Genomic DNA, 52,661 nt, shown 5'->3' with positions numbered 1-52,661 from the left:
GCGTGGCTCCGCCTCCCCGGCGTTCCGATACAGCGCCCTCGTCCACGCGCGGACGACCGCCCGCGGAACGAGCGTCTGGACCAGTCCACCGATTCCGGCGACCAACAGCAGCAGGGCCTTCATACCTCCCCTTCGCGGGGTGCGTCCAAAAGCGATGCGGCGCGCGGTGATGCCCGCGCGGCCTCGCACCGCGAGCGCGTCACACGGGGTCGGCCGCCGAGAGGTAGCGCCGGCAGGTCGCGGCCGCCCACTCACGGATTGCGGGGGCGTCCGACCACAGCAGCGCGGCGAGCCCGCGCTCGTCGAACAGCCCGACGACGGCCCGGTCGTCGACGAGGAGCACGCCGATCGGAGCGTCGCCCTCGTAGCGGTACGCGTCGATCCCGTGTTCGGCGAGGATCGACCGGATCACGGTTCCCGAGGGGCCGACCAGCCGGTCCGCGGCCCGCCCGGCGAACACGAGTCGGACGGTCCCGCCGTCGGCGCTGCCAGTGCCCTCGTTGTCTCCGCCCCCGGCACTTTCGTCGTCTCCGCCCCCGGCACTCTCGTCGTCTCCGCCCCCGGTCGACACGCCGCGGTCGTCGTCGCCGCTCTCCAGCAGCCGCCGCGCGAGGGCGGGATCGGCGCGAGTCACGATCCCGACGACGGCGTCACCCGCGCCGACGAGCGAGGAGAGCTCGGCCGCCGGCCCCGGGTCGTCGCCGCGCTCGGCGAGGTCGGCGGCGATCGCTCCCGTGTCGTCTCCCTCGACGCCGACCGCCTCGGCGACCAGTCCCCGGAGGACCGCGCCGGGCGTGTCGCCGTCAGCCATCCGTTCGCCCCGCGACCTCGTCGTCCCATCCGCCGTCTCCGTCCACCTCACCATCCGCCTTCCCCTCACCAGCCCCGTCCGGACGGGGCGGGTACGTCTGCCGCCCGCCGGCCGACCGTCGTGCCAGCAGCCGGGCGGTCGCGCGGCGGTGGTCGCCGGGACGCTCCTCGGTCGTCTCGTCGTAGTACAGCACGGTCAGCCCGAGCCCGGCGCGGAGGAGCTCGTTGGCGGCGAACCGGTAGCGGTCGTCGCTCGGACCGGAGGGGGCCGCGTCGGCCGACCGCAGGTGTCCCTCGACGAACAGGTATCCGCCGGACGCGAGCGACTCGGTCAGGTCGGCGAAGCGGTCGAGCGCGTGGAAGAAGCTCATCGTGATCAGTTCGTACGTCTCCGCCGGGAAGCCGTACGTCGAGGCGTCGGCCTGCACCGTTTCGATTCGGTCGGAAACGCCGCGCTCCGCGGCGCGCTCGCGGACGATGGAGAGCCCCTCGCGGGAGGCGTCGAGGGCGTCGACCGCGTACCCCGCCTCGGCGAGGTAGACGGCGTTGCGGCCGGTGCCGGCGGCCACGTCGAGCGCGCGGCCGTCGGGGATCGCGGGTTCGTACGAGCGCAACACGGCCGACGGCTCCGGTGCGCGGGGGTACTCGCCGGACGCGAAGCGATCGTCCCAGTCGGTCATGCCGGCGTTTGCGCCGCGGCGAGCGTAAACCCCACGGGCGTGGGAGCCACAGGGAGGGCATGGACGAGCGCGGGCGGAAATCGAAAATCGACGGAGCCGACGAGTCGGCGCCGGTCGAGGAGACGCTCGGCGACCTGCTGACCGAGCGCGGGGAGGCCCTCGCGACCGCGGAGTCGCTGACGGGCGGGCTCGTCGGGTCGCGGGTGACCGACGTGCCGGGCGCGAGCGCCTACTTCGACCGCGGGTTCGTGACCTACGCGTACGCCGCCAAACGCGAGCTGCTCGGGGTCTCCCGCGAGGCGCTCGACGCCGAAGGGGCCGTGAGCGCGCCGGTCGCCGAGCAGATGGCAGCGGGCGCGCGCGACCGCGCCGACACGACGTGGGCGGTCGCCACGACCGGGATCGCCGGACCGGACGGCGGCACCGAGGAGAAGCCGGTGGGACTCGTGTACGTCGGCGTGGCCTACGCCGCGCCGTGGGGAACCGAGGAGTCGTTCGTCCGCACGGAGCGGTTCGTCCTCGACGGCGACCGCGCGGCGGTGAAACGGAAGGCGGTCGACGCGGCGCTAAAGGCGCTCGTCCGGACGGTCCGCGAGGTCGACGCCGAGAGTGACGGGCAGAGATAGCCGAACCCCGATCGACCTCCCCGTTCACTCGATGTACGCGTGCCCGACGGCCGCGACGAGCAGCGCGGCGACGACGATCCACGCGAGCGGCTCCGCGGCGAGCAGCCGGATCGGTCGGACCGCGGACTCGTCGAAGCCGAACAGCGCCCCCGCCGACAGCGCGCCGGCGAGCACGAGCGCGGCGACGACCCCCGAGACGCCGATGAGCGCGGCGTCGAGTCGGTCCATACGTCGGGTCCGACCGGGTCGAACATAAAGGCCACACCACGGGGGATTCCGGCGTCCCGCGGGCTACGACAGCTTTTCGAGCGCTTCGAAGAAGTCGGACGGCGGCCCCGCGATCCGCATCGGCGGGGTCGTTCGCTCGACGGTCACCTCGGTCGGCGCGGGGAGGGTCGTCAGGTTCCGCCCGTCGCTGGCGACGACGACCTCCTCGACGCCCTCGACCGCCACGGTGACGGTCGCGTCGGTGCCGACCACGAGCGGGGGCATCCCCCCGTCGGCGGCCATCTCGTTGACGACGAGCCCGCTCACCGCGGGGTGGACGAGCGGCCCGCGCTCCGAGAGGTTGTACGCGGTCGAGCCGGTCGGGGTCGCGACGAGGACCCCGTCGGCGTGTCCGCCGGCGTACCGGCTCCCGTCCACGCGGACCTCGTAGTCGATCCCGGCCCCGGGACCGCGTCGGCCGCCCTGGATCACGATCTCGTTGGCCGCGGGAACGGAGGTCCACTCGTCGGTCCGGGCGGCGAGCCGCGGCGCCTCCCGCACGTCCATCTCTCCGCGGTCGAACGCCTCGATCTCCGAGCGGACGGCCTCCTCGGCCGCCTCCGGTGGGACGGCGTTGAGGAAGCCGACCTCCCCGAGGTTGACGCCGACGATCGGGGTATCCTCGGCGTTGCGCGCGACGAAGAGGAACGTCCCGTCGCCGCCGACCGCGACCGCGAGGTCGCAGTCGGCGAGCGCGCCGACCGCGCGGCCGATTTCCGGCTCGCCGAGCGCGTCGGCAGTCTCCGCGTCGAGCCAGACGGACGCCCCGGCGCCGTCGACCGCGTCGCGCAGCTCGTCGGCGACGGCGACCGCGCGATCGCTCCCCTTCCGCGCCACGATTCCGACCTCCATGCGCCACCGATTCTCGCCGCCGGACAAAAGGATGCGGACATCGGACCGCGGTTCCGGAAAGTTTCAAGCCGCCCGCCCGCCTTGCCAGAACCATGTCGACCCCCCACGGCCGACCGGAACCATGAGCGAGGAGGACGACTGGTTCGAGCGCGCGTTGCGGGACGCCGACGCTGACAGCCGTGCGGCCGACGACGGGGGGGACGACGAGGCGGGGGACGACCGACCCGACGAGAACGGCGAGGCGGACGACGACCGACCCGACGAGAACGGCGAGGCGGACGACGACCGACCCGACGAGAACGGCGAGGCGGGGGACAAAGACGAGGTCGAAGGGACGCCCGAATCGGAGGGAGGTGACGCTCCCGACGAGGAGCACGGGAGCGACCCGTTCGGCGGGATTCGGGAGGGCGAGCGGGACCCGTCGCGGGACCCCGGCGACGGCGAAGCCGGCGAGACCGGCGAGACCGGCGAGACTAGTGAGACCGGCGACGAGGCCGGGTCCGATCCGTTCGGCGGCGGGTCGCCGGACGACGGTGCCCCAGCTCCGACCGGTTCTGCGGACGCCTTCGACGGCTCGTTCGGTGACGGAGACCCGTTCGGCGGCGGGTCGGGCGGCGACGAAGCGCCGAACGACAGGAGATCACCCGGAGGCGGTGACCCCTTCGGCGGCTATCGGGAGAACGCCGCGGGCGACTCGGGAGGGCCGAGCGAGTCGGGGGGGCCGGACGACGTCGGTTTCGGTGAGTTCGGCGACGGGGAGGGCGGCGACGCGTCGCCGGGGTTCGACGTCGACCCCGACGAGTTCGAGTCGTCGATCGAGCGCACCGACATCGGGATCGAGGGGCTCGACGAGATGATCCTCGGCGGGGTCCCGCGTCGCTCGCTTCTGTCGGTCATCGGCGGCGCCGGGACCGGGAAGACGACGTTCGCGCTCCAGTTCCTCAACGAGGCGCTCGAATCCGACCGAAAGGGGATCTACATCACCCTCGAACAGACCCGCGAGTCGATCCTCTCGACGGCCGAAGAGAAGGGGTGGTCGTTCCGTGAGCACGCCGACGAGGACCGGCTCGCGGTGGTCGCGATCGACCCGATCGAGATGGCGAACTCGCTGGCGTCGATCCGGAACGACCTCACCCGGCTCATCGCCGAGTTCGACGCCGACCGGCTGGTGCTCGACTCCGTCTCCCTCCTCGAGATGATGTACGACCACCCGGCGAAGCGTCGCTCCGAGGTGTTCGGGTTCACCCGCTCGCTGAAGGAGGCCGGCGTCACCACCCTGCTCACCTCGGAGGCAAGCGAGGAGAACGCCTACGCCTCCCGCCACGGGATCGTCGAGTACCTCACCGACGCGGTGTTCGTGCTCCAGTACATCCGCGGCACCGACTTCCGCGAGACGCGCCTCGCCGTCGAGATCCAGAAGATCCGCGACGCGAACCACTCTCGGCAGTCGAAACCGTACGAGATCACCGACACCGGCATCTCGGTGTACGGACAGGCGAACATCTTCTAGCTCGGCTCACGCCGCGCTCGCCCCACACGAGAAGGTTCAATCCGCGCCCGTCGGTGTGTCAGCCATGGTCGCGTTACTAGTCGTCACGGAGCTGGTCCCGAAGTACGTCGGGCTTCTCGCGCAGATCGCCGAGTTCCTCTTCGTCGCCGTGCTGGTCGTCGGCGCGTGGGCCGCGGGGTTCACCGGGTTCCTCGGCGGCTCGGCGCTCATCGTCGCCGCGCTCACGCTGGCCGTCGGGTTCGCGGCCCAAGACGTGCTGTCGAACTTCGTCGCCGGCGTGTTCATCGTGCAGGACCGGAACTTCAACATCCACGACTGGATCGAGTGGGACGGCAACGCCGGCTTCATCGACGACATCGGGTTCCGGGTGACGCGCATCCGCACGTTCGACAACGAGACGATCACGGTGCCGAACACAGACCTCGCGACGAACGCGGTGACGAACCGCATGAGCAACGACACGCTCCGCATCTCGACGACCTTCGGCATCGGGTACGGCGACGACATCGACGAGACGACCCGCATCCTGTTGGACACGGCCGCCGAGCCGAGGGTATCGTCGCCGATCCCGCTCCCTCGGTCCGCGTCGCCGGCCTCGCGGACACGGCGATCGACCTGCAGGCCCGCTTCTGGATCGCCGACCCGGACCGCGAGGAGTTCTCGGTGACGCGCTCGGAGTACATCCGAACCGTGACGGAGCGGTGCCGGGCGGCCGGGATCGACTCAGCACGACCAGCCAGCACGCGATCACGGGGGATCTGACGGTCGGGGACGCCGACGGGACGTAACTCGGGGATGAATCTCACTCCTCGGCACACTGGTGGCTCGCGGTGTTGCTCGCCGCAGAAATGCACCGTCCGGGACCCCCGCGAGCTTGCGAGCGGGGGTACGGACGGTGCACGAACGAAGTGAAGTGCACCGTCCGGGAATTGAACCCGGGCTATTAGCTTGGGAAGCTAATGTCCTACCACTGGACCAACGGTGCTCACTCGAAGGTACCGGATCGTCCCACTTGAACGTAGCGTTTCCGGTGCCGCGAGCCACACGCTTAACCCGTCGCCGACGGAGTCGTTTCCATGTACTCAGAACCGAACGGGACGAACGTACCGGTCGACCCGGCGGCCGTCGACCGCGTTCGCGAGCGACGCGCCGAACTGGCGCCGGCGCTGGGTCGGACGTGGACCGACGGCGGGCCGCGGCGCTTCCTCACCGACCTCACCGCGATCGGGGGCCGGATGGCCGGCAGCGAGGGCGAGCGCCGGGCCGCCGCGATCGTCGCCGACGCGTTCGAGCGGGCGGGCCTCTCCGGAGTCGAGACGCACCCCTTCGAGATGGCGGCGTGGGAGCGGGGGGACGCGGCGCTCCGGGTGACGGCATCCGGACGCGACGGCGCGGCGGCGACCCGCGAGTTCGAGGCGCTCGCGTTGCCGTACTCGCCGGGCGGGAGCGTCGCCGGCGAACTCGTGGACGTGGGGTTCGGCACGCCCGCCGAGATCGACGAGCGAGACGTCGAGGGTCGGATCGCGGTCGCGTCGACGACGACCCCGGAGGGCGGTCGGTTCGTCCACCGAATGGAGAAGTTCGGGTACGCGATCGGTGCGGGCGCGGTCGGCTTCGTCTTCGTCAACCACCTCGACGGCCGGCTCCCGCCGACGGGGTCGCTGACGTTCGGCGAGGAGGCCGACGCGGTCGCCGTCGGCGTCTCGAAGGAGACCGGCGCGTGGCTCCGGGAGTACGCGGTCGGCGGGGGCGGCGAGAGCAGTGAGGGCGGCGAGAGCGGTGAGGGCGGCGGGGTCGCCGCCGAATCGGCCCCCGCGGCGACCGCCGAGCTGTCGGTGACGGCCGCGACCGAGCCGGGCGAGAGCCGGAACGTGGTCGGTCACGCGGGGCCGGACACCGACGAGCGACTCCTGCTGCTCGCGCACTACGACGCCCACGACATCGCGGAGGGGGCGCTCGACAACGGCTGCGGGATCGCCACCGTCGCGACCGCCGCGGAGATCCTGACGGAGGCGACCCTCCCGATCAGCGTCGACGTGGTCGGAGTCGGGGCGGAGGAGGTCGGACTCCTCGGCGCGGAGCGCTTTGCCGAGCGGGTCGATCTCGACCGGGTAAAGGGTGTGATCAACGTCGACGGCGCGGGGCGGTTCCGCGACCTCGTGGCGCTGGCGCACGCCTCCGAGACGGCCGCGGCGGTCGCCGGGGCGGTGTCGGCCGCGACCACCCAACCGATCGCGGTGGACGTGGAACCGCACCCGTTCTCCGACCAGTGGCCGTTCGTCCGGCGCGGGGTGCCCGCGCTCCAACTGCACAGCGACTCGGGCGACCGCGGGCGGGGCTGGGGTCACACCCACGCGGACACCCGCGACAAGGTCGACGACCGAAACGTCCGGGAGCACGCGATGCTGACGGCCCTGCTCGTCGCCGAGTTCGCGGCCCCCGAGCGCGAGGTGCCTCGGCTCGATCGCGACGACCTGATCACTGCGCTCCGGGAGGCCGACTTCGAGACGGGGATGCGCGCGGCTGACCTCTGGCCGGCCGGCTGGGAGTAGGTGCAGGAGCAGGCGAGGACCCGGACTGGCGGCCCCGCTCCCGGTCAGTTCTCCTGCCGGTCGCACCGCCGTCCCGTCGGCATCGGCGGCGTCGTGCGCTTGTGCGCCGAGGCGCGGTGGCGCGCGAGCAGGTCCTCGACCGTCTCCTCGCCGACGTCGTCCGCCAATTGTTCGGCGATCGTCTCGGGGGCGAGCCCGCGGTCGACGCCGAGCCGCAACACGGCGTCGATCACGTCGTACGTGGCGCCCAGGTCGTCGGCGTCGCGCTGTCCGGGGAGGAATCCCGCCGTCGGCGGCTTCTCGACCACGAACTCCGGCACGTCGAGCTCGTCGGTGAGCGCGCGGACGTCGGTCTTGTACAGGTGCCCGAGCGGGAGCAGGTCGGCGGCGCCGTCGCCGTGTTTCGTTACGTAGCCGAGCAGGTGTTCGCTCCGGTTGGTCGTCCCGCAGACGAGCCGGTTCGTCGCGTTGGCCGCGAGGTACGCCATCGCCATCCGGAGGCGTGCGATCGCGTTGCCGGAGCGGACCGGCTCGTCGTGGAGATCGAACCGGTCGGGCGCGGCCGCGCCGAACTGCGCGAACAGCGGCTGGAGGTGGACGGTGTCGTGCTCGATCCCGAGCGCGTCCGCGAGCGCCTCGGCGTCGCGGGCGTGGGGCGCCCCGATCTTGTTACAGGGGAGGATCAGTCCATAGACGCGGTCGGCGCCGAGCGCCTCGACCGCCAGCGCCGCCGTGACCGTGGAGTCGAGCCCGCCGCTCATGTTGACGACCAGTCCGTCCGCGCTCGCGGCCGCGACCGCGTCGTCGATGAACGCCCGGATTCGGTCGCGTTCCGCGGCCGGATCGGGGGTGTCGAACGGGTCGCCGGCGTCGTCGGAGGCGTCACGGGGTGACGGGTCCTCCTCGCTCGACGTCGCGGCCGCGGAGCGGTCGGGGACGGCCCCCGACTCGAACGCGGTCGACCACGGGTCACCCATCCGGACGCCCTCCGAACGGCGGTTTCGGGACCGGTCCGTCCAGCGCCGGCTCGCCCGAAGCACGCGGTCCCCCGACGGTTCGGTAGGACCTCGTTCCCCGTGCGTATCGCGGACCGGCCCGGTCGTCGGTTCGAAAGCTCATGTTCGCTCGTCGATTCCGAACGGACGGTTAAATACTCATGGTGGTGTTTGTTTAAGGTCTTCCCTACAATCAACACAGTACAGTATTTCTAAGCCCATTTCTCAAGTGAACGTTCGGGATTCTGGCCCTCAATCGTGTGGAAAGAAATAATATCTTCCTTAGAGAAAAGAAAACGACATATACGATCTGAAAACCGTGGTTAGTACTCGGAAGTGAACTATACCTACCATCTATACGGTAATCAACAATATAAGGGCAAAATAACCAAACATTTATACATAACAAGTAATTCGATGAGGCCATGTCGACGATACAGCTCACGACGAGCCAGAGACGGGTGCTCACGGCGCTCGTGAACCTCGCCGAGAACGCGGACCGGCCGGTGTGCGGCCGGGAGATCGCCGAGTCGATCGGTCGTAACGCCGGCACGGTTCGAAACCGGATGCAGAGCCTGCGCGACATCGGGTTGGTCGAGGGCGTCTCCGGGCCGGACGGCGGTTACGTCCCGACCGACGCGGCCTACGAGACGCTCGGCGTCGAGCGGATGGACGACGCCGCGCACACGCCCGTCGAACGCGAGGGCGACCCGGTGGAGGGCGTGAACGTCGAGGAGATCGACCTCTCCAGCGTCGCCAACCCCGAGCTGTGCCGAGCGGCGCTCGTGATCCGCGGCCCGGTCGGCTCTTTCGCCGCCGGCGACCGCGTGACCGTCGGTCCGACGCCGGGCGCGGGGCTCCGGCTCTCGGGGGTCGTCGACGCGACCCACGTCGACGGAAACACCCTGTTGGTTCGCGTCGAGGGCATGGAGACGCCGGGGCGGGGGTCCGCCGCTTAGTCCACAATCAGTCCGTACCCGCGATCCGGTCTCGGATCGCGCCCGTCGCCGCGGCGGCGTGACGGGCGTCGCGGTACCGCTCCCGGAAGGCGACGCGCGCGCTCTCCGCCGCCTCGGGGTCGACCTCGAACGCGACGCCGTCGTAGGCCACGTCCCAGAGCACCAGCGGTTCGGGCGGCGCAGGGCCGATCCCGAGCTCGCCGGGGACCGGCTCGGAGGCGAGCAGTCGGTCGATCAGCGAGGTGTCTGCCGTGCCGCGACCGACCGCGCGAACCGCGGCGACGAGCCGGCGCACGAGCGCCCGCGGGAATCCCCCGGCGCTCACCTCGACGACGAGGAGGTCGTCGTCTCGGGTCGCGCTCGCGGTCAGGTCTCGGACGGTCCCGGTCTCGTCGCTCGTCAGGTTGTGGAAGTCGTGTTCGCCCGAGAGACGTGCGAGCGCGTCGCGGACGCGGTCGTCGTCGACGGCGTGGTCGCGATCCGCGCCTGCGCCGCGGGTAGGGGCGTAGAGATGGTAGCGGTAGGTCCGCCGGACCGCGTCGTGGGTCGCGTGGACTCCCTCGGGCACGTCGGCGGCCGCCCACACCCGCACCGAGCCCGGGAGGTGCCCGTTGAACGCCCGCGGCGTGAGCCAGTCGGGCGCCGCGAACGCGACCGTCTGCGCGACCGCGGAGACGCCGGCGTCGGTCCGCCCCGAGGCGGCGTATCCCGGCGGCGTCGCGTGGGTCGGCCCGTCGCCGCGGTCGAGGACCCCGTGTTCCGCGAGCGCCCGCAGGAGGGTCCCCTCGACCGTCGTCGCGTGGGGCTGACGCTGGAAGCCGGCGTACTCGCGGCCGTCGTACGCGACCCGGAACGCGCGGGTCGCGGTCCCCGAGGCGTCAGTCACTCCGCGTCGATGTCGTCCGCGTCCACGGCCTCTTCCGCAGCCGCTGCCTCGGACTCCCCCTCGCGGTCCGCCATCGGCACGGTGACGACCGGAACGGGGGAGACCCGCACCACCTTTTCGGTGACGCTCCCGAGGAGGACGCGCTGGATGCCGGTGCGGGCGTGGCTCGGCATCACGACGATGTCGGCGCCCACGTCGTCGATCGCGTTCTCGATGACGTCGACGGGCTCGCCGCGGACGACGTTGCCGACCACGTCGACGCCGGCCGACTCCAGTTCCGCCGTCGCGGTCTCGACCCGTTCTTCGGCCGCGTCCTCGACGCGCTCAGCGAACGCGCCGGCCTGCGGCCCGCGCAGCGTCTGCGCGACCGTGTCGATCGCGGAGACGACGTACACGGTCGCGTCGTACCGCTCCGCGAGGCTCCTCGCGTGCGGGATCGCGTCGTTCGCCTCACCGCCCGGCGCCACGGGGAGGAGGATGTCGTCGTACATACGGGACGGTCCGCCCGCCGGGTGCAAAACGGTACCGGCCGTCGCAGAGAGAAGCGACGACCGCGGAGAGGGCGGCGCTACAGCCCGAGCTCGTCGAGCAGGTCGAAGCCGACGCCGGCGTAGCCGACGAGCTTGAAGCCGAGGTAGATCCCCACGATCGCCACCACGCCCGGCAGCTCGGGCGGAGCGGGGATCGGAACGCGGAGGAAGGCGAACAGCGCGCCGACGGAGAGGCCGACGACGAGCGCCGCGATCGTTAACACGGGCGTGGAACTCATGTCGGCAGTTCGGCGGTCTCGGCCCATAAGGGCGCCGTTTCCGTCCGACGCGGTGGGAGCGGTGGGCGACCCGCCGACCCCCCGCCACGCCACGCCGCGGATGGGCAGGGTTTTCAGACGGGCGCCCCTCCGCGGAGACATGGCACGAGAGGTTTCCAACCCCGACAACCCGCAGGTGACGCTTCACACGAACCACGGCGACGTCGTCGCCGAGCTGTTCGCCGACCGCGCGCCGAAGTCGGTCGAGAACTTCCTCGGGCTGGCGCGCCACGACCCCGCCGCCGACGCGGAGCCGGCCCGCGACACGAACACGTGGGAGGACCCCGAGAGCGGCGAGGTCCGCGGCGACTCGCTGTACGAGGGCAACGTCTTCCACCGCGTTATCGAGGACTTCATGATCCAGGGCGGCGACCCACAGGAGAACGGCCGCGGCGGCCCCGGCTACCAGTTCGACGACGAGTTCCACGACGACCTGACCCACGACGGTCCGGGAATCCTCTCGATGGCGAACTCCGGCCCGAACACGAACGGCTCGCAGTTCTTCGTCACGCTGGACGCCACGCCCCACCTCGACGGCAAGCACGCCGTCTTCGGGCAGGTGATCGACGGGATGGACGTGGTCGAGGAGATCGGCGCCGTCCCGACCGACCGCCGCGACGAGCCCCGCGACACCGTCGAGATCGAGCGCGTCACGGTCGAGGAGTAGAGCGCGTCACGGTCGAGGAGTAGAGCGCGCGTCCGCCGCGCTGAGGGCAAGCGGCTCGTACCGCCGGGGGACGACCGCCGCCACCGCCCGTCTTTCTATCGCGACTGTCGCTCCGCGACGAAGGTCTCGACGGACTCGCGGTCGGGGAGCGCCGTCATGCCACCGCGGTCTCGCACCGAGAGCGCGGCGGTCGCGTTGGCGAACGCGAGCGCGTCGCCGAGGCCGGAGGGAGTGCCGGCAGGGTCCCCGACGACGGGGTCGGCGCGACCGGCAGCGCCGTCCGCCCACGCGACCAGCCGGGCGATCAGCCCGGAGGTGAACGCGTCGCCCGCGCCGGTGGCGTCGACCGCCTCGACCGAGAATCCGCCGTGGCGCGCGGTCGTCTCGCCCCACGGCGCCGCGGCCGAGCTCGCCGCGATCGCGCCGGCGGAGCCGAGGGTGACGACCGCCGTGTGCGGCCCGAACTCCAGCAGGTCCCGCGCCAGCTCTTCGCCCTCGTGCGAGGAGATGCCGGTCGCCGCCACGTCCTCGTCGCTGGCAAACGCCACGTCGGCGTCCGCGAGGATCGCGCGGATCGCATCGATCACCGCGTCTCGCTCTCCCTCCGGAACGAGATCCGGACGATAGTTCACGTCGAACGAGACGGTGCAGCCGCGCTCGTCGGCCGCGGCCGCCAGCTCGCGCATCGCCGTCCGGCCCGCAGGGTGCGTCAGGGCGACGCCGCCGAGGTGGACCCACGAGACGGACGCCAGCGCGTCCGTCGGGACCGCGTCGGGTTCGAACCCGAACGTCACGTCCCGAGAGCCGTAAAAGCGGAACCGCCGGCCGTCGACGCCCGGCGGCGAGACCACCGCGAGGGTGGTGTTGCCGCCGATGCGGCGGGAGAGCGCGTCCGGGACGCCCTCCCCGTCGAGGGTCTCCCGCAGGAAGTCGCCGAAGGGGTCGTCTCCGAGCCGGGTCCAGAACGCCGGCGCCGAGCCGAGCCGCGAGAGCCCGACCGCGACGTTGGCCGGAGCGCCGCCCGGGCGGTGCGTGAAGCCGTCCACGTCGCGCAACGTCTCGCCCGCCCCGGGAAGCAGGTCGACGAGCGTCTCGCCGGCCACGAGGATGTCCGTCATGCGTGGAAACAGCGTCGCCGTGCGGTATGAAAGTACGCGGTTCGTCGGCGGGGTCGGCGGCTCGCTCGCGGGCGACCGTCTACTCGTCGTCGCCGTCGCCCTCGATTTCGTTTTGGTCGACTTCGTCCTCCTCCCCCGCTTCCGCGACCTCCGCCGCGACCGCCTCGAACGCCGCGAGGATGACCCGCTTGCAGGCCTGTCCCTCGGTCGTCCAGTGGTGGGCGTAATCGAGCATGTCGTCGTAGATGTCGGGCTTGCAGCCGGCCGCCTGCGGGTGACCGCCCCCGTTCACCTTCCCGGCGACCTCGTGGGCGTGCCGGAACTCCTCGGAGCCGCGGATCGACGCGGAACCGGCGGGCTTGACGATCACCGCGGCGTCGACCCCCCGCTCCCGGACCGCCTCGGCGACCTCGTTCTGCGAGCACCGGCCGTACGTCACCGCGACGGTCCACTCGCCGATCTCGTGGGTGACCGCGCGCTCGACGGCGGCGTCGATCCGGGCCTCCTTCTCGACGCGCCGGTCGGCGACGAACTCCCGAACCGGCCCGGGGAGGTCGGCGCCGTACGCGCCCACGATCGCCGCGTACTCCTCGCTGTCGGCCCAGTAGGAGTAGTCAGCCAGATCGTCGGAGCGCGGGTCCTCCTTGATCCAGAGGTCGTGATCGCGCGTCACGGCGGCCAGCTCGGCCCACCGCTCGTCGAACTCGTGATCGAGCGAGCGGAGCGCCACGTCGGCGGTACACTCCTCGTCTGACTCGCCGACCACGAGGTCGACGCCGAGGTCTCGGACCGCGGCGGCGGTCGCCTCGTCCCACTGGTGGTGGTCGAACCACCGGATCGAGTCGGTCGACTCCGCGAGCGCCTCCAGCGGCTCGGCGACCCACTCGTAGTCGTCGGGACAGAGGTCACAGACGAAGAGATCCACGTCGTCGTCGGCGTGCGCGAGCACGCGTTCGAGCGACGTGTCGATGGAGTACGGCCCGGCGGCGACCAGCCCGACCGGTGACTGCGTGTGGGCGTCCTCGGTGGGGTCCTCGACTTCGTCCTCAGATTCGGAACCGTCTGCTTCCTCGTCGTCCAGCCGCCCCGCGACGGTCGCCTCGAAGTCCGCGGCGTCGAGCGCGGCGTCGTACGCCTCCCGGATCATCGCCGCGCAGGCGAGGCCGTCGGCGTCGCCGTCGGCGATGACGACCGCCTCGCTCCCCTCGATCGCTTCCTTCGCGCGCCGCTCGGCGCGCTCCTCGTCCAGCGAGTCCGGGTAGAAGAACCCCTTCCCCGGCAGCCGCGTGTACCGCGAGCGGGGGATGTCCCCCTCGTCGATGAGTTCGTCGTCCATACCGTCGAGCCGAGCGGGAGCGGGAAAACTCCGCCGTTCTCGGGCGGTCGACCCGTCTGACCGCTCTGACGCGAACCCGCCCCAGCCCCTCAGATCGTCGTCCGCCGCGGGTCCTCGTCGGTGAGCTGGCGGACGGTAAGCACCGGGATCGGGCACGTCCGGACGACGCGCTCGGCGACCGAGCCGATGAGGAACCGGTTCTCGCCGTGGCGCCCGCGCGTCCCCATCGCGACCACGTCGGCGTCGACGTCCCGGGCGTACCCGGCGATCTCGGGGGCCGGACGGCCCTCCCGCACCTCGGTCGTGATGTCGAGCGCCGCGTCGCGCGCGGTCGCGGCGTCGGTCACCTCGTCGAGCGCGTCCCCCCCGCGATCGTCGAGCGCGTCGCGGAGGTCGTCGCGGACCTCGTCCGGCGTGGATTCGACCTCGCCGCTGTCGACGACGTAGACGGCGTGGACCTCCGCGTCGAACCGCGCGGCGACGTCGACCGCGACGCCGACGGCCCGGCGGACGCTGTCGGAGCCGTCGGTCGCGATCACGATCGTGTCGAACATGGCCGAGCGTTCGGCGCAGCGACACCTAAAACCCGGCGGTCGGCTCCGGCGACGCGGCGCTCGCCGACGGATTTCCCGCCGGCGAGCGCCGGCGGTGTCCCGTCATCGCTCGATCCCGCCCTGCGCTTTGATCCGCATGATGTGCCGGACGTTGAGGTAGATCTCCTCGGACGAGGTCTGCTCCTCTGAGTCGTACAGGTCCGACACGCGGTAGAGGATCGCCGAGAGCTGCTTGCTCTCGGAGCTGTCGCCCCGCACGTCGGCGGCGATATCGCGGAGGAACCCTCGGACCTCGTCGTCCTCGGCGAACGCCTCGCCCGCCGCGTCCGCGGCCGACTCGGGGACGACCGGATCGACGCCGGCGGCGTCGAGGGCGTCTGGCTCGCACTCCTCGCCCGCCGTTCCGTCGCCCCCCTCGTCTTTCCCGTCGCCCCTCTCGTCTTTCCCGTCGCCCTCCTCGTCTTTCCCGTCGCCGTCCGACCCGCTTCGCTCCCCGCTCATCGTCCCCCGCTCACCCCGCGGCGGCGCACGACCCCGGCGTTGTTCGCGACGTTCTCGACGATCACCTTGAACGCGTCCGCGGTCTCGCCCTCCTCTAAGACCACCGGCTCGCCGTCGTCGCCCCCGGTCCGGACCGCGGGGTCGAGCGGGACGCCGCCCAGGAAGGGAAGCTCGTGTTCCTGCGCCAGCGCCTTCCCGCCGCCGGAGCCGAAGATCTCGTGGAAGCCGCCGCAGTCGGGACACCGGAAGCCGGCCATGTTCTCGGCGATCCCGAGCACGTTCGTGTCGTGTTTGCCGAACATCCGGAGCCCCTTCACCGCGTCGTCGAGCGCGACTTCCTGCGGCGTCGTGACGATCACGGCCCCCGTCAGCGGGAGCGTCTGGAGGATCGTGAGCTGGGTGTCGCCGGTGCCGGGCGGCAGGTCCATCACGAGGTAGTCCAGTTCGCCCCACTCCACGTCCTCGACGAGCTGGGTGATGATCTTGTGGACCATCGGCCCGCGCCAGATGACGGGGTCGTCCTCGCCGGTGAGGAAGTCCATGCTCATCAGCTTCGCGCCGAAGCGCTCGGGGGGGACGATCGTCTCGCCGTCGGTCTCCGGACGCTCCTCGGCCGAGACCATCCGCGGGACGTTCGGCCCGTACACGTCGGCGTCGAAGAGGCCGACCCGCGCGCCGAGCGCCGAGAGCCCCGCCGCGAGGTTGACGGCCATCGTCGACTTCCCGACGCCGCCCTTTCCGGAGGCGACCGCGATCACGTTCTTCACGCCGGGGAGCACCTGCTCGTCGGGGTCCAACTCGTCCGGGATCGACGCCGACAGCTCCACGTCAAGGCCGGTGTCGGCGAGCGCCGCCCGGACGTCGTCGGCGATTTCCGACTCGTTCGGGGAGAAGGGCGCGCCGAGCGCGAGCGAGACGCGGATCTCTCCCGTCTCCTCCTCCACTTCGATGTCGTTCACCAGTCCGAGCGAGACGACGTCGTCGCCGAGGTCGGGGTCCCGAACGTCGGCCAACAGCTCCCGTACGTCCGCTTCGTTCATGTCCGAGGGGAGGGCCGTGGGTCGAATAAGGGTTCTGTACGGTCTCCGAGCGGCGCCGTCGGGCCGTCGTCCAGGGAGGGGACGCTCCGCACGGACGAATCCCCCGAAGTGTTTATGCCGCGACGAAGACCTCTACCGATATGCACGACGGGACGGGATCGGCGGCGACGGTTCGCCTGCTCCACGTCGAGGACGACCCGGCGTTCGCCGAACTCACCGCGACGTACCTCGATCGGCTCGACGGCCGGATCGACCACGAGTCGGTTTCGACGGCGGGGGACGCCGTCGAGCGGTTCGAGGAGGGGTCGTTCGACGCCGTCGTCTGCGACTACGACCTCCCGGACGGAACCGGGATCGACCTCCTCAAACGCGTCCGCGAGGTCGACCCGGAGCTCCCGTTCGTCCTCTTCACGGGGAAGGGGAGCGAGGAGGTCGCCAGCGAGGCGATTTCGGCCGGCGTCACCGACTACCTTCAGAAGGGCGGCGGCGCCGACCAGTTCGAGATGCTCGTCAATAGACTCCGCAACGCGGTCGATCGCCATCGGCTCGGCCGGCAGGTCGAACGCAGCATCGCCGCGCTGGAGGCCGCGAGCGAGCCGATCGGAATCCTGGACGCCGACGGGACGTACCTCTTCGCCAACGAGGCGTACGCGTCGGTGTACGGGATCGACCCGGAGACGCTGGTCGGGACCCACTGGGAGCGGTTCTACCCCGACGACGAGGTCGAGCGGTTCACCGACGAGATCCTCCCGATCGTGACCGAGGAGGGACACTGGTCCGGCGAGGCGACGGTCGACTGCGCCGACGGCGGACGGGTGCGCGAACGGCTCGTCCTCACCCACACGACCGACGGCGGCCACGTGTGTATCATTCGCGGGGCCGAACCGGCCGCGGACGACCCGGCCTAGCCGATCCGCGTTCCGGCGTCCTCGCCCCGCAGGAACGGCTCCAGCCCCGCGGCGCCGAACACGTGTGCCGGCGCGTCGAGCGCCAGCAGCTCCCGGACCTTCGCCGCCATCCCGCCCGACACGTCGGTCGCGTCGCTCGCGCCCAGCGCGTCGGCGACCGCCTCGAACGAGTCGATGGCGGGGATCACGTCGCCGTCGCCGTCGAGGACGCCCGGCACCGTCGAGCAGACGCCGACTCGCCGCGCGCCGAGCCCCGCGGCCAGTTCGACGACCAGCTCGTCGCCGGAGACGACGGTGACGCCCGCGCCCGCGGTCGCGACCCCGTCGCCGTGGAGCACGGGAACGAACCCCTCGCCGAGCAGCGTCGCCGTCGAGGAAAGCGGGAGGTCGAGGTCACCGTCGGCCCCCTCTGTGCGGGCCGAAAGAGAAAGCGGGTGGACCGGAACCGCGGGCACGTCCCGGTCGTGGAGCCGGTCGAGGACGGCGCGGTTCAGCCTCGTCATCGCGCCGTGAACGTCCATCACCGCGTCGGCGTCGCCCGTGCCCGCGGTCGTCGAGACGCCGCGTTCGCTGGCGTGGTGGTGGCCGAAGCTCCCGCCGCCGTGGACGACGACGAGTCGCTCGACCGCGCCGTCCGCGAGCGCGCCCGCGACCGCGTCGCAGGCCGCGTCGAGCGCCGCGTCGTCGAGCGTCTCCGGGCGGTCCTTCTCCGTGATCAGGCTCCCGCCGAGCTTGAGCACGACGGGCGGTGCGGCCTCGTCCGCCCCCTCTGTTCCGTCCGTCTCGGCCACCTCCCGAGTCGGGCTCACGGCTCCACCACCCGGACGCCCTCGGTCGCGAGCTCCGCCCGGAACGCGTCCTCGCAGCCCTGCGTGAACGAGAGCGCCGTCTCCGTCGCGTCGCTCGCGTCGAGCGCGACGATGCAGCCGCCGCCGCCCGCGCCGGTGAGCTTCGCGCCGTGGGCGCCGGCGTCGCGGGCGGCCCACACCATCGCGTCGAGCGAGCGCGCGGAGACGCCGAGCGCGGCTAACAGTCCGTGGTTGAAGTCCATCAGCTCGCCCAGCTCCGCGAGCAGCTCCGGCGACGGCTCCGCGTCGGCGCTCGGCGTTCCTTCCGGGACGGCGCCTTCGAGCAGCCCCTCGCCGGTTCGTACCAGCTCACCGATCGACTCGACGGTGTCGGCGGCGAACCCGTACTCCTCGCGGAGCTCGTCGACGCCGGCGACGAGCTCGCCGGTGTCGCCGGCGCCGCCGTCGAAGCCGACGACGAAGGGGAGGTTGGGCGCCTCGATCGGCTCGCAGTCGTCGCCCTCGACACGGACCGCACCCCCCATCGTCGAGCAGAACGTGTCGGCGCGGGAGGCCTGCCCGTCCTGCACCTCGAACTCCGCGCGGTACGCGCGGTCGGCCAGCTCGCGGCGATCCAGCGGTTCCCCGATCGCGCGGGTCGCGGCGTCGATCCCCGCGACGACGACGGCGGCCGACGATCCCAACCCCGCACCCAGCGGAATGTCGCTCTCGACGGTGATGTCGAAGCCGGCATCGGGGGCGTCGGCCGCGTCTCGCGCCTGCTCGACCGCGGCGTCGACGTACCCCATCGCGGCCTCGACCAGCGGAGTCGGCACGTCCACGTCGGGACGGTCGCCGGCGTCGCCGGCGTACTCGACGGTGAATCCGTCGAGCGAGAGATCCTCGGCCTCGACGCGGACGTGGTCGTCCGACCGGGGCTCGGCGGTCACCGTGGCGCGCCGCTCGATCGCCGCCGGGACGGCGGGCTCGCCGTAGACGACGGCGTGTTCGCCGAAGAGGTACACCTTCCCCGGCGCTTCACAGACGGTCATACGAATCCCCTCTCCCCGCGTGCTTACAGGCGTTGCGCTTGCCGTCCCCTCAGACGGGGACGGACGCCGGACGGGAACGCCACTCCGACCCCCGTCAGCTTTTCACCGACGGCCGCCGTCGTGCGCACCATGACGACGCTTCCGTCGCTTTTGACGCGGTCGATCACGAACTTCCTCGACGGCGTGGCGGTCGCGATCCCCCGGCTGCTCTCGGGGGTGGTCTTTCTCGCGCTGGCGTACGTGACCGTCCGAATCGTTCTCGCGCTCGTCCGGTCCTCGATCGATCGAGTGTATGTCGGCGACCGCGAGCTCGTGGGCGATCTCATCGCCACGCTCGTGGCGATCTTCCTGTGGTTCGGCGTCGCGCTGACGTTCCTGAAGGTCGTCGGCATGGGCGACATCGCGGCGAGTCTCGGCACCGCCGTCGGCTTCATCGCGCTGGGCGTCTCGTACGCGCTCTCCGAGATGATCGAGGATACGGTGGCGGGGGTCTATCTCCTTCGCGACCCCGACTTCAACGTCGGCTACCGCGTCGAAGCGAAGGGCGTGACGGGAACGGTCGCGGCGATCGAGCTCCGGAAGACCCGGATCGACACGGACGGCGGCGACCGCGTCGTCCTCGCGAATCGGGAGATTGAACCGCGGTGGACCCACGACGTGCCCGACGAGGACCGCTAATTCCGTGGGCCGAGCGGAAGGCCGGACTCACGAGTTCGTCTCCCGAAAGATCGCCTCGCCGATCACTCGTTACCACGATAGCGACGGCGACAGCGGCGGGGCTACGGGAGTGAACTATCAGAAAAGTCGAACTCGACGTCGAAGACCGACTTACAGCTCGTCCTCGAAGTCGTCGAGGGCGAAGACGGTGTCGGAGCCGCGGCGGTCGAGCGTCTCGTTGGCGAGAAGCCAGTAGACGACCGACAGCGCGCGTCGACCCTTGTTGTTCGTCGGAATGACGAGGTCGACGTTCGACAGCTGGTTGTTGGAGTCGCACATCGCGATCACCGGGATGCCGACGGTGATGGCCTCTTTGACGGCCTGCGCGTCGCCGATCGGGTCAGTGACCACGACCACGTCCGGCTCGATGTAGCCGGCGTAGTCGGGGTTCGTCAGCGTGCCGGGGATGAAACGTCCCGTGCGGGCGCGGGCGCCGATGGCGTCCGCGAACTTCTCGGCCGGGAACCGGCCGTACTGGCGCGAGGACGTGACGAGGATCTGCTCGGGGTTGTAGTTCCCGAGGAAGTTCGCGGCAGTGCGAACCCGCTTATCCGTCGTGCTCACGTCGAGCACGTACAGACCGTCGTCGCGGACGCGGTGGATGAACCGCTCCATGTCGGCCGTCTTCTGCTGGGTCCCGATGTGGACACCGGCGGAGAGGTAGTCCTCGACGGGGATCAGCAGGTCGACGTCGTCGTCGGGCATGACGTCGTCGTCGAACGGGGAGGCGTCCTCCTCGTCGGCGGCGTCGTCGCCCGCGTCGGCCTCTGCGGCCGCCTCGTCGGGTTCGGCGTCGGCGGGTGCCTCCTCGGCAGCCGCGTCGGCGGTCGGTTCCTCGGTCGTGTCGGCCTCCTCCTCGACCGCCGCGTCGACCGCCTCGGTCTCCGCGTCGTCGTCGAGTTCGACCGCGTCGTTGTCTTCCGTCATGCGTGGTGTCGGCCCGTCATACCGCGTCGTCCGCGATGCGGACCAGTTCGTTCAGCTTGGCGGTGCGCTCGCCGCCGACCGTGCCGGTCTTGATGAACCCGGCATCGGTCGCCACGGCGAGGTGTGCGATGGTGGTGTCCTCGGTCTCGCCCGAGCGGTGCGAGATGACCGTCTCGTACCCGTTGCGGGCGGCGAGTTCGACCGCGTCGAACGCGTCCGACAGCGTCCCGATCTGGTTCGGCTTGATCAGGATGCTGTTGGCCGCGCCCGCGTCGATCCCCTCGCGGAGCCGCTCGACGTTGGTGACGAACAGGTCGTCGCCACAGATCAGCGTCCGGTCGCCGACCCGGTCGGTCAGCTCCGCGAACGCCTCGTAGTCGTTCTCATCGAGCGGGTCCTCGACGTACGCGAGGTCGTACTCGTCGACGAGGTCGGCGACGTAGTCGATCTGCTCGCCGGTCGACTTCGTCTCGTCGCCGTACACGTACGCGCCCTCGTCGTCGTCGTACAGCTCGGCGGCCGCCATGTCGAGCCCGAAGCGGATCTCGAAGCCCACTTCGTCCTCGACGCGGTCGACCGCCTCGTCGACGACCTCAAACGCGTCCGCGTCCGAGATCGGAGGCGCCCACGCGCCCTCGTCGCCCTTCGCGGCCGGCACGCCGCGCTCGTCGAGCACGTCCGCGACCGCCGCGTGGACCGCGGCGTTCGCGAAGACGGCCTCCGAGACGCTCGGCGCGCCGACGGGTGCCGCGAGGAACTCCTGAATGTGGGTCGCCTCCTTGGCGTGCTCCCCGCCGCCGACGACGTTGCCGAGCGGGATCGGGAAGTTCTCGCCGCGGAACGCGCCCCCGAGGTGCTGGTACAGCGGCGCACCGAGCACGTCGGCGGCGGCCTTCGCGGCCGCCATCGAGATCGCGACCGCGCTGTTGGCGCCGATCGCGGAGAAGTCGTCCGTGCCGTCGGCGGCGCGCAGCGCGTTGTCGACGGCGCGCTGGTCGCCGGCGTACACGCCTTCGAGGCGGGGGACCGCGTGCTCGCGGGCCGCCGCGATGGACTCGTTGGCCGGAAGCTCGATCGCCTCGTACTCGCCCGTGGACGCCCCGCTGGGCGCCGCCCCGCGGCCGAAGCCGCCGGACTCGGTGAGCACGTCGGCCTCCACGGTCGGGTTTCCGCGCGAGTCGAGCACGCGACGCAGCGAGATGCCGGTGATTCGTGTCATCAGTTGGACCCCCTCCGGACGGTGAAGGGGAGCGCACCCGCGTCGTACTCCTCTGCGGCGACGAGGATGGGCTCCGTCTGGTCCGTGTCGATCAGCACGGGCGCCCCGTAGGACACCTGCAGCGCTCGCGCGCCGAGGATTCGTGCCTTCTCGTATCGATTGTATCGCTGTCCTGACATGGTTTACTGGTACGGCGAGACGACGTCGACGAGGTCGCGGTGACTAACCATCATGCGCCGGCAGCAGTGCCGGTCGACGCCGAGCTCGTCGAGAACCTCGCCGGGGTCTTCGTCACCTTCGCGGGCGCGCTCCTTGAACTCCTCCCAGTGTTCACCCACGACGTTGCCGCACGTGAAACACCGGACGGGGATCATCATGACTGGATCACCTCAGCGGTAGGACTTCTGGTAGCGGGCACGCGCGCCCGGTCCGCCCCACTTCTTGGGTTCGGACTGGCGCACGTCGTTGACCAGCAGCGTGCGGTCGAAGTTCATGTACGCGTCGCGCAGCTCGGCGTCGCCGAGGTGCTGGACGAGACCGCGCGCGATGGCGGTCCGCGTCGCGTCTGCCTGACCGCTGAAGCCGCCGCCCTCGACGTTGACCTCGATGTCCACGTCGGCGCGGAGCTCCTCGCCCGCGATGCGGAACGGCTCCAGCATCTTGAGCCGCGCCTGCTCCGGTTCGACCAGCTCGACTGGCTGGGAGTTGATGCGAACGCGGCCCTCGCCGTCGCGCACGGTGGCGCGGGCGACGGCCGTCTTCTTCTTGCCTGAGGTGTTAGTTACCATGTGACGTTGGCTCCCAGAGACTCGGAGATATCCCCGAGCGTCGTGAATTTGATGTTCGAGAGGCGGTCGAGCGAGGTGCCGTCGAGGACGACGCTCTCGATGTCCTCGTCGCGCTCGTAGGGGTTCCCGACGTACACGCGTACGTTCGAGAACGCCTCGCGGCCGTCCTCCGTCTTGTACGGCAGCATGCCGCGGATGGCACGCTTGAAGATCCGGTCGGGGCGCTTGGGGTAGTACGGCCCGCTGTCGGAGCCGAGCTCCGCGCGGGTGTGGTACGTCTCCATCGTCGCCTCCTCGTTGCCGGTGATGACCGCGTACTCGGCGTTGACGACGGCGACAGTCTCGCCGTCGAGGACGCGCTGCGCGACCTTCGACGAGACGCGACCGAGGATGCAGTCCCGGGCGTCGACGACGACGTCCGCGTCGATCTTCGCGAGACTCATCGGATCACCCGGACGTTGCTCCCTTCGGGATTCTGTTCGATGAACTGTTCGAGCGACACCGCTTCGCCGGCCTGATCGATCTTCGTGCGGGCGGTGCCCGAGAAGTCGACGGCGGCGACGGTGACGTTCTTTTCGAGCACACCGCTGCCCAGCACCTTGCCGGGGACGACGACCGTCTCGTCTTCCTGAGCGTACCGTTCGATGCGACCCAGGTTGACCTCAGCGTGCGTGCGCCGTGGCTTCTCCAGTCGGTCGGCGACGTCCTGCCACACGTTGGCACCGGAGTCGCGCGAGACCGACTTCAGATCGGCGATGAGGTTCTGTAGTTTCGGATTCGTCTTGCTACTCATAGCTGTCCCTCCTGAAGTGGAGAGTTAGTGAAAACGGAGTGCAGGGAGCAGGATTTGAACCTGCGGACCTCTACAGGACAGCGCCCTGAACGCTGCGCCGTTGGCCTGACTTGGCTATCCCTGCGTGCACTCCTGCGTAATCCGGCTCCCTTCAAACCACTTTCGGTCCCGGTGTCGGGACGATCCGAGTCGGACTCGGACGCAAAGCGCTCCGACGCGGCGTCGGAGCGGAGCGCGGCGCCGCGACTTCGTGCAGGGGCGAGCGCCGTGGGTGCGGTTTGAAGGTCCGTCATTACGTTAGACCGCGACTTTCGTCTGTAGTTCGTCCGCGCGCTCCTCGATGGAGTCGATCGCGCGGAGCAGCAGTTCCTCGACATCGAACGAGCCGTCCGTCTCGATGTGGAACACGAACGCGCCGGGGACATCCTCGACGCTGACCTCCTTCCCGGGGAACCGCTCCGAGAGATCGTTGTCGAACTCGTCGGTGAGTTCGACCTCACCGTCGGGCGTCTCGATGACGCCGCGGAGAATTCGCGGCTCGTCGTCGTCGAACTCGCCGAGGTCGCCCTCGACGGAGACGCGCTGAAGGTGGCGGTAGCCGACGGAGACGCCGCCCTGATGTTTGGCGTGCTCTTTGCCGGTGTCGAGCACCGCGTCGGCCTCGAACTCCAGCCGCTGTCCCTCCTTCAGCTCGATGATCGGAACGTTGTCGTCGGCGACCTCGACGAGCGGGTCCGCGCTCTCGATGTCGCCGGAGTACGCCGTCGCCGGGCCTTCGACGTCGAGCGCGAGGGTGACCTCGTCGCCGAGTTCGAAGTCGTCGAGCGGCGTCGTCAGGGGCACGAGCCCCAGCCGAAGCCCGATCATCTCGTCGAACATGACGGAGGAGTTCTCGACGAACCGAACGGTGTCGATCGAGAACGTCGGGACGTCGGCGATCATCGCGCGGCGGATACCGTTGGCGAACGCCGGCGTGAGCCCGCGGATCAGTACCCGCGCGCTGCGTTCGTCCCGTTCGACGTACTGGACGTCGAAGTCGTCTTCCGTCATGTCAGACTCGCTTGTTCTTTGGCGCCTTCGTCCCGTCGTGCGGGATGGGCGTGACGTCCTCGATCCGACCGATCTCGACGCCCGCACGCGAAAGCGCGCGGATCGTCGCCTGCGCACCGGGACCGGTGGACTTGTTGAGGTTGCCGCCGGGACCGCGCACGCGAACGTGCACGCCCTCTAAGCCGGCATCCTTGACGCGCTCGGCGACGACCTCCGCCATCTGCATGGCGGCGTACGGCGACGCCTCGTCGCGGTTCTGCTTCACCACGGTGCCGCCGGACGACTTGGCGATCGTCTCGGCGCCCGTCTCGTCGGTGACCGTGATGAGCGTGTTGTTGAACGACGCGTACACGTGGGCGATGCCCCACTTTCCGTCCTCGGATTCACTCATGGTTGCTTACTCCTGTGACTCCGCGCGCTCGGGGTGGAGATCGTCCGCGAGCGGGCTGTTCTCGTCGAAGGCGATGGCGCCCTCGTCGTCCACGTCGACCTTCACCGAGGGGCGCGTGACGCGAGCGCCGTCGACGGTGATGTGGCCGTGAACGATGAACTGGCGGGCCTGCTGGGTCGAGGACGCGAACCCCTGCCGGTAGGCGACCGTCTGGAGACGGCGCTCGAGCAGGTCGGTCACGTCCAGCGAGAGGACCGCGGAGATGTCGTCGTTGTCGCCGAGGATGCCGATCCGGCGGAGCCGCGCGACGAACTCCGCGCCGGCCTCCTGGGCGGCGTCGACGTCGCCCTGCGCCTCGCCGAGCAGGCGACGCGCCTCGCGTCGCATGCTGCGCAGCTCGGACTGGGCGCGCCAGAACTCCTCTTTGTTCTTCAGGCCGTACCGCGAGAGGAGGTCGGACTCCTCGGCGATGCGCTCGCCCTGGTACGGGTGGTTCGGCGTCTCGTAGCCTTTGGTGTTCTTGCCGGTGCTCATTCTTCGTCACCCGCTTCCTCTTCCGCCATCTCCTCGCGGATCTCCTCGACGTTGACCCCGATGGTCCCCTCCGAGCGACCCGTGGACTTCGTGCGCTGGCCGCGTACCTTCTGGCCGCGCTTGTGGCGAACGCCCTTGTACGATTCGATGATCTTCATCCGGTTGATGTCGTGGCGACGCTTCTCGTTGACATCGGTGCCGACGAGGTGCGTCGTCTCTCCGGAGTAGAAGTCGTTCTGTCTGTTCGTCATCCACGACGGGACGTGGTCTTCGAGGTTCTCGGCGATGTCGACCACCGCGTCGAGATCATCCTCGTCGAGGAGCCCGAACGTGGCGTTCTTGTCCACGTCGGCCTTCTCGGCGACCAGCCGCGCCGTGCGCGTGCCGATGCCGTCGAGTTCGGACAGGCTTCGCTCGACCGTCTTCGTCCCGTCGAGGTCAGCGCCCCCGATCCGGACGAAGTACTGGAGGTCTTCTTCCTCCTCCGGCGAGTCGTCCTGTGATTCTTCCGTGCTCATGTGTTGGTTGTGGTGAGTCCTACCGGCGCGAATCCGGCGGTACTCGGTCCGTTCGAGCGTTGCGGCGGGGATTCGAACCCCGGAGGCAGTGACGCCACAGAGTTAGCAACCCTGCGCCTTGGGCCAAGCTTGGCTACCGCAACCCGCGTTGTATCATCGCCCTCGTGGACTCGGGACCCGACGCCCCTGCAGTTCGTGCATCCGTACGGTCCCGCCTTCAATACTTAAACATCACGGAAGGGCGGGGCGAATGTGCCCGGTTCGCACGGGTGTGAGAGGGTAACGTGGGAAACGAGCGCTCGCCGGATCGAGAGCGGCGATCCCGTGTCAGATTCCGTTTGGCGTACTGTTTAGTGGGTGCCGCGGCTGGATCCCCGCATGAAGGCCGTTCAGTTCGACTCCCACGGCGACCGCGACGTGATCGAGTACGGCGAGTTCCCGGACCCCGAACCGGACCGCGGCGAGGTCCTCGTCGACGTCAAGGCCGGGGCGTTGAACCACCTCGACATCTGGACGCGACGCGGGATGCCCGGCATCGACCTGGAAATGCCCCATATCCCCGGCAGCGACGCGGCCGGCGTCGTCAAGGCGGTCGGCGAGGGCGTGACGCGCTTCGAGGTCGGCGACCGCGTCGCCGTGAGCGCCGGCGTCTCCTGCGGCGAGTGCGATTTCTGCCGGCACGGCGAGGAGTCGCTCTGCCCCTCGTTCCACATCATCGGCGAGCACGTCCGCGGCGTCCACGCCGAGCGCGCGGCCGTGCCCGCGGAGAACCTCGTGCCGGTCCCGTCGGGCGTCGACTGGGAGATCGCGGGCTCCGCCTCCCTCGTCTTCCAGACCGCGTGGCGGATGCTCCAGACCCGCGCCGACATCGAGGCCGGCGAGACGGTGCTCGTGCTCGGCGCCTCCGGCGGCGTCGGCCACGCCGCGGTGCAGATCGCCGACCACGCGGGCTGTGAGGTGTTCGCGACCGCCTCCAGCGAGGAGAAGCTCTCGCACGCCGAGGCGTGCGGCGCCGACCACGTCATCGACTACGAAGCGAACGACTTCGCCGACGAGATCGCCGAACTCACCGGCAAGCGCGGGGTCGACGTCGTCGTCGACCACATCGGCGAGGCCACCTACCCCGACTCGCTGAAGTCGATGGCGAAGGGCGGTCGGCTCGTCACCTGCGGCGCGACAACCGGCCCGAACCCCGACGCCGGGCTCAACCGGATCTTCTGGAACCAGCTGTCCGTGATCGGCTCGACGATGGCGACGCCCGGCGAGGTCGACGACGTGCTGGAGCTGGTCTGGGACGGCACGTTCGAGCCGCATATCCGCGAGACCCTGCCGATGAGCGAGGCCGCGCGCGCCCACGAGATGATCGAGAACCGTGAGGGCTTTGGCAAAGTGGTCGTTACACCCGACAGTGAGTTCTGACGCCGACGGCGACGCGGGAGAGAGCACGGACGGCGGATACGTCCACGTACCCGGCGAGGTCGGCGACGACGAGGGAGGCCGCGGCGACAAGAGCACGGGCGCCGGCCGAGGAGCGCCCGATCCGGCGATCGCCGAGTCCGAACCCGAGGCCGACGGCTTCGGGCGAAAGGGGTGGGCGCTGACGGCGGTGCTTTTCACCTGCGTTCTCGTCATCCCCGGGATCATCTACGTGTACCCGTACGCGGCGGGCGCGCTCGGGTTCTCCTTTTTCGCGACGTACCTCGCCCTGCCGCTCGTCCCGGCCGTCCTGCTCGGCGCGGTCGCAGTCTGGTCGATGACCGCTACGACGCGGGATCGGTAGGACCGCCCCGACGCTCGGCGGCGCTCCGTCGGCGCCTCGCCGCCATATCGTCGGCGCCTCGCCGCCATCTCGCCGACGCCTCGCCGCCATATCGTCGGCGCCTCGCCGCCATCTCGCCGACGCCTCGCCGACGCCTCGCCGACGCGCTTCCCCACTTCCCCCGCGCCGAACGACAACCGTTTTGAACGACACCCGCGCAGTAGCGATATGTTGATCACCGTCTCCGGCCCGCCGGGAAGCGGGAAGAGCACGAACGCCGTGGGGCTCGCCGATCGGCTCGGCCTCGGCCACGTCTCCGGCGGCGACATCTTCCGCGAGATGGCGGCCGAACGCGACATGACGCCCGTCGAGTTCAACGAGTTCGCGGAGGACGACCCCCAGATCGACCGGGACCTGGACCGCCGACTCCGCGAGATCGCCACGACCCGCGACGATCTCGTGCTGGAGTCGCGGCTCGCCGGATGGCTCTCCGGGGACCACGCCGACTTCCGGTTCTGGTTCGACGCCCCCGTGTCGATCCGCGCCGAGCGCATCGCCGAGCGCGAGGCGAAGCCCGTCGACCGCGCGAAGGCGGAGACCGAGCGCCGCGAGGCCTCCGAGCGGAAGCGGTACCGCGAGTACTACGACATCGACACCGACGACCTATCGATCTACGACGCCGCGTACAACACCGCACGATGGGGTCCGGAGGCGTTCATCGACGTCCTCGTCGCGACCATCGACGCGTACGACCCCGCGACCGACGAGGGGAAGGCGCCGATCGAGGGCGTGACCTACGACTTCTGACCGCCGCATCCATACTCCCTACACTCCACACTCCCCGCATGACCCGACACTCCGACGACACCGACGACGATACTGCCGAGCTCCTCCGATCCCCGCCGGACGATCGCTCGGTCCCGGAGCTGCTTCGGTTCGGCGTCGTCAACGTCGACAAGCCCGCCGGGCCATCCTCCCACCAGCTCTCCGCGTGGGTGCGCGACGCGATCAACGAGTCGCTGGCGACGCTGGACCCGGCGGGCGCCCAGATCGACGGGGTCGCCCACGCGGGCACGCTCGACCCCAAGGTCACCGGCTGTCTCCCGACGCTGACCGGCGACGCGACCCGCGCCGCGCAGGTCTTCTTGGAGGGGAGCAAGGAGTACGTCTCGGTGCTGGAGCTTCACGGGTCGCCCCCCGCGGATTTCCGCGACGTGGTCGCCGAGTTCGAGGCGGAGATCTACCAGAAACCCCCGCGCAAGAGCGCGGTGACCCGCCGGCTCCGCACCCGCACGATCTACGACCTCGACGTGCTGGAGGTCGACGACCGGCAGGCCCTCCTCCGGATCCGGTGTGAGTCCGGGACGTACGTCCGGAAACTCTGTCACGACATCGGCCTCGCCGCGGGCGTCGGCGCGCACATGGGCCACCTCCGGCGCACCGCCACCGACCCGTTCGACGACCGCGACCTGCATCCCCTACAGGACCTCGTCGACGGGCTCGCGTGGGCCGAGGAGGGCGACGACGCGCTCCTCCGTGAGGTCGTCCGTCCCGCCGAGGACGCGTTGGTCCACCTCCCGTCGGTGACGATCGCGCCCTCCGCCGCGCGCAACGTGGCCACCGGCGCGCCCGTCTACGCCCCCGGCGTCATCGACGCGGACTCTGTTTCGGAACGCGAGGCGGGCGACGACGGGGGCAACGAGGATGACACCGATCGCGACCCCCCGCTCGTCGCCTGCCACACCCCCGACGGCGCCGCGGTCTGTCTCGGGCGACTGGTCGGCGATCCCGACGCCGAGTCGGGCGTCGTCGTCTCGCTGGAACGCGTCCTCGTCTGAGGCCGTCGCGACCGACGAGCGACGAGTGAAACGAAGTCCTTAATTACCGGACGATCGTTTTTTCGGATGCAGACAGGGACCGTGGGGTAGTGGTATCCTATGCGGATGGGGTCCGTATGACCTGAGTTCGACTCTCAGCGGTCCCATGAACATTTTGACTGGGCCTCATTATCGTCAGCCTTAGCACCGTCTAACGCCCGAAAACCCGTTTCGGGGGTGCGCTATGAACCGCCTCCACGGCGGTTCCGACGGCGTCGGTCGCTGCCGCCACTGCGAGTGCCACGTGTCAGAACTTTCAGACGCTTTCCGATGACGAAGGCGGTCGCGTCCGCCGCAAGCCGGTGTGCTGCACTGCCGAACGCAGACGGGGAACGAGCCTCCGCAACCACTAAACGCGGCTCGCTCCTTGCACGGGTAATGGCCGATTGGACGGAGAAGTACCGCCCGAGCACGCTCTCGGAGGTCCGCGGCAACGACAAGGCCCGCGACGCGTTCGCGGAGTGGGCGCGCTCGTGGGACGACCACCGCGAGGCCGTCGTCCTCCACGGGAGCCCGGGCGTCGGGAAGACGAGCGCGGCCCACGCGCTCGCGAACGACATGGGGTGGGAGACGGTCGAGCTGAACGCCTCCGACCAGCGCACCGCCGACGTCATCGAGCGGTTCGCGGGGCGGGCCGCGCGCAACGCCACCCTCGGCGGGAGCGCGGCGGGCGGCGGCGCGGCCGGCGGCGACACGGCCTCCCGCCAGCTCGTCATCTTGGACGAGGCCGACAACATCCACGGCAACTACGACCGCGGGGGAGCGAGCGCGATCACGAAGCTGGTCAAGGAGTCGGGCCAGCCAATCGTCCTCATCGCCAACGACTACTACGACATGGCGCGCGGGCTCCGGAATGCCACACAGGAGATCGAGTTCCGCGACGTCTCCGCGCGCTCTATCGTTCCCGTCCTCCGCGACGTGTGCCGGAAGGAGGGGATCGAGTTCGAGTCGGACGCGCTCGAACGGATCGCCGAGCGCAACCGCGGCGACCTCCGCGGCGCGATCAACGACCTGCAGGCCGCCACGGAGGGCCGCGACTCGATCGCGGTCGAGGACGTGGTCACCGGCGACCGCGACAAGGCGCTGGGCCTGTTCCCGTTCCTCGACGCGGTCCTGAAAGAGGAGTCGACGGAAGAGGCGCTCCAGTCGGCGTACGCCGTCGACGAGACGCCCGACGACCTCACGAAGTGGATCGAGAACAACGTCCTCGACGTGTACGAGCCGATGGAGGCGGTCCGCGCGTACGACTTCCTCGCGAACGCCGACGTGTGGCTTGGGCGCGTCCGAGCCACCCAGAACTACTCGTACTGGCGCTACGCCACCGACAACGCGGCCGCGGGCGTTGCCGCCGCGCGGGACGGGGAGAAGGGCGGGTGGACGCGCTACGGCCGCCCGCAGTTCTGGAGCTCCTCGGACGCGACCGCGGACGAGATCGTCGGGCAGATCGCCGCCGCGAGCGGGTGCAGCGTCGCGACGGCGCGCCGCGAGGTGCTCCCGTTCCTGAAGGCGGTCACCCATCACTGCAAGCCCCGCGAGCTGACGGTCGCGATGGCGACCGCCTACGACCTCGACGAGGCGGGCGTCGCCTTTGTCACCGGCTCCGGCGAGTCGACGAACAAGGTGGAATCGATCGTCGAGGACGCCCAGGCGCTCCGCGAGAAGCGGATGGAGGACCACGCCGAGGGCGCCTTCGCCGGCGGCCGCCACGCGGCGACCCCGACCGACTCATCGACCGGCGACGAGGCGGGCGAGACTGACGCCCCGGTCGCCGGCAACGACGGAGCGAGCGGTAAGACGAGCGGCGAGATAACCGGCGAGACGACCGGCGACGATACCGCCGACGGCGATACCGCCGACGGCGATGACGACGGACAGGCGGGACTGAGCGACTTCGTCTGAGCGAGCGTGAGGCGGTCTCAGCGGTAGCGGTCGCGGCGGCGGAGTATCACTCGCTCGGCGACGGCTCCGATCCGCTTGCCGAGTCGAGCTTGCCGGGTTCGGAGGCGACGCTCTCGTTCGGCGCGGCGTCGACGCCGCCGGACCCCTCTGGGTCGACGCCGGTGAACTCGAATCGAGCACCGCTATCCCGGCTCTCGGCCACCGAGACCGCCCAGCCGTGGGCCTCCGCGATGCGTTCGACGATGGAGAGCCCGAACCCCGTCCCGTCCCTGTCGGTCGAGTGGCCCGGGTCGAAGACGGCGTCACGCTCCGACGGGTCGATCCCCGCGCCGTCGTCGGCGACGAAGAAGCCGTCCGGGAACGCCCCCACGAACACCCGTATCGAGGGGTCGGTGGCGTCTCCGTCGAAGATTCCCGGATCGACATCGTTGCGATTTTCCTCGCCGTCGTTCTGGTCGTCGGGAGCGACCGAGAGCGCGTCCCCCGCCCCGTGTTCGATCGCGTTGCGGAAGAGGTTCTCCAACGCCTGCCGGAGCCGGCTCCGATCGCACTCGACAGTCGGCAGGGGTTCGTCGACGACGAGGACGATGCTTTCGGGAGCGTCGATCGTCCGCCACGCCTGATCCACGATGTCCCGGAGATCGGTCGGCGCGGTCTCCTCGACCGATCGGCCCTCGCGGGCGAGCGCGAGAAGGTCCGAGATGAGGCCGTCCATGTAGTTGAGCGCGTCGTGGGCGCGGTCCAACCGCTCGGCAGGCTCCTCGCTGCCGAACTCCCGAGCTAGTTCGATGTTCCCGACCGCGACGGAGAGCGGGTTCCGCAGGTCGTGAGTGACCACGCTGGCGAACTCCTCCAGTCGCTCCCGCTGCTGTTCGAGCTGTTTGCGGCGCTCGACCCGGTCGTCGGCGGAGAAGAGATAGCCGACGATGTCGCCGCGCTCGTCGCGCGCGCCGCGCTCGTGGACCCACTCGGACTCGTCGTCGACCGTGAGCCGGTACGTCACGTCGACCGCGCCCTCGTCGAGCGCGTCGCGGAGCCGGGCCCTGTCACCCGCCTCGACGATCCGGAGCCAGTCGGAGCGCGGCAGCGCCTCCGGGTTCAGTCGCGACTCGCCCGCGGCCTCGACGACGAGTCGAGTCGGGTCGCCGTCCGGTCGCCGATACGCGACTCCCGGTCGACGCTCCATCGGCTGCGTCACACCTGACCCTCCTTACTGTAGAATAATAAACCTTTCTAAAATATCAATTTTATTATCTGTGGCGTGGTTGATTGGTGTTCATAATACGCACTTCAAACCCGTTAAAAGAGCATTTTATCGGTGAAACAAAGTTCGCGGACTGGTCTCTCTGAGTTCGTATCACCAGCAGATCACGTGTCTGACGCCGATCGGAGCCGGCGGGCGGTTTTGATCCGCGACGGGCCGTGGTCTCGGTATGTACGCGGCGTCGAGGTCGTCACCGACTTCGAAAGACAGCGCCCCTCACTCCTCGCGCTCGGCGCCGAGTCCGGGGATCGCGACGCGCTCCTCGACGCGCCCCATCAGTTTCGAGGCGGTGAGGACTAACGCGAGGTACGTCACCCCGGTCACGACGAAGATGAGCGTGTAGCGGAACGTCTCGGAGGCGATCTGGTCGGCCCGGTAGTACAGCTCGGGAACCGTGATAAAGGCCGCCAGCGACGAGTACTTGATCAGGTAGACGAACTCGTTGGTCCACGAGGGGATCGCGTACCGGAGCCCCTGCGGGAGCACGACGTAGTAGATCGTCTCCAGCTTCGAGAGCCCGATCGCGCGGCCCGCGGTGATCTGGCCCTCCTCGACGCTCTCTAGGGCTCCGCGGATGTACTCGGCCTGATACGCGGCCCCGTTGAGCGTGAACCCGAGGATCGCCACCCAGACCACGTCCCGCGCGAACGCGCCGGAGAACGCGCCGGGGACGTAGCTCGCGAGGTTGAGCCCGTAGTAGAGCACGAACAGCTGCGCGAGGAGGGGCGTGCCGCGCAGCAGCTCCGTGTACGCCAGCGAGAGCCACGCCGAGAACCGTCCGTACACGCGGGTCACCGCCAGCGGCACGGCGATGACGAACCCGAGCGCGAGGCTCACGGCGGTGATCACGACCGTGAGCCACGTCCCCCGCGACAGCTCGGGCGTCAGCTCGACGACGAAGGCGGCGTCGGCCGCGTAGGCGGCGAGCCCCGGAACCGCCCCGAGAGACGTCTCGACGGCGCTCGGCGGGACGAGCGGCTGGCCGACCGGCACGATCACGCCACCGAGCCACCGGTTGACCCAGCTCACGGCGAGCCAGCCCCAGAACAGCGCGCCGGCGGCGACGAGGAGGAGCCGGCCGACCGAGCGGTCGGACTCGGCCACGCGTTCACGGACCGCCGCGGGTCTCGTCGCGCTCGCCATCAGTCGTGGCTCGCGATCCGTTCGAGGAACCGGCCGGTCCGTTCCTCCTCGGGGCGTTCGAACAGCTGTTCGGGCGGGCCGCGCTCGACCACGCGGCCGTCATCTAGGAACACGATCTCGTCGGCGACCGCGCGGGCGAAGCTCATCTCGTGGGTGACTACGAGCATCGTCATCCCCTCGTCGACGAGCCCGTGCATCACCTCCAACACCTCGCCGATGAGCTCGGGGTCGAGCGCGCTCGTCGGCTCGTCGAATAACATCAGTTTCGGCTCCATCGCCAGTGCGCGGGCGATGCCGACCCGCTGCTGTTGGCCCCCGGACAGCTCCGCGGGGTAGGAGTCGAGCTGCTCGCCGAGCCCGACGCGCTCCAGTTGGGCCTCGGCGCGCTCGCGGGCCTCCGCCTCCGAGAGCCCGAGGACGCGGCGCGGGCCGAGCGCGACGTTGCCGACCGCGGTGAGGTGCGCGAACAGGTTGAACCCCTGAAACACCATCCCGACCTCGCGGCGGAGATCGTCGACGTCGAGGTCGGGCGAGAGCACCTCCTCGCCGTCCAGCAGGATCGACCCCTCTTGCGCCTCCGCGAGCCGGTTGACGCAGCGCAGCATGGTCGATTTCCCGGAGCCGGACGGCCCGATCAGGACGGTCACGTCGCCCCGGTCCATCTCGAAGGAGACCTCGTTGAGCACCTTCTCGTCGCCGTACCACTTCGAGACGTCCGTCACGCGGAGGAAGTCGTCGTCACTCACGCCGACTCCCCCTCCGGGATCGCGTAGTGGTCGCCGAGGTAGTCGAGCGCGCGGTTCGTCGTGAACGTGAGGACGAAGTAGATTGCACTGATGAAGAGGATCACTTCGAGCACCGCGGTCGTCTGCTCCGAGAACAGGTCGTATCCCCGTGTGAGCAGCTCCGCGAGCCCGATCGCGAACACGATGCTCGTGTCCTTCAACACGATCGTGAACTCGTTTTGAAAGCCCGGGATCGACCGGCGCAGGGCCTGCGGAACGACGACGTACCGGACCGCCTCGAACCGCGAGAGCCCGATCGAGCGCCCGGCCTCGAGCTGGCCGTCGTCGACGCTCGATAAGGTCGCCCGGAAGATCTGCGACTGGTACGCGGCGCTGCGCAGGCCGAGCCCCAAGATCCCGGCCGTCATCGCCGAGGAGATCGAGACGATGCCGAGGTTAATCTGGGGGACGCCGACGACGAAGTACATCACGATGAGGATCACGACGATCGGCGTTCCGCGGAGCACGATCCCGACAGCGCTGACGACCCGTTCGAGGAGCCCGTCGCCGTACACCTCGACCGCGCCGGCCGGGAACCCGACGACGAACCCGAGGAGGATCGACGCGATCGTGAGCCCGACCGTCAGCAGGGCGCCGATACCGAGGTAGTCGGCGTTGCTGAAGACGAACTCCCAGTCGACGGGTTCACCGATGAACCACCAGTCCGCGGTCTCGCCGACGAACGCGAGCGTCGCGAGGCCGTCGGCCGCCGGGAGGTCGGCCGCGACGCTGGCGGCCGCCGCGAGCGCGAGCGTCCCCGGGTCCGACATCCTACTCCTGTCCGAACCAGGTGCTCGTGATCTCGCTGTACGTCCCGTCGTCGCGGACGGTCGCGAGCCCGTCGTTCAGCGCCGACTGGAACTCCGACTCGCCCTGTCGGATGCCGAAGCCGAACTGCTCGCCGGTCCCCTCGATAAACGCGACCTCCACGTCGCGGTTGGCCGCGAACGTCTCCGCGACCGGGAGGTCGATGACGACGGCGTCGACGTTCTCGTTCGCGAGGTCCTCGACCGCGAACACGTAGCTCTCGTACGAGGAGTAGTCGTCCTCGGCGACGATGCCGGGTTCGACGAGGTTCGACGACACCTGGTCGGCGCCGGTCGTGCCCGACTGCGCACCCACGCGGACGCCCTCGAAGTCCTCCCACGACGAGGGCTGGAAGTCGCCGCCCTCGCGCACGAGAATCGCCTGATCCGACTCCCAGTAGGGGTCCGAGAAGGCGATCGTCTCCTGCCGGTCCTCGGTGACCGTCATCGCGGCCGCGATCACGTCGATCTCCTCGTTCTGGGTGAGCGCGGGGATGAGCGAGTCGAACTCGAAGGTGGCCCACTCGCCGATCTCGTACTCCGTCTCCCCGACGACAGCCTCCAGCAGGTCGACGTCGAAGCCGACCAGCTCGCCGTCCTCCTGCATCTCGAACGGCGGGAAGCCGGGCGCGGTGCCCGGGGTGATCGTGGTGCTGTCGTCCCCGAGGCAGCCGGCGACGCCGGTCAGCCCGACGGCGCTGGCCCCGCCGGTCAGCTTCAGGTACGTCCGACGGCTCACGTCCGTCTCCGTGCGGTATGACATACCGGTGGGTGAACGGGAACTGATTTCAACCTTTCCTCCTCGGGCGGGGTCAGGACGCGAAGGCGTCAGTCGACGCGAACGGCGTCAGTCGTCCTCCCCTCGGACCCGAGGCCTCTGACTGCCCACGCGGCGCCGAGCGCGAGCGCGGCGGCGACGCCGAGCGCGACGAGGTTGAGCCGCTGCCAGAACGCGGTGTACAACACCAGATCGCGGCCCAAAAGCAGGGTACCGACCAGCGCGGCCATCGAGCCGGCGGCGAGCAGGCGGACGGTCTTCGCGGTCGACAGAGGCAGTCCTGCGTACCCGGTGCGGACGGCCTCCGTGGCGTACGCGACGGCGGCCACGAGCCCGAGGTGGCCGGTGAGTCCGGCCACGTAGAAGCCCGCCTGCGCGCCCGGCGAGTAAGTGACGAACGGGACCGCCCGCGAGAACACCGCGCTGGCGACGATCCCGACCGCGGCGACCCCGACCGCAGCCCGGAGCAGCCGCGGGGAGCCGCGCCCGCCGCCCCAGATTGTCGCCAGTCCGAGCAGCGTGAAGATGCCCAGCGCGACGATCAGGTGGGCCGCGTGCGTCGACACCGTGTATCCGCCGGGAACGATCCCGCCGAGGGTGACCGTGATCGCTCCGACCGTGATCTGCAGCGGGAGGATCGCGACCGCGAGCGTCGCCGCCAGCCGGGTCCGGCGCTCCCGACCACCGACCCACGTCCAGCCGGCGACGCCGATGATGAGGAACCCGGTGACCATCGCCCACACGCGGTGGAACCACTCGATGAAGTCAGGATTGATCGTCAGCTCGGGAATGAACTGGTCGGAACAGAGCGGCCACTGGGCCTGACACGCCAGTCCCGAGCCGGTCGCCGCGGTGTAGACGCCGAGCGCGAACAACACCAGCGTCATCCCGGTCGTCGTCGCCGCGTATCGCCTGAACGTCAGCCACGCGGGCCGAAGACTCATTGGTCGAGTTCGGGTTTGAGTCCACTTAGACCGTTCGGACGCTCCGGGAAGACGGGAACGCGGTGAACGGCGCGAGAACCTCCACGGTCCATTTGGAACTTATAAAGAAACGGCGGTGGCGCGCGCCTCCGAGTGGCCGCCCTCGGCGGCCACGAGGAGCGTCGCGCGAGGGAGTCGGTGGTCCGGAGCAACGCGGAGGACCACCGACGAGGTTGGGGAGGTGTGAGGCTGCGGTCCCATGAGCGACCGAAGGGAGCGAGCGGGAGCACGGAAGTCGCAGCCCGCACAGCGAAGCGAGCAGGACCGTCTTCCGGTGGTGCTGTGCGGTCGGGTGGGACTCAAAGGGGCAGCCGTGAGGACGAAGGCGCGGGACGCAAGGACCGCAGGGAGCGAGCAACGCGAGCGACTGAGGACCGCAGCGACCGCACCGAGTCCTCACGGCTGGGGCTTTGGAGGTGTTTCGCCGTCGATCCGCTGGCGGCCGCTTAGAAACAATCGACAGGAACCTCGGCGACGACCGACGCCGCTTATCCCGACAGTTCCCGCTTCGCTCTCCGCGCCCGATCCGACATCTCCTCGTTGCCCTCCACGTCGGCGAGCGTCTCGATCGCCTCCAACTGCCGCACCGAGTCGTCGAGGAACGAGAGCACGTCGCCGGTGTACGCGTACACCATGTAGTCGTCGCTCATCACGTCCACGATCGCCTGCGGACCGAGCCCCTCCGCCCGAAGCTCCAACACGTACCGCATGAACTTTTCCTCCGGACAGCCGCAGTAGGGGTTCGCCTGACAGTCGCAGTCGAGGAAGTCCTCCGCGAAGTCCAAGATCCGGTCCCGGGTCGTCGAGTCGAGCTTCGAGAGCCCGTCGCCGGTGAACAGCATGTCCAACGTCGCGCCGGCGAAGGCCCCCTTCGGGATGTTCGTCTCCAGCTGGGAGGCGAGCTGCCGGTGGTTCTTCACGTAGATCTTGTCGGTGAACGCCACGGTTGCCCGCGGATACGCCGGCTGGGAGTAAAAGCGGCGTGGTCGTCGGGGCGATCCCCACGCCGACCGGCCGAAGTCGATCACCGGACGCCACCGCGTCACACGCCCGTCCGGGAGTCGTAACGGTTATTTATCAAAGCGGGATAGATATCGACGCGTGTCCGGGTTAGGGTAGTGGACTATCCTTCAGCCTTGTGGAGGCTGAGACGCGGGTTCAATTCTCGCACCCGGACCTTCTGCGGAACGGAGTGACGGAGAAGGACGGACGGAGTGACGGAGAAGGACGGAAGGTGAGATTGAATAACGCCTGTGTACTTATGTGTCGGTCGGGCGTCGTGTCGCTCGTTATGGACGGACGTGAGACGCCGTGAGACGACGCGCTCTGCTCCGGACGGGCGCTGGGATCGGGGCCGTCGGCCTCGCCGGGATCGCGGGGTGTACGGGCGGGAGCGACGACTCGACCTTCGAGGAGGGGTTCGAGGGGGGCGTCGGTGACTGGAAGTTCGGCGCCACGCTCGGTCCCGAGGTGGATGTCGACGAGTTCGACTGGGAAGCGCCGGCCTCCGAGGAGGAGGCGGCCTCGGGAGAGCGCTCGCTCCGGATCTGGAACCAGGGCGACTACGACGACGGCGTCACCTGGGCCACGCATCCGGTCTCCGTTGAGTCGGGGGAGTCGTACCGGATCGCGGTGACCGTCGAGCCGCGATGAGCGGGGCATCGGAGCCGGGGTCCAGCGCGGGCGACGACACGGGCGGCAGCGGCGGCGCCACCGCCGAAACCGACGGCGCCACCACCGAAACCGACGGCGCCACCACCGAAACCGACGGCGACAGCGACGCGAGCACCGCCGACACGATGCGCGAACGCGCCGGCGAAAGCCGGGTGAAGCTCTGGCTGCTGTTGCGCGCGAACCGGCTCGTCGTCGCCGGCGTTCTGACGCTCGCCGTCTTCGTCGCGTTCGTCGCCGCGGCGGCCGCGCTCTCGCCGTCTCTCGCCGTGAAGGTCGGGTCGAAGGACCCGATCGAGACGCTGTTCGCGTCGATGATCACGGCGATCGTCACCGGGGCGACGCTCGTCGTCACGATCGGACAGCTCGTGCTCACGCAGGAGAACGGCCCGCTCGGCGATCAGCGGAAGCGCATGGACGACACCCTTGCGGTCCGTGACTCTATCGCGGAACTGACCGGCTCGCCGGCTCCCACGGACCCCGCGGCGTTCCTCGACGCGGTCCTCGCCGCCGCGTCGGAGCGCGCCCGAGCCCTCCGCGAGTCGGTCCGCGAGGGCGCTCACAGCGACGAGGGACCGAACAGGGCCGCACTTCGGGAGGACATCGAGGAACTCACCGGGGGCGTCGTCGGGAACGCCGACACGGTGCGCGGCCGCCTCGACGGCGCGGAGTTCGGCTCCTTCGACGTGGTGTTCGCGGCCCTCGGCTTCGACTACGGTCCGAAGATCGGCCGGATCGAGCGCATCGCCGACGATCACGGCGACGCGCTCACCGACGCCGAGCGCGATCTGCTCGGCGGGCTGCAGGAGTCGCTGTCGCTGTTCGCCCCCGCCCGCGAGCACGTCAAGACGTTGTACTTCCAGTGGGCGCTGATCGACCTCTCGCGGCTGATCTTATACGCCGCGGTGCCCGCACTGGTCGTCGCGGGGCTCATGCTCGCGGTCGTCGACGCCGGGACGTTCCCGGGACGCACCCTCGGGATCGACCATGTGACGCTCGTCGTCGGGGGCGCGTTCGCGGTCACGCTCCTCCCGTTCTCGCTTTTCGTCTCCTACGTGCTCCGCGTTCTCACCCTCGCGAAGCGGACGCTCGCCATCGGACCGCTGGTGTTGCGGGACTAGTCGTGAACCCCACGTTCACGGTTTCGCACACGGTGAGCCGGTGGCCGCGCCCGGACCTCTCACCCTCGCCGGACGATGTGGAACCCGATCCCGCGGGCAAAGATACACGACGCTGTAACTCGAAGCCCAAGACATGAGCCCCCCACCCTCCGAGGACGAGACCGATGCGGACAGCGAGGAGGAAGAGATCAACAGAACGCTCGATCGGATCGTAGACTTCCTCGCAACGTATCTGCCGTGAGCGGTCGTACGGGACACCACAGCGATCGCCGCCACGCTGCTCCGCCCGGAGTTCACCGACCCCCCGCGGTTCGTCGGGCGATAGACGGGGGAGACAAGACGATGGCGACGAGAAGCCCCATCAGGAGGAGTATCGCCGTTACGCGGAGGGTTCCGGCGGCCCGTCGTCGATCACCTGGAAGCGATTCGGCGACACCGGACAGAGCGGTTCCGACCGCCATGGCGACTAGCCAACCGCTCGAAGAGGAGTCCCCGAGAACGCCGGCGTACACGTAGAGGCCAACGAAACAGAGCGATCCGAGAAACATGACGACTGCGTGCGTTCGACCGGACGGCTCGCTGAATAGCGATCGGGCGAGTAGGGAGGGCATCAGACGAAGGTCCTGCGCCGCGTACAAGTGGTTATCCGTCTCCGCGGACGTGTTCGCTCTCTCGTCCGTCAATCGCGGACACCACGGACGCTGACCGGTTGCGTCGCCGCCGTCGGTCGAAGTCGACCGCGACCTCACAGCGGTCGTTTGGTCGCGATCGTCACCGCAATCTCCTGCGAGAACGACTGCCACTCGTCGGTATCACCCCTCGCGTACTCGAATATCAGCGGATCGAACTCGCCACGAACGTATGCGGTGCCCGCCTCACGAACGCTGTCACCGTGCAACTCGTATGTTTCGCTGGCCGTTCCGCCAGGGTCAAGCGCCCGGTCTTGAAGGTGTGAAGCAACAGAGAACTTTGTTTACAGTAAAACACACGTTCGATGTGAATATCCGCCTGCGGTCTGCGAGCTCGCGGCGTTTGTCGGTTACTCCACGCGCCACACCTCGCCGAGTTCGTCGCGCTCCCTCGACTCCGCGTCGCCGTCGCGGAACACGCTCACCCGTCCCGTCTCCTCGCTCAGCGTCACGGTCGCGACGACCTCCGGCCGGACCGAGGTCTCGATCGCGCTCATGTGGCGCGACCCCATCCACGGCTCGTAGCTCACGTCGTCGACCAGTTCGGTCTCTTCGCTGCGGGTGCCAAGATCTCGGAAGCGAACCATCTGCGCCTCGATCTCGCCGTCGACCGCGACGACGATGCCGCCGTCCTGCTCGCGGCCCACCGTCTCGACCGCCTCGACGAACCCGTCCTCCGCGAACGCCGTCGGGCAGCTCTCGCGGGGCCACCGGTTCTCGCCCATCGGGTCGGCGTAGTCGCCGTAGTCGCGGTCGGCGACGACCGCAAAGTAGAGCCCCGGCCCCTTGACGTGCGCCTCCTCCCAGCCGTCGAACGCGAGGCCGACGTGTTCGGCGCAGTAGGTCAGGCGGTCGACGATCTCCCGGACTCGCTCGTGGGTGCCGTACTCGATCGCGAGGTCGCTCATTCGGTCCCCTCCGGTCGGTGGTCGGCGCCAGCGTCGGCGTCGGTTCCGCCGACGGTGTCCGTGACGCGAACGCTCATACCTCCGTGAACGATCGGGGCGTATATAAGGTGTCCCGAGTCGGCCCGCGTCGCCTCGAGTCGTCCGGATCGGTCGCGCGAGGGCCGGTCGGATCGAGCCGCACCGCCTCACCGCCACTGGGTGAACAGGCTCGCGTCGAACCGGTCGGCGCGCACGAGCCCGACGCCGAACGCGCGGTCGAGCGTGACCACCGCGACCGTCGCCGACAACGCCCAGCCGACGTAGTTCGAGAGGGGGACGCCGAAGAAACTCCCGCCGCCGAAGGTCCAGAAGCCGAGCGCGACAGCGCCGGGGTCGAGCACCATGTCCATCGCCACCACCGCGGCGATCACGCTCGCGAGCCGGAGCCAGCCGTTCGACGCCCGCGAGCCCAAGAGGAGGAGACAGAGCAGGTAGGCGTTCACCACGAGCGGGATGAAGAAGACGGGGAGCGCCAGCGGCACCCCGCCCAGCATCGGGCCGAGGCTCACGGTGTACTCGAAGGTGCCGTACGGCCACCCGGTTGCGACGCCGAACAGCTCGATCGCGTAGGTGTACGCCACGAGGACGCCGATCCACCCGACCGCACGGCGATCGAGCGCGGGCAACACCCCGACGACGAGCGGCGAGCGCATCACCAGCACGCCGAATAACACGAACCACGGGTGGAAGGCGAACGGCTCGGGCACCCACCCCTCCGCGCTGCCGACGAGCGCGACCGCGCCGACGAGGGGGAACAGCACGGCGATGGTAAAGCGGTTCTCGCGGACGGTCCGGTCGAGCAGGCGCTCCGCCTCGCGGCGCGTGTCGGGGAGGCGGGCGCGGAGCGCGTCGAGTCCTTCCGGCGTCGAGGCGGCGGGCTCCGCGGCGCCTTCGGCCGAACCGGTCGACCCCTCCGGGTCGCTCACGCGAGCGCCTCCGTGACCGGGTAGACGCGCCAGAGCCCGCCCATCGCCAGCAGGGTGCCGACGGCGGTGTTCAGCGCCGGGAACCACCAGTACGCGCGGTCGACCGCGATCGACGACCGGGCGACCCACGCCGCGAAGACGGGGTAGACGGCGAGCAGCGCGCCGAGTCGTGGGTCGACGGCGGCGAACGCAACCGCGGCGGCGACCCAGCAGGCGGCGCAGTAGGCGTAGGTCCGCCCCTCGCCGAGCAGCGTCGCCGTCGTCCGGATCCCGGCGGCGCGGTCGGGCTCGATGTCGGGGATCGCGGAGAACGTGTGCATCCCCATCGCCCAGAGCCACGCGCCGGCAAGCGCCGCGGCCGGCGGGTGCGTCCCGGCCACGGCGGCGTACGCGGCCGCGCCCGGCAGGACGTACAGCCCGTTCGAGACGGAGTCGAGGAACGGGGTCGTCTTGAACCGCACCGGCGGGGCGCTGTAGCCGGCGCCGAGCAGCAGGAACCCGGCGAGGTACGGCCACGCGACGTGCGGCGTGGCCGCGAACGCGGCGAGCCCGAGCGCGCCGGAAGCGATCACCGCGAGCGAGACGAGGCGGTCGCCTCGCCAGCGCGCCTCGCGGCCCTCCTTCTTCGGGTTCTCCTCGTCGATGTCGGCGTCGAAGGCGTCGTTGACGCCGTAGAGGAAGACGTTCGCCGGCACGAGGAAGTACGCCGCGAGCCCGACCGTGACCGGCGTGAACAGCCCGCTTACGTCGGCGATCCCGTAGGTGACGCCGACGGCGACGGGGCCGGCGAGGTATAACCAGAACCGCGGCCGCGACAGCACCACCAGGTACCGGAGCAGGTCGGGAAGCGAGCGTCGGCCGGGGTTCGCGGTTCGGTCGGTGTCGCTCACGGCTTCGCTCACGCCGTCTTCGACAGCTCCTCGGCGGTCAGCTGTCCGCTGATGAGACACATCGGGACGCCGATACCGGGGGTCGTTGTCGACCCCGTGAAGTAGAGCCCGTCGACCGCGCTCGACCGGTGGGGCGGCCGGAGCAGCGAGGTCTGTCGCAGGGTGTGTGCCAGCCCGAGCGCGCTCCCCTGGTAGCTGTTGTAGCGGTCAGCGAAGTCGTCGGCGCAGAACGTCTCCTCGAAGACGATCCGGTCGCGAAGCTCCGTGCCGGTGTTCTCGGCGATGTCGTCCAACACGAGGTCGCGGTACTCCCCGCGCAGTTCCGGGGTGTCCTCCAGTCCGGGCGCGACGGGGACCAGCGCGAACAGGTTGCTGTGCCCCTCGGGCGCGACCGTGTCGTCGGTCTCGGAGGGGACACAGAGGTAGTAGGCGGGGTCGTCGGGCCACGACGGGTCGTCGAATATCTGCTCGAAGTGGCGGTCCCACCCCGTCGGCAACACCAGTGTGTGGTGTTCGAGGTTCGGCACGTCGCCCTCGACGCCGAGGTACAGCAGGAACGCGGAGGGCGCGTACGTCCGCGACTCCCAGTACTCCTCCGTGTACTGCCGCTTGTGCTTCGGGAGCAGTTCCTGTTCCGTGTGGGCGTAGTCGGCGTCGGAGACGACCAGATCCGAGAGGTAGCGCTCGCCGCCGACCGTGTCGACCGCGAAGCCCCCGCGCCGCCCCTCGATGGCGGTCACCTCGGCGTCGGTGACGTACTCCACGCCGAGGTCGTCGCCGAGTTCGACGATCCCGTCGACGACGGCGCCGATCCCGCCCTCCGGATAGTAGACGCCCATGTTGTAGTCGACGTGGCTCATCAGGTTGTACAGCGCGGGGGTGTTCGTCGGCGACCCGCCGAGGAAGACGAGGGTGTACTGCATCAGCTGCTGAAGCTTCGGGTGGTCGAAGTAGTTCTCCACGTGCCCCTGCATCTTGCCGAGCAGCGAGAGGCCCCACGAGTACCGGAGCACGTCCGTATCGACGTAATCGCGGAGCCGCGGGCGGTCCTCGTAGACGAAGTGCTCCATCCCGATCTCGTAGGTGCGCTCGGACTCCGCCAAGTAGGCCTCGAACGCCTCGCCCGCGCCGGGCTCGTACTCCTCGAAGAGGGCCTTGTTCGCCTCGCGGTCGGGGAGCACGTCGACCCTGTCGCCGTCCTTCCAGAACACCCGGTAGTGGGGGTCGAGCCGCTCCAGCTCGTAGAAGTCGGCGGGCTCGCGTCCGAAGTGGCCGAAGAACCGCTCGAACACGTCGGGCATGAGGTACCACGACGGCCCCATGTCGAACCGGAAGCCGTCGGCCTCCAGCCGACTCGCGCGGCCGCCGAGCTGCTCGTTCTTCTCCACGAGGGTCACGTCCGCGCCGGCGTCGGCGAGGTAACACGCGGTCGAGAGGCCACCAAATCCGCCGCCGATCACGACGACGGATTCGCCGGCCACGGCGTCGATGTCCGGGGCCACGTCCATGTCCATTCGTACGGCGGGAGCGGTATAAATACCGGCCAGACGGCCGCTCCCCGGGAACGCGCGGTGCCGGCTCGTCGCCCTCCGCTCCCCGTCCGGCGGCGTGGCAACTCCTCTCGCGCAAGCGAACGGTTTTTGCGTCGACCGACTGGAGGGGACGTATGGACGAGGACACCCCCCGGGCGGACGGCGGGACCGAGCGCGCGGAACCGACCGAGGACGTCGCGCTCGACCCGTGGGGGTCGGCGTCGGTCGGCGACTACGCGGACCTGTTCGAGGAGTTCGGCATCGAGGCGTTCGACGATGTCGCCGACGACGTGCCGGACCCGCACTACCTGATGCGCCGGGGCGTCATCTTCGGGCACCGCGAGTACGACGCCGTGGCGGAGGCGATGGCGAACGACGAGCCGTTCGCCGCGCTCTCCGGGTTCATGCCCACCGGCGACCCCCACATCGGCCACAAGCTCGTCTTCGACGAGATCATCTGGCACCAACGGCAGGGGGGCGACGCGTTCGGGCTGATCGCCGACCTGGAGGCCCACTCCGCCCGGGGAATGTCGTGGGACGAGATCGACGAGCACGCGCGCAACTACCTCCTCTCGTTGCTCGCGCTCGGGTTTGACGCCGAGGAGGGAGAGATCTACCGCCAGTCCGACAACCGCGAGGTGCAGGACCTGGGGTTCGAGCTCGGGTCGAAAGCGAACTTCTCGGAGTTCGAGGCGATCTACGGCTTCGACGGCGAGACCAACATCTCGCACATGCAGAGCGTGATCACCCAGACCGCGGACATCCTCTACCCGCAGCTCGTCGACGAGCCGAAACCCACCGTCATCCCCGTCGGCCCGGACCAAGACCCACACGTCCGACTCACCCGCGACCTGGCGACCCGCGTGCGCTACTTCAAGGTGACCGAGGCGTTCGCGAGCTTCGAAGCTGACGAGGAGGTTCACCAGGTCATCGCAGAGGCGTACGACGATCTCAAAGAGGAGGCGCAAAAGAGAGAGATCGACACGATTCGTTGTGGCTGGGCAGCCCAGTATATTGAAGATGGAACGGATGCCGTAACTTGGGACATTAACGAATTCCCCGACAAGAACGTGGTCTCGGCTGGAACGGAACCAAGTCCAGAACGCGATGCGATCAATAACCTCCGAAATGCCGTAAAGGAACCCCTCCGCCCCCGAGTGCGCTTCCTAAATCGAAACGCCACCGACGAGGCGTTCGAGGCCCTGATCGAGGCGGTCGACGGCGAGAAGCGCGTGTTCGAAGGACACGTCGACGCGTTCGAGATGACCAGAGGGGAGGCCGAGTCGCTGGCGCGGGAGGTCGAGATCGGCCACGGCGGGTTCGGCTTCCGACAGCCCTCCTCGATCTACCACCGGTTCATGACCGGGCTCACGGGCGGGAAGATGTCCTCGTCGATCCCGGCGAGCCACATCTCGCTGCTCGACGACCCCGAGGACGGCTACGACAAGGTCCGGGCGGCGACGACGGGCGGGCGCGACACCGCCGAGAAGCAGCGCGAACTCGGCGGCGAGGCCGACGAGTGCCCCGTCTACGAGCTGTACGCCTACCTGCTCGCGGGCGACGACGACGAGCTGGCGAAGACCGTCTACTCCGAGTGCGTCAACGGCGAGCGCCTCTGTGGCGGCTGCAAGGAGCAGGCCGCCGAGCTGATGCGGGAGTTCCTCGAAGACCACCAGGAGAAACGCGAGGAGGCAGAGGAACTGCTGGAGGACGTCGACATCGACCTCGACTCCGACCGGCGCGGGACGGGCGGCGAGCACTGAGGCGGCGCGGCGCGACCGGCGGGGTGACGCGGGCGCCCGAGCCGATAGTTTATGGGGCGGGCGGTACCTCTCACGTGTATGACCGAGCAGGAGGCGATCCACGTCGCGGATGTCAGCGAGGGGATCGGGGGCGACGCGACGGCACAGTTCCGAGCGTTCCGTCCGCCTGAAGAGCTATGTAATATCACATGAGCAGTAGCCAGCATGAACAACGCGCTCATCCGCGGACGAGCAATACGGCTGCGATGACCTCGGAAACGCCGTGGCGGAACGCGGACCGCCTCCGGTCGCTGTATATCGATGAGGGCCTCACAACGAGAGAGGCCGGTGAGAAGCTCGGTTGTAGCCGCAAAACGGTCGAAAATTGGCTAAAAAAGCACGATATTGAGAAATCCAAGCCGTGGGAAGACGAGGAACGGCTGCGGTCGCTTCGTCGACGCGGAATGAGCGAAAGCGACATATCGGACGAGTTAGACTGCAGTCAGGGGACCGTTCACAACCGGCTACGCAAATTTGGGATCGACACGAGTCGGACGCGAACAGAACAGCCGTGGCACGACGAAGAGACCCTTCGTGAGTTGTACGTTGAGTCGGAACTGACGATGGACGAGGTGGCGTCGGAACTCGGCTGCGGCCGGCAAGCGATAGAGGATTGGATACACCGACACGGTATCGAAACTCGGTCGTACAATCCGGAGACACCGGCGGAACTCCAGAGCGAATCGAAGCTCAGATCGATGTATCACACGGACGGCATGAGTACGTACGCGATAGCGGAACAGCTCGACTGTGCTCCGTCTACCGTCCACGACTGGCTACACGACCACGGAATAGAAACCCGGACAGTCGGCTCACAGCCCGGAGAACTACATCATCGCTGGAAGGGGGGCGTTGACGAGTACTACGGCGACAACTGGGCAGAGCAACGGCGGAAAGTCCTTCAGCGAGACAACTACGAATGTCAGCGGTGTGGGATCACCCAGTCAGAACATCGCAGTCAAAACGACATCGGATTAGACGTTCACCATCGACAGCCGATCCGGACGTTTCAGTCGCCCGAGAACGCGAACACGTTAGACAATCTCGTAACGCTCTGCCGTTCGTGTCATAATACGATCGAGCCGCCGAACGCCAAACAAAATGACTGACGATCAGCAACAGATCCCCGTCGGCGTCGACCAGGAACGAGACGAGGAAATATCGCTCCCTGTAGTGGAACTGCTCACCGGACGGGGATTTATAACTGGAAAGTCTGGCTCTGGCAAGAGCAACACCGCTTCGGTCGTCGCCGAGAAGCTCCTCAACTCGGCGTTTGGCCTCCTCATCGTCGACGTAGATGGTGAATATTACGGTTTAAAAGAGGAGTACGAGGTCCTCCACGCCGGCGCCGACGACGAGTGCGACATCGTCGTCTCCCCCGAACACGCCGAGAAGCTCGCGACGCTCGCCTTGGAACAGAACATCCCGATCATCCTCGACGTCTCCGGCTACCTCGAAGAGGAGACCGCCAACGAGCTCCTTCTGGAGGTCGTCAAACAGCTGTTCGCGAAGGAGAAGCGCATGAAGAAGCCCTTCCTGCTCGTCGTCGAGGAGTGCCACGAGTACATCCCCGAGGGCGGCGGGATGGACGAGACGGGGAAGATGCTGATCAAGGTCGGCAAGCGCGGGCGGAAACACGGGCTCGGCATCGTGGGCATCAGCCAGCGCCCGGCCGACGTGAAGAAGGACTTCATCACTCAGTGCGACTGGCTCTGCTGGCACCGGCTCACGTGGGACAACGACACGAAGGTGGTGGGGCGAATCTTGGGGTCGAAGTACGCGAGCGCCGTCGAGGACCTCGGCGACGGCGAGGCCTTCCTGATGACCGACTGGGACGAGTCGATCCGCCGGATTCAGTTCCACCGCAAGGAGACGTTCGATGCGGGCGCGACGCCCGGGCTCGACGACTTCGAACGCCCCGAACTGAAGTCGGTCTCCAGCGACCTCGTGGGCGAGCTCCAGTCGATCTCCGACGAGACGGAGCGTCGCGAGTCCGAGATCGCCGACCTCCGGCAGAAGCTCGACAAGAAGGACCGGTGCATCGCCGACCTCGAACGCGAGCTGGAGGAGGCCCGCGACCTGAGCGACATGGCCGACCAGTTCGCGCAGGCGTTGCTCGGGAAGGCCGAGGCGCCCTACCGTGGCGGAGGCGGGCGATCCGTGACCGGTGGCGGCGGATCGGCGTCCGGTGACGACGGCGGCCAGTCCGTGCTCAAGTCGTACGACGAGGCGGTCGCCGCGACCGAGAACGACGGTGACGCCGCGACCGAGAACGGCGAGGGCACCCCGACCGGCGCGGGGGACTCGGCCGCGGACGGCGACGCCGAGGTCGACGCGGATTCCCCCGCGGACGACGCCGACCCCTCGACCGGCGCCGTGGAAGACGCCGGCGACCCCGTCGACGACGTCGACCCGGTCACGCGCTCCGACGTGGCCGAGAGCGCGCTCCGGTTCGACGACGCGGTCGAGCTCGGCACCCGCGAGGCCGTCATCGAGGAGCTCCGGAGTCGGATCGAGGCGCTCCCGGAACTCTCACAGGGGATGCTCCGCCACTACCGGCGCGAGGGCGTCAGCGACCCCGTCGCCGCTCACATCGACGCCGGCGGAGACGGCGACTCCGGGCACGCCTACAGCCGCCACCGGTCCATCCGGCGGGCGGGGCTCATCCGCCACGCCGGCCGCGGCCACTACGCCTACGCCGTCCCCGACCTGATCCGCGAGGCGTACGCCGACCGGCTCGACGAGGAGAGCGTTCGCGAGATCGTGCGCGCCGTCGAGACCGCGTTCGTCCCGCCGGCCGAGCGGAGCTACCCGCCGGACGCCGATCCGGCGGCAGTCACCGGAGCCGCCGGCTCGGACGACCCGACCGCCGCCGACGGCGTCGGTGCCGCGAGGTATCCGGACGGAGCCGCTTCCGCTGCCGATCACACCGAGGACGAGGCCGATACGTCCGACACGGAGTCGGCCCTCGACGGTCTCGTCGAGAATCCGGAGCGGACGGGTTCCGAAGGGAGCGAGACCAACGGAGACGACGAGACCGCGGCTGACTCCGAAGGGGACCGGAGCGATTCGGGGCTGAGCGAGGCCGCACGACGGCTCGCCGAGCGCGGGCCGTTTCGCGAGGAGTGAGGCGCCGCAGCGGAGAGCTCACCAGTTACCGGGGAGCCACCGAGAGAAGACCGATCGGACCGCGACGCGCGGGGGAGACCGCGCGCTCGACTGCTCCTGCTCGGCGAGCTGTTGGTTCTTCTTGGCGAGAACTCGTTCGTACCGCTCGATGACGTGTTCTAGGCGTTGCTCGGTCTGTTCGAGTTCCGATTCGAGCGCCCCGATTTCCGCTTCCAGCCGTCGAACCTCGCGGCGCGCGGCGACGGTCCGATCCGGAGGGACGGGGCGGTCGGTTCCGTCGGCCCGTCGTCGGTCCGCGTCGCCGCCCGGTGCGTTCGGCGGCGTTCGATCCGCCTGTCGCTCGTTCCAGTTCCACTCCTCCTGGCCGTTCACGCTCTCTACGGGGAGGTCAGAGATCATGTGACTAGATACCAACTATCATGTCTACGCACATAAAATCCAGTCAGACGAGTGGCATGCTCTCGTCCGATCCGGACGTTCAGGGCGCATCTCGTGGAATATCTACGCCACAGGTTTTCACGGCTTTGTTCGGAAATATAAAAATAGTATGAGATTCCGAACGAAAGGTACGCTCTGTCGGCGGCTTCCCTCTCTCGACTACCTTTGCCGACATGAACATATCCCTCCGAGAAGGACTTCGAAGATATCGAGGTGGAACGAATCCCTCCTGATCCGACCGACAAAGGTTGGCATCTCCCTCCCCGTGAACGCGGAAGAGTCCGGCGTCGCGGAGACGGCACGCGTCTGGACCCGTGCTCAAAACAGCCCGCTGATGAACCCGATTCCCATGATGACGAGGACGGCGGCGGAACACGTCGACAGGTACGGTGTGTACTGCTCGACCCTCTCCTCGGAGTGGTGGTAGCCCGCGATCAACAGCATCGTCAGTCCGACGATACCCACGATGACCGTGAGGGCGTACGCGCCCATCAGTTCGAGGCAGTAGTTCGACCCGGCACAGAGCGCGATGATCTCGAACTCCTCCTCGTGTGCGAACCCGAGGACGAACGCGAACCACGCGATACCGAGGAGTCCCCGATCGGCGCCCTCGTCGAAGCCGTCGTGCGAGTGAGCGTGTCCGCCGCCGAACGGGACGACCCCGTTCAGACGGGAAGTCAGTCCACCGTCGTCGTGGCCGTGCGAATGGCCGTGGTCGTGGTCAGAGTCGTGGTCGTGGTCAGAGTCGTGGTCGTGGCCAGAGTCGTGGTCGTGGTCAGAGTCGTGGTCGTGGCCAGAGTCGTGGCCGCGGTTGTCACCGCGGGTTCCGTGAGAGTGGCCGTGGAACTGCTCGCGGACGCCGAGGCCGATGAGCAAGACGCCGGCCACGAGACTGACCGGCCCCCCGATCTGGACGCCACCGAGTATCGTAATCGGCTCGTTGACCTGTGTGAGGTTGAAGTACCCCCTCGCGTAGAAGAACGCGCCCACCATCGCAACACTGCTGATGAGGTGGCCGACGCCGATGATGAGGCTCGCTGCGAACCCGTACGCCCACTTGTTAGCCCGATCGAGCGCGTACGAGGCGGCAACTGGCCAGCCGTGGCCCGGTTCGATACCGTGGATGGCCCCCAGTGCGACCGCACCGACGAGCGGACCGAGCAGTTCGTTTGGGAACATCGACTCACTTCGTGCTCAGAACCGGCTTGCTTTACCGATTGTTAATACCGAATGGGGGGGTTCGTCATAACGAGCCTCTTGTGTCTGCACGGTTCAGTACGGGGTAGTGAGAACGAGTTTCAACATCCCGGACGAGGTAGTCGAAGAGTTCGATCGGATATGGCGGGACGAGGGGATCGAAAATCGGTCGAGGGCGGTAAGAGAAGCGATGCTGGAGTTCATCGAGGCCCACTCTCGCCTCGAAGAGACAACCGGCGAGATCGTTGCGCTTGTCGGCTTCGACTATCGCCACCACGACGTCATCCAGGAACTCCACGCCGCGCAACACGAGTATCAGGACGTCATTCTCAATACGAGCCACACCCATCAGGGCGAGTGGTGCCTCGAATCGCTGTTCTGTCGAGGAGCCGCGGAGCGCGTCCGTGAACTGACGTACCGACTTCGCGATTTTGACGGCGTCCGCAGGGTGAAAGTGATGGTGATTCGAGACAGCGTCGATTGACATCCTCCTCCGCGTAAACACGGAGGAATCCCGAGCGGTGGGAGTTTCAGGTTTGTAGTCCAGTCACCGGACTACCAGCTCTTTCGGGCACGGGTAGTCCCACAGCGTCGGGCTGGTGGACTGCTGGCGGTGCCAAGCCGCCGTTACCCCTATCTTCGACCGTATATATGGCGTCCCGATGTTATTTTTGCCAGCGGGACGCCAGCAGGCGTCGGCAGAGTCGGGGGTATCGTGGTACTCGCTTTGAGCAGTCGACACAGACACACTCTTCTGGAATATGCGTTCACCGACTACCCTTTCGGATATTGCCTCGTTACGTGGGCGGACAGGCCGCCTCCGAAGGACGATTCGGAATCCGCTCCGTTCCGACCGATTCCTACTCTCTGGTTTGGCGCCCTGTCACTTAAATGTCATCGTGGGAAACTCGGGGAAGACGGTTGAGCGGTGGTCTGTTACACGGAGTGACAGCGCGTATCCACGGCCTGAAGGCCGTGGTATTGCGTCTGTTCCGCGTATAGCGATTCGAATCGAAACTTCGCCACTTCAGCAACTACTGTTTACGGGGTGGGCTTTCGCCTCGCTACCGCTGTAATCTCTACGGAGCCTGTCATAGAAAGCCTCCCAAGGGAGGCTGCAGGGTTTGGAAACTGTGTCCACCAGCTCCAACGCCCTGCAAAACGTAGCTTCGGTCAACG

The 52,661-nt window shown here is 69.0% G+C and carries 61 protein-coding genes and 5 tRNA genes (1 of these 66 running past the window's edge); 21 read left to right on the top strand and 45 right to left on the bottom strand.

Annotation, left to right across the window (positions count from 1 at the left end):
- The 3 genes from ESO89_RS12515 to ESO89_RS12505 all read right to left on the bottom strand — a co-directional run.
- Positions 1-123, bottom strand: partial view of a hypothetical protein gene (locus tag ESO89_RS12515; RefSeq protein ID WP_128905813.1) — the 5' end (the start) only. The gene continues 147 nt to the left of window position 1, outside the view; 123 of the gene's 270 nt are visible here — the first part of the coding sequence; the start codon lies at positions 121-123; its stop codon lies beyond the left edge, outside the window.
- Between the two features lie 76 nt (positions 124-199).
- Positions 200-811, bottom strand: a complete 612-nt coding sequence (locus tag ESO89_RS12510; protein WP_128905812.1) for a transcriptional regulator FilR1 domain-containing protein — start codon at positions 809-811, stop codon at positions 200-202.
- Positions 804-1,490, bottom strand: a complete 687-nt coding sequence (locus ESO89_RS12505; RefSeq protein ID WP_128905811.1) for a class I SAM-dependent methyltransferase — start codon at positions 1,488-1,490, stop codon at positions 804-806. Before ESO89_RS12505 ends, ESO89_RS12510 begins: the two co-directional genes overlap by 8 nt.
- Before the next feature lie 59 nt (positions 1,491-1,549).
- Between ESO89_RS12505 and ESO89_RS12500 the strand changes: the two genes are divergently transcribed.
- Positions 1,550-2,116, top strand: a complete 567-nt coding sequence (locus tag ESO89_RS12500; RefSeq protein ID WP_241686223.1) for a CinA family protein — start codon at positions 1,550-1,552, stop codon at positions 2,114-2,116.
- A gap of 24 nt (positions 2,117-2,140) precedes the next feature.
- On the opposite strand, the gene ESO89_RS12495 is transcribed toward ESO89_RS12500, so the two are convergent.
- Together ESO89_RS12495 and ESO89_RS12490 are read right to left on the bottom strand one after the other, a co-directional pair.
- Positions 2,141-2,344 (bottom strand): hypothetical protein, encoded by a 204-nt coding sequence (locus ESO89_RS12495; protein ID WP_128905810.1) that lies wholly within the window; start codon positions 2,342-2,344, stop codon positions 2,141-2,143.
- Between the two features lie 63 nt (positions 2,345-2,407).
- Complete coding sequence (locus ESO89_RS12490) at positions 2,408-3,235, bottom strand: NAD(+)/NADH kinase (RefSeq protein ID WP_128905809.1); 828 nt, start codon at positions 3,233-3,235, stop codon at positions 2,408-2,410.
- 121 nt (positions 3,236-3,356) lie between these two features.
- Here ESO89_RS12490 and ESO89_RS12485 point away from each other — a divergent pair, with 121 nt between their 5' ends.
- Positions 3,357-4,745, top strand: a complete 1,389-nt coding sequence (locus ESO89_RS12485; RefSeq protein WP_128905808.1) for a KaiC domain-containing protein — start codon at positions 3,357-3,359, stop codon at positions 4,743-4,745.
- A 64-nt stretch (positions 4,746-4,809) separates the two neighbouring features.
- The gene (locus ESO89_RS12480; protein ID WP_128905807.1) at positions 4,810-5,412 is read left to right on the top strand and encodes a mechanosensitive ion channel family protein; all 603 of its coding nucleotides are present in this window, start codon (positions 4,810-4,812) and stop codon (positions 5,410-5,412) included.
- Positions 5,413-5,659: 247 nt separating this feature from the next.
- Here ESO89_RS12480 and ESO89_RS12475 read toward each other — a convergent pair.
- Positions 5,660-5,730: transfer RNA gene (locus ESO89_RS12475), tRNA-Gly, on the bottom strand.
- 91 nt (positions 5,731-5,821) lie between these two features.
- On the opposite strand from ESO89_RS12475, the gene ESO89_RS12470 reads away from it, so the two are divergent.
- Complete coding sequence (locus ESO89_RS12470; RefSeq protein ID WP_128905806.1) at positions 5,822-7,297, top strand: M28 family metallopeptidase; 1,476 nt, start codon at positions 5,822-5,824, stop codon at positions 7,295-7,297.
- A 44-nt stretch (positions 7,298-7,341) separates the two neighbouring features.
- Here the strand turns inward: ESO89_RS12470 and ESO89_RS12465 are convergent, their stop codons facing one another.
- A complete protein-coding gene (locus tag ESO89_RS12465; RefSeq protein WP_128905805.1) occupies positions 7,342-8,274 on the bottom strand; it encodes an NAD+ synthase in 933 nt (310 codons plus the stop codon).
- A gap of 443 nt (positions 8,275-8,717) precedes the next feature.
- Between ESO89_RS12465 and ESO89_RS12460 the strand changes: the two genes are divergently transcribed.
- Positions 8,718-9,251 carry an Rrf2 family transcriptional regulator gene (locus ESO89_RS12460; protein WP_128905804.1) on the top strand — a complete coding sequence of 178 codons (534 nt, stop codon included), beginning with the start codon at positions 8,718-8,720 and terminating at the stop codon, positions 9,249-9,251.
- 7 nt (positions 9,252-9,258) lie between these two features.
- On the opposite strand, the gene truA is transcribed toward ESO89_RS12460, so the two are convergent.
- The 3 genes from truA to ESO89_RS12445 form a co-directional block, all read right to left on the bottom strand.
- Positions 9,259-10,137, bottom strand: coding sequence for a tRNA pseudouridine(38-40) synthase TruA (gene truA, locus ESO89_RS12455; RefSeq protein ID WP_128905803.1), 879 nt, complete (start codon positions 10,135-10,137; stop codon positions 9,259-9,261).
- Entirely contained in the window at positions 10,134-10,628 is a 495-nt protein-coding gene (locus tag ESO89_RS12450; RefSeq protein ID WP_128905802.1) for a universal stress protein, read from the bottom strand. Before ESO89_RS12450 ends, truA begins: the two co-directional genes overlap by 4 nt.
- 77 nt (positions 10,629-10,705) lie before the next feature.
- On the bottom strand, positions 10,706-10,906 hold the full coding sequence (locus tag ESO89_RS12445; protein ID WP_128905801.1) for a XapX domain-containing protein: 201 nt from the start codon (positions 10,904-10,906) through the stop codon (positions 10,706-10,708).
- A gap of 139 nt (positions 10,907-11,045) precedes the next feature.
- On the opposite strand from ESO89_RS12445, the gene ESO89_RS12440 reads away from it, so the two are divergent.
- The gene (locus ESO89_RS12440; RefSeq protein WP_128905800.1) at positions 11,046-11,612 is read left to right on the top strand and encodes a peptidylprolyl isomerase; all 567 of its coding nucleotides are present in this window, start codon (positions 11,046-11,048) and stop codon (positions 11,610-11,612) included.
- 95 nt (positions 11,613-11,707) lie between these two features.
- On the opposite strand, the gene ESO89_RS12435 is transcribed toward ESO89_RS12440, so the two are convergent.
- The 5 genes from ESO89_RS12435 to ESO89_RS12415 all read right to left on the bottom strand — a co-directional run bounded on the left by ESO89_RS12435 (position 11,708) and on the right by ESO89_RS12415 (position 16,161).
- A complete protein-coding gene (locus ESO89_RS12435) occupies positions 11,708-12,730 on the bottom strand; it encodes a carbohydrate kinase family protein (RefSeq protein ID WP_128905799.1) in 1,023 nt (340 codons plus the stop codon).
- A 79-nt stretch (positions 12,731-12,809) separates the two neighbouring features.
- On the bottom strand, positions 12,810-14,066 hold the full coding sequence (locus ESO89_RS12430) for a DHH family phosphoesterase (protein ID WP_128905798.1): 1,257 nt from the start codon (positions 14,064-14,066) through the stop codon (positions 12,810-12,812).
- A gap of 89 nt (positions 14,067-14,155) precedes the next feature.
- Positions 14,156-14,620 (bottom strand): universal stress protein, encoded by a 465-nt coding sequence (locus ESO89_RS12425; protein ID WP_128905797.1) that lies wholly within the window; start codon positions 14,618-14,620, stop codon positions 14,156-14,158.
- 102 nt (positions 14,621-14,722) lie between these two features.
- On the bottom strand, positions 14,723-15,121 hold the full coding sequence (locus tag ESO89_RS12420; protein WP_128905796.1) for a hypothetical protein: 399 nt from the start codon (positions 15,119-15,121) through the stop codon (positions 14,723-14,725).
- A complete protein-coding gene (locus ESO89_RS12415) occupies positions 15,118-16,161 on the bottom strand; it encodes an Mrp/NBP35 family ATP-binding protein (RefSeq protein WP_128905795.1) in 1,044 nt (347 codons plus the stop codon). The genes ESO89_RS12420 and ESO89_RS12415 overlap by 4 nt, the downstream gene beginning before the upstream one ends.
- Positions 16,162-16,301: 140 nt before the next feature.
- Here ESO89_RS12415 and ESO89_RS12410 point away from each other — a divergent pair, with 140 nt between their 5' ends.
- Complete coding sequence (locus ESO89_RS12410) at positions 16,302-17,069, top strand: response regulator (protein ID WP_128905794.1); 768 nt, start codon at positions 16,302-16,304, stop codon at positions 17,067-17,069.
- Here ESO89_RS12410 and ESO89_RS12405 read toward each other — a convergent pair.
- Entirely contained in the window at positions 17,066-17,860 is a 795-nt protein-coding gene (locus ESO89_RS12405; RefSeq protein ID WP_128905830.1) for an isopentenyl phosphate kinase, read from the bottom strand. The two genes, ESO89_RS12410 and ESO89_RS12405, sit on opposite strands and share 4 nt — an antisense overlap.
- A gap of 14 nt (positions 17,861-17,874) precedes the next feature.
- Positions 17,875-18,909 carry a mevalonate kinase gene (mvk, locus tag ESO89_RS12400; protein WP_128905793.1) on the bottom strand — a complete coding sequence of 345 codons (1,035 nt, stop codon included), beginning with the start codon at positions 18,907-18,909 and terminating at the stop codon, positions 17,875-17,877.
- 129 nt (positions 18,910-19,038) lie between these two features.
- On the opposite strand from mvk, the gene ESO89_RS12395 reads away from it, so the two are divergent.
- A complete protein-coding gene (locus ESO89_RS12395) occupies positions 19,039-19,587 on the top strand; it encodes a mechanosensitive ion channel domain-containing protein (protein ID WP_128905792.1) in 549 nt (182 codons plus the stop codon).
- A 150-nt stretch (positions 19,588-19,737) separates the two neighbouring features.
- On the opposite strand, the gene rpsB is transcribed toward ESO89_RS12395, so the two are convergent.
- From rpsB to ESO89_RS12330, 13 genes are all read right to left on the bottom strand, one after another.
- Positions 19,738-20,553 (bottom strand): 30S ribosomal protein S2, encoded by an 816-nt coding sequence (gene rpsB / locus ESO89_RS12390; RefSeq protein ID WP_128905791.1) that lies wholly within the window; start codon positions 20,551-20,553, stop codon positions 19,738-19,740.
- A gap of 16 nt (positions 20,554-20,569) precedes the next feature.
- Entirely contained in the window at positions 20,570-21,772 is a 1,203-nt protein-coding gene (gene eno, locus ESO89_RS12385) for a phosphopyruvate hydratase (RefSeq protein WP_128905790.1), read from the bottom strand.
- Complete coding sequence (locus ESO89_RS12380; protein ID WP_128905789.1) at positions 21,772-21,951, bottom strand: DNA-directed RNA polymerase subunit K; 180 nt, start codon at positions 21,949-21,951, stop codon at positions 21,772-21,774. The genes eno and ESO89_RS12380 overlap by 1 nt, the downstream gene beginning before the upstream one ends.
- 3 nt (positions 21,952-21,954) lie before the next feature.
- Positions 21,955-22,149, bottom strand: a complete 195-nt coding sequence (locus tag ESO89_RS12375; RefSeq protein ID WP_128905788.1) for a DNA-directed RNA polymerase subunit N — start codon at positions 22,147-22,149, stop codon at positions 21,955-21,957.
- Positions 22,150-22,161: 12 nt separating this feature from the next.
- Positions 22,162-22,560: a 30S ribosomal protein S9 gene (locus ESO89_RS12370; protein WP_004046452.1), complete on the bottom strand. Its 399-nt coding sequence runs from the start codon at positions 22,558-22,560 to the stop codon at positions 22,162-22,164.
- The gene (locus ESO89_RS12365) at positions 22,554-23,003 is read right to left on the bottom strand and encodes a 50S ribosomal protein L13 (protein ID WP_128905787.1); all 450 of its coding nucleotides are present in this window, start codon (positions 23,001-23,003) and stop codon (positions 22,554-22,556) included. The genes ESO89_RS12370 and ESO89_RS12365 overlap by 7 nt, the downstream gene beginning before the upstream one ends.
- A complete protein-coding gene (locus ESO89_RS12360; RefSeq protein WP_008848306.1) occupies positions 23,000-23,353 on the bottom strand; it encodes a 50S ribosomal protein L18e in 354 nt (117 codons plus the stop codon). The genes ESO89_RS12365 and ESO89_RS12360 overlap by 4 nt, the downstream gene beginning before the upstream one ends.
- A 39-nt stretch (positions 23,354-23,392) precedes the next feature.
- Positions 23,393-23,477 (bottom strand) — tRNA-Leu (locus ESO89_RS12355).
- A 173-nt stretch (positions 23,478-23,650) separates the two neighbouring features.
- Positions 23,651-24,403, bottom strand: coding sequence for a DNA-directed RNA polymerase subunit D (locus ESO89_RS12350; RefSeq protein WP_128905786.1), 753 nt, complete (start codon positions 24,401-24,403; stop codon positions 23,651-23,653).
- A 1-nt stretch (position 24,404) separates the two neighbouring features.
- Complete coding sequence (locus ESO89_RS12345; RefSeq protein WP_004046448.1) at positions 24,405-24,794, bottom strand: 30S ribosomal protein S11; 390 nt, start codon at positions 24,792-24,794, stop codon at positions 24,405-24,407.
- Between the two features lie 6 nt (positions 24,795-24,800).
- Positions 24,801-25,328, bottom strand: a complete 528-nt coding sequence (locus ESO89_RS12340; RefSeq protein WP_004046447.1) for a 30S ribosomal protein S4 — start codon at positions 25,326-25,328, stop codon at positions 24,801-24,803.
- Positions 25,325-25,846, bottom strand: coding sequence for a 30S ribosomal protein S13 (locus ESO89_RS12335; RefSeq protein ID WP_128905785.1), 522 nt, complete (start codon positions 25,844-25,846; stop codon positions 25,325-25,327). Before ESO89_RS12335 ends, ESO89_RS12340 begins: the two co-directional genes overlap by 4 nt.
- Positions 25,847-25,903: 57 nt before the next feature.
- Positions 25,904-25,989 (bottom strand) — tRNA-Ser (locus ESO89_RS12330).
- A gap of 235 nt (positions 25,990-26,224) precedes the next feature.
- Here ESO89_RS12330 and ESO89_RS12325 point away from each other — a divergent pair.
- The 6 genes from ESO89_RS12325 (at position 26,225) to ESO89_RS12300 (ending at position 31,381) form a co-directional block, all read left to right on the top strand.
- Entirely contained in the window at positions 26,225-27,265 is a 1,041-nt protein-coding gene (locus ESO89_RS12325) for a zinc-binding dehydrogenase (RefSeq protein ID WP_128905784.1), read from the top strand.
- Positions 27,255-27,626, top strand: coding sequence for a hypothetical protein (locus ESO89_RS12320; RefSeq protein WP_128905783.1), 372 nt, complete (start codon positions 27,255-27,257; stop codon positions 27,624-27,626). Before ESO89_RS12325 ends, ESO89_RS12320 begins: the two co-directional genes overlap by 11 nt.
- A gap of 207 nt (positions 27,627-27,833) precedes the next feature.
- Positions 27,834-28,412, top strand: a complete 579-nt coding sequence (cmk, locus tag ESO89_RS12315; protein ID WP_128905782.1) for a (d)CMP kinase — start codon at positions 27,834-27,836, stop codon at positions 28,410-28,412.
- Between the two features lie 38 nt (positions 28,413-28,450).
- Complete coding sequence (locus ESO89_RS12310) at positions 28,451-29,443, top strand: RNA-guided pseudouridylation complex pseudouridine synthase subunit Cbf5 (protein WP_128905781.1); 993 nt, start codon at positions 28,451-28,453, stop codon at positions 29,441-29,443.
- Positions 29,444-29,518: 75 nt separating this feature from the next.
- Positions 29,519-29,589 (top strand) — tRNA-Pro (locus ESO89_RS12305).
- 271 nt (positions 29,590-29,860) lie between these two features.
- A complete protein-coding gene (locus ESO89_RS12300) occupies positions 29,861-31,381 on the top strand; it encodes a replication factor C large subunit (RefSeq protein WP_128905780.1) in 1,521 nt (506 codons plus the stop codon).
- 46 nt (positions 31,382-31,427) lie between these two features.
- Here ESO89_RS12300 and ESO89_RS12295 read toward each other — a convergent pair whose 3' ends face one another.
- The 7 genes from ESO89_RS12295 to ESO89_RS12265 form a co-directional block, all read right to left on the bottom strand.
- Positions 31,428-32,567 carry a sensor histidine kinase gene (locus ESO89_RS12295; protein ID WP_128905829.1) on the bottom strand — a complete coding sequence of 380 codons (1,140 nt, stop codon included), beginning with the start codon at positions 32,565-32,567 and terminating at the stop codon, positions 31,428-31,430.
- Positions 32,568-32,861: 294 nt separating this feature from the next.
- Positions 32,862-33,788, bottom strand: a complete 927-nt coding sequence (locus ESO89_RS12290; RefSeq protein WP_128905779.1) for an ABC transporter permease subunit — start codon at positions 33,786-33,788, stop codon at positions 32,862-32,864.
- A complete protein-coding gene (locus ESO89_RS12285) occupies positions 33,788-34,534 on the bottom strand; it encodes an amino acid ABC transporter ATP-binding protein (protein WP_128905778.1) in 747 nt (248 codons plus the stop codon). The genes ESO89_RS12290 and ESO89_RS12285 overlap by 1 nt, the downstream gene beginning before the upstream one ends.
- Positions 34,531-35,343: an amino acid ABC transporter permease gene (locus ESO89_RS12280; RefSeq protein WP_128905777.1), complete on the bottom strand. Its 813-nt coding sequence runs from the start codon at positions 35,341-35,343 to the stop codon at positions 34,531-34,533. The genes ESO89_RS12285 and ESO89_RS12280 overlap by 4 nt, the downstream gene beginning before the upstream one ends.
- 1 nt (position 35,344) lies before the next feature.
- A complete protein-coding gene (locus ESO89_RS12275; RefSeq protein WP_128905776.1) occupies positions 35,345-36,142 on the bottom strand; it encodes a basic amino acid ABC transporter substrate-binding protein in 798 nt (265 codons plus the stop codon).
- 65 nt (positions 36,143-36,207) lie between these two features.
- A complete protein-coding gene (locus tag ESO89_RS12270) occupies positions 36,208-37,044 on the bottom strand; it encodes a COX15/CtaA family protein (protein WP_128905828.1) in 837 nt (278 codons plus the stop codon).
- Between the two features lie 584 nt (positions 37,045-37,628).
- Positions 37,629-38,084 carry a DUF5814 domain-containing protein gene (locus ESO89_RS12265; RefSeq protein WP_128905775.1) on the bottom strand — a complete coding sequence of 152 codons (456 nt, stop codon included), beginning with the start codon at positions 38,082-38,084 and terminating at the stop codon, positions 37,629-37,631.
- A 160-nt stretch (positions 38,085-38,244) separates the two neighbouring features.
- Between ESO89_RS12265 and ESO89_RS12260 the strand changes: the two genes are divergently transcribed.
- The 3 genes from ESO89_RS12260 (at position 38,245) to ESO89_RS12250 (ending at position 39,932) form a co-directional block, all read left to right on the top strand.
- Positions 38,245-38,317: transfer RNA gene (locus ESO89_RS12260), tRNA-His, on the top strand.
- Between the two features lie 134 nt (positions 38,318-38,451).
- Entirely contained in the window at positions 38,452-38,793 is a 342-nt protein-coding gene (locus ESO89_RS12255; RefSeq protein ID WP_241686221.1) for a hypothetical protein, read from the top strand.
- The gene (locus tag ESO89_RS12250) at positions 38,790-39,932 is read left to right on the top strand and encodes a hypothetical protein (protein WP_128905774.1); all 1,143 of its coding nucleotides are present in this window, start codon (positions 38,790-38,792) and stop codon (positions 39,930-39,932) included. Before ESO89_RS12255 ends, ESO89_RS12250 begins: the two co-directional genes overlap by 4 nt.
- A gap of 293 nt (positions 39,933-40,225) precedes the next feature.
- On the opposite strand, the gene ESO89_RS12245 is transcribed toward ESO89_RS12250, so the two are convergent.
- The 6 genes from ESO89_RS12245 to ESO89_RS12225 form a co-directional block, all read right to left on the bottom strand.
- A complete protein-coding gene (locus ESO89_RS12245) occupies positions 40,226-40,543 on the bottom strand; it encodes a hypothetical protein (protein WP_128905773.1) in 318 nt (105 codons plus the stop codon).
- A gap of 134 nt (positions 40,544-40,677) precedes the next feature.
- The gene (locus ESO89_RS18580; protein ID WP_164932794.1) at positions 40,678-40,830 is read right to left on the bottom strand and encodes a hypothetical protein; all 153 of its coding nucleotides are present in this window, start codon (positions 40,828-40,830) and stop codon (positions 40,678-40,680) included.
- 141 nt (positions 40,831-40,971) lie between these two features.
- Positions 40,972-41,529 (bottom strand): diadenylate cyclase, encoded by a 558-nt coding sequence (locus ESO89_RS12240; RefSeq protein WP_128905772.1) that lies wholly within the window; start codon positions 41,527-41,529, stop codon positions 40,972-40,974.
- A gap of 185 nt (positions 41,530-41,714) precedes the next feature.
- A complete protein-coding gene (gene cruF / locus ESO89_RS12235) occupies positions 41,715-42,494 on the bottom strand; it encodes a bisanhydrobacterioruberin hydratase (RefSeq protein ID WP_128905771.1) in 780 nt (259 codons plus the stop codon).
- Positions 42,491-43,396: a prenyltransferase gene (locus ESO89_RS12230; protein ID WP_128905770.1), complete on the bottom strand. Its 906-nt coding sequence runs from the start codon at positions 43,394-43,396 to the stop codon at positions 42,491-42,493. Before ESO89_RS12230 ends, cruF begins: the two co-directional genes overlap by 4 nt.
- The gene (locus ESO89_RS12225; protein ID WP_128905769.1) at positions 43,393-44,892 is read right to left on the bottom strand and encodes a phytoene desaturase family protein; all 1,500 of its coding nucleotides are present in this window, start codon (positions 44,890-44,892) and stop codon (positions 43,393-43,395) included. Before ESO89_RS12225 ends, ESO89_RS12230 begins: the two co-directional genes overlap by 4 nt.
- A 158-nt stretch (positions 44,893-45,050) precedes the next feature.
- Between ESO89_RS12225 and ESO89_RS12220 the strand changes: the two genes are divergently transcribed.
- The 3 genes from ESO89_RS12220 (at position 45,051) to ESO89_RS12210 (ending at position 49,847) form a co-directional block, all read left to right on the top strand.
- Complete coding sequence (locus ESO89_RS12220) at positions 45,051-46,679, top strand: tryptophan--tRNA ligase (protein ID WP_128905768.1); 1,629 nt, start codon at positions 45,051-45,053, stop codon at positions 46,677-46,679.
- Positions 46,680-46,924: 245 nt separating this feature from the next.
- Positions 46,925-47,827 carry a helix-turn-helix domain-containing protein gene (locus ESO89_RS12215; protein WP_164932793.1) on the top strand — a complete coding sequence of 301 codons (903 nt, stop codon included), beginning with the start codon at positions 46,925-46,927 and terminating at the stop codon, positions 47,825-47,827.
- On the top strand, positions 47,820-49,847 hold the full coding sequence (locus ESO89_RS12210) for an ATP-binding protein (RefSeq protein WP_128905766.1): 2,028 nt from the start codon (positions 47,820-47,822) through the stop codon (positions 49,845-49,847). Before ESO89_RS12215 ends, ESO89_RS12210 begins: the two co-directional genes overlap by 8 nt.
- A gap of 18 nt (positions 49,848-49,865) precedes the next feature.
- Here the strand turns inward: ESO89_RS12210 and ESO89_RS12205 are convergent, their stop codons facing one another.
- Positions 49,866-50,246: a hypothetical protein gene (locus tag ESO89_RS12205; RefSeq protein ID WP_128905765.1), complete on the bottom strand. Its 381-nt coding sequence runs from the start codon at positions 50,244-50,246 to the stop codon at positions 49,866-49,868.
- A gap of 357 nt (positions 50,247-50,603) precedes the next feature.
- The gene (locus tag ESO89_RS12200; RefSeq protein ID WP_128905764.1) at positions 50,604-51,464 is read right to left on the bottom strand and encodes a hypothetical protein; all 861 of its coding nucleotides are present in this window, start codon (positions 51,462-51,464) and stop codon (positions 50,604-50,606) included.
- A 106-nt stretch (positions 51,465-51,570) separates the two neighbouring features.
- On the opposite strand from ESO89_RS12200, the gene ESO89_RS12195 reads away from it, so the two are divergent.
- Positions 51,571-51,966, top strand: a complete 396-nt coding sequence (locus ESO89_RS12195) for a CopG family ribbon-helix-helix protein (RefSeq protein ID WP_128905763.1) — start codon at positions 51,571-51,573, stop codon at positions 51,964-51,966.
- Positions 51,967-52,661: the final 695 nt, after the last annotated feature.

It is taken from the genome of Halorubrum amylolyticum (assembly GCF_004114995.1).
In the GTDB taxonomy this organism is placed as follows: Archaea; Halobacteriota; Halobacteria; order Halobacteriales; family Haloferacaceae; genus Halorubrum; species Halorubrum amylolyticum.
Note: the sequence above shows the minus strand (reverse complement) of the source record. Positions and strands in the feature narration are given on the sequence as shown.

Excerpts from the sequence above, each read along its gene's own strand:
- ESO89_RS12510 (WP_128905812.1), bottom strand. The coding sequence starts at position 811 with ATGGCTGACGGCGACACGCCCGGCGCGGTCCTCCGGGGACTGGTCGCC.
- ESO89_RS12505 (WP_128905811.1), bottom strand. The coding sequence starts at position 1,490 with ATGACCGACTGGGACGATCGCTTCGCGTCCGGCGAGTACCCCCGCGCA.
- ESO89_RS12500 (WP_241686223.1), top strand. The coding sequence starts at position 1,550 with ATGGACGAGCGCGGGCGGAAATCGAAAATCGACGGAGCCGACGAGTCG.
- ESO89_RS12495 (WP_128905810.1), bottom strand. The coding sequence starts at position 2,344 with ATGGACCGACTCGACGCCGCGCTCATCGGCGTCTCGGGGGTCGTCGCC.
- ESO89_RS12490 (WP_128905809.1), bottom strand. The coding sequence starts at position 3,235 with ATGGAGGTCGGAATCGTGGCGCGGAAGGGGAGCGATCGCGCGGTCGCC.
- ESO89_RS12485 (WP_128905808.1), top strand. The coding sequence starts at position 3,357 with ATGAGCGAGGAGGACGACTGGTTCGAGCGCGCGTTGCGGGACGCCGAC.
- ESO89_RS12480 (WP_128905807.1), top strand. The coding sequence starts at position 4,810 with ATGGTCGCGTTACTAGTCGTCACGGAGCTGGTCCCGAAGTACGTCGGG.
- ESO89_RS12470 (WP_128905806.1), top strand. The coding sequence starts at position 5,822 with ATGTACTCAGAACCGAACGGGACGAACGTACCGGTCGACCCGGCGGCC.
- ESO89_RS12465 (WP_128905805.1), bottom strand. The coding sequence starts at position 8,274 with ATGGGTGACCCGTGGTCGACCGCGTTCGAGTCGGGGGCCGTCCCCGAC.
- ESO89_RS12460 (WP_128905804.1), top strand. The coding sequence starts at position 8,718 with ATGTCGACGATACAGCTCACGACGAGCCAGAGACGGGTGCTCACGGCG.
- ESO89_RS12450 (WP_128905802.1), bottom strand. The coding sequence starts at position 10,628 with ATGTACGACGACATCCTCCTCCCCGTGGCGCCGGGCGGTGAGGCGAAC.
- ESO89_RS12445 (WP_128905801.1), bottom strand. The coding sequence starts at position 10,906 with ATGAGTTCCACGCCCGTGTTAACGATCGCGGCGCTCGTCGTCGGCCTC.
- ESO89_RS12440 (WP_128905800.1), top strand. The coding sequence starts at position 11,046 with ATGGCACGAGAGGTTTCCAACCCCGACAACCCGCAGGTGACGCTTCAC.
- ESO89_RS12435 (WP_128905799.1), bottom strand. The coding sequence starts at position 12,730 with ATGACGGACATCCTCGTGGCCGGCGAGACGCTCGTCGACCTGCTTCCC.
- ESO89_RS12430 (WP_128905798.1), bottom strand. The coding sequence starts at position 14,066 with ATGGACGACGAACTCATCGACGAGGGGGACATCCCCCGCTCGCGGTAC.
- ESO89_RS12425 (WP_128905797.1), bottom strand. The coding sequence starts at position 14,620 with ATGTTCGACACGATCGTGATCGCGACCGACGGCTCCGACAGCGTCCGC.
- ESO89_RS12420 (WP_128905796.1), bottom strand. The coding sequence starts at position 15,121 with ATGAGCGGGGAGCGAAGCGGGTCGGACGGCGACGGGAAAGACGAGGAG.
- ESO89_RS12415 (WP_128905795.1), bottom strand. The coding sequence starts at position 16,161 with ATGAACGAAGCGGACGTACGGGAGCTGTTGGCCGACGTTCGGGACCCC.
- ESO89_RS12410 (WP_128905794.1), top strand. The coding sequence starts at position 16,302 with ATGCACGACGGGACGGGATCGGCGGCGACGGTTCGCCTGCTCCACGTC.
- mvk (WP_128905793.1), bottom strand. The coding sequence starts at position 18,909 with ATGACCGTCTGTGAAGCGCCGGGGAAGGTGTACCTCTTCGGCGAACAC.
- ESO89_RS12395 (WP_128905792.1), top strand. The coding sequence starts at position 19,039 with ATGACGACGCTTCCGTCGCTTTTGACGCGGTCGATCACGAACTTCCTC.
- rpsB (WP_128905791.1), bottom strand. The coding sequence starts at position 20,553 with ATGACGGAAGACAACGACGCGGTCGAACTCGACGACGACGCGGAGACC.
- eno (WP_128905790.1), bottom strand. The coding sequence starts at position 21,772 with ATGACACGAATCACCGGCATCTCGCTGCGTCGCGTGCTCGACTCGCGC.
- ESO89_RS12380 (WP_128905789.1), bottom strand. The coding sequence starts at position 21,951 with ATGTCAGGACAGCGATACAATCGATACGAGAAGGCACGAATCCTCGGC.
- ESO89_RS12375 (WP_128905788.1), bottom strand. The coding sequence starts at position 22,149 with ATGATGATCCCCGTCCGGTGTTTCACGTGCGGCAACGTCGTGGGTGAA.
- ESO89_RS12370 (WP_004046452.1), bottom strand. The coding sequence starts at position 22,560 with ATGGTAACTAACACCTCAGGCAAGAAGAAGACGGCCGTCGCCCGCGCC.
- ESO89_RS12365 (WP_128905787.1), bottom strand. The coding sequence starts at position 23,003 with ATGAGTCTCGCGAAGATCGACGCGGACGTCGTCGTCGACGCCCGGGAC.
- ESO89_RS12360 (WP_008848306.1), bottom strand. The coding sequence starts at position 23,353 with ATGAGTAGCAAGACGAATCCGAAACTACAGAACCTCATCGCCGATCTG.
- ESO89_RS12350 (WP_128905786.1), bottom strand. The coding sequence starts at position 24,403 with ATGACGGAAGACGACTTCGACGTCCAGTACGTCGAACGGGACGAACGC.
- ESO89_RS12345 (WP_004046448.1), bottom strand. The coding sequence starts at position 24,794 with ATGAGTGAATCCGAGGACGGAAAGTGGGGCATCGCCCACGTGTACGCG.
- ESO89_RS12340 (WP_004046447.1), bottom strand. The coding sequence starts at position 25,328 with ATGAGCACCGGCAAGAACACCAAAGGCTACGAGACGCCGAACCACCCG.
- ESO89_RS12335 (WP_128905785.1), bottom strand. The coding sequence starts at position 25,846 with ATGAGCACGGAAGAATCACAGGACGACTCGCCGGAGGAGGAAGAAGAC.
- ESO89_RS12325 (WP_128905784.1), top strand. The coding sequence starts at position 26,225 with ATGAAGGCCGTTCAGTTCGACTCCCACGGCGACCGCGACGTGATCGAG.
- cmk (WP_128905782.1), top strand. The coding sequence starts at position 27,834 with ATGTTGATCACCGTCTCCGGCCCGCCGGGAAGCGGGAAGAGCACGAAC.
- ESO89_RS12310 (WP_128905781.1), top strand. The coding sequence starts at position 28,451 with ATGACCCGACACTCCGACGACACCGACGACGATACTGCCGAGCTCCTC.
- ESO89_RS12300 (WP_128905780.1), top strand. The coding sequence starts at position 29,861 with ATGGCCGATTGGACGGAGAAGTACCGCCCGAGCACGCTCTCGGAGGTC.
- ESO89_RS12295 (WP_128905829.1), bottom strand. The coding sequence starts at position 32,567 with ATGGAGCGTCGACCGGGAGTCGCGTATCGGCGACCGGACGGCGACCCG.
- ESO89_RS12290 (WP_128905779.1), bottom strand. The coding sequence starts at position 33,788 with ATGGCGAGCGCGACGAGACCCGCGGCGGTCCGTGAACGCGTGGCCGAG.
- ESO89_RS12280 (WP_128905777.1), bottom strand. The coding sequence starts at position 35,343 with ATGTCGGACCCGGGGACGCTCGCGCTCGCGGCGGCCGCCAGCGTCGCG.
- ESO89_RS12275 (WP_128905776.1), bottom strand. The coding sequence starts at position 36,142 with ATGTCATACCGCACGGAGACGGACGTGAGCCGTCGGACGTACCTGAAG.
- ESO89_RS12270 (WP_128905828.1), bottom strand. The coding sequence starts at position 37,044 with ATGACGCTGGTGTTGTTCGCGCTCGGCGTCTACACCGCGGCGACCGGC.
- ESO89_RS12250 (WP_128905774.1), top strand. The coding sequence starts at position 38,790 with ATGAGCGGGGCATCGGAGCCGGGGTCCAGCGCGGGCGACGACACGGGC.
- ESO89_RS12245 (WP_128905773.1), bottom strand. The coding sequence starts at position 40,543 with ATGCCCTCCCTACTCGCCCGATCGCTATTCAGCGAGCCGTCCGGTCGA.
- ESO89_RS12240 (WP_128905772.1), bottom strand. The coding sequence starts at position 41,529 with ATGAGCGACCTCGCGATCGAGTACGGCACCCACGAGCGAGTCCGGGAG.
- ESO89_RS12225 (WP_128905769.1), bottom strand. The coding sequence starts at position 44,892 with ATGGACGTGGCCCCGGACATCGACGCCGTGGCCGGCGAATCCGTCGTC.
- ESO89_RS12220 (WP_128905768.1), top strand. The coding sequence starts at position 45,051 with ATGGACGAGGACACCCCCCGGGCGGACGGCGGGACCGAGCGCGCGGAA.
- ESO89_RS12215 (WP_164932793.1), top strand. The coding sequence starts at position 46,925 with ATGACCTCGGAAACGCCGTGGCGGAACGCGGACCGCCTCCGGTCGCTG.
- ESO89_RS12210 (WP_128905766.1), top strand. The coding sequence starts at position 47,820 with ATGACTGACGATCAGCAACAGATCCCCGTCGGCGTCGACCAGGAACGA.
- ESO89_RS12205 (WP_128905765.1), bottom strand. The coding sequence starts at position 50,246 with ATGATCTCTGACCTCCCCGTAGAGAGCGTGAACGGCCAGGAGGAGTGG.
- ESO89_RS12200 (WP_128905764.1), bottom strand. The coding sequence starts at position 51,464 with ATGTTCCCAAACGAACTGCTCGGTCCGCTCGTCGGTGCGGTCGCACTG.